This is a genomic window from Streptomyces sp. NPDC006208, assembly GCF_040613775.1.
In the GTDB taxonomy this organism is placed as follows: domain Bacteria; phylum Actinomycetota; class Actinomycetes; order Streptomycetales; family Streptomycetaceae; genus Streptomyces.
Genome location: NZ_JBEXSW010000036.1, coordinates 54,938 through 100,236, shown reverse-complemented (window position 1 = coordinate 100,236; position 45,299 = coordinate 54,938). Strand labels below are relative to the sequence as shown.

Annotated in this window: 40 protein-coding genes and 2 pseudogenes; 20 read left to right on the top strand and 22 right to left on the bottom strand. The window is 70.2% G+C overall.

Annotated features, from left to right (window positions below; genetic code table 11):
• The 5 genes from ABZ208_RS27055 to ABZ208_RS27035 all read left to right on the top strand — a co-directional run.
• A partial coding sequence (locus ABZ208_RS27055; RefSeq protein WP_356912063.1) for a glutamate synthase-related protein occupies positions 1 to 150 on the top strand: 150 nt, incomplete at its 5' end.
• 143 nt (positions 151 to 293) lie between these two features.
• Positions 294 to 1,640: a sensor domain-containing protein gene (locus ABZ208_RS27050; RefSeq protein WP_356912057.1), complete on the top strand. Its 1,347-nt coding sequence runs from the start codon at positions 294 to 296 to the stop codon at positions 1,638 to 1,640.
• 218 nt (positions 1,641 to 1,858) lie between these two features.
• Entirely contained in the window at positions 1,859 to 2,518 is a 660-nt protein-coding gene (locus ABZ208_RS27045) for a response regulator transcription factor (protein ID WP_356912062.1), read from the top strand.
• A gap of 263 nt (positions 2,519 to 2,781) precedes the next feature.
• A complete protein-coding gene (locus ABZ208_RS27040; protein WP_356912056.1) occupies positions 2,782 to 4,719 on the top strand; it encodes a 2-oxoacid:acceptor oxidoreductase subunit alpha in 1,938 nt (645 codons plus the stop codon).
• Positions 4,712 to 5,761: a 2-oxoacid:ferredoxin oxidoreductase subunit beta gene (locus tag ABZ208_RS27035; RefSeq protein ID WP_356912055.1), complete on the top strand. Its 1,050-nt coding sequence runs from the start codon at positions 4,712 to 4,714 to the stop codon at positions 5,759 to 5,761. The genes ABZ208_RS27040 and ABZ208_RS27035 overlap by 8 nt, the downstream gene beginning before the upstream one ends.
• 60 nt (positions 5,762 to 5,821) lie before the next feature.
• Here ABZ208_RS27035 and ABZ208_RS27030 read toward each other — a convergent pair whose 3' ends face one another.
• Positions 5,822 to 5,947 (bottom strand): hypothetical protein, encoded by a 126-nt coding sequence (locus ABZ208_RS27030; protein WP_356912054.1) that lies wholly within the window; start codon positions 5,945 to 5,947, stop codon positions 5,822 to 5,824.
• A gap of 147 nt (positions 5,948 to 6,094) precedes the next feature.
• Between ABZ208_RS27030 and rarD the strand changes: the two genes are divergently transcribed.
• On the top strand, positions 6,095 to 7,141 hold the full coding sequence (rarD, locus tag ABZ208_RS27025; RefSeq protein WP_356912053.1) for an EamA family transporter RarD: 1,047 nt from the start codon (positions 6,095 to 6,097) through the stop codon (positions 7,139 to 7,141).
• 205 nt (positions 7,142 to 7,346) lie between these two features.
• On the top strand, positions 7,347 to 8,198 hold the full coding sequence (locus tag ABZ208_RS27020; RefSeq protein ID WP_356912052.1) for a hypothetical protein: 852 nt from the start codon (positions 7,347 to 7,349) through the stop codon (positions 8,196 to 8,198).
• A gap of 103 nt (positions 8,199 to 8,301) precedes the next feature.
• Here the strand turns inward: ABZ208_RS27020 and ABZ208_RS27015 are convergent, their stop codons facing one another.
• Positions 8,302 to 8,712 carry an SRPBCC domain-containing protein gene (locus ABZ208_RS27015; RefSeq protein ID WP_356912061.1) on the bottom strand — a complete coding sequence of 137 codons (411 nt, stop codon included), beginning with the start codon at positions 8,710 to 8,712 and terminating at the stop codon, positions 8,302 to 8,304.
• 57 nt (positions 8,713 to 8,769) lie between these two features.
• A pseudogene (locus ABZ208_RS27010) lies at positions 8,770 to 9,336 on the bottom strand (CGNR zinc finger domain-containing protein); the annotation flags it as partial.
• 51 nt (positions 9,337 to 9,387) lie between these two features.
• Here ABZ208_RS27010 and ABZ208_RS27005 point away from each other — a divergent pair.
• The 3 genes from ABZ208_RS27005 (at position 9,388) to ABZ208_RS26995 (ending at position 12,077) form a co-directional block, all read left to right on the top strand.
• Positions 9,388 to 9,837, top strand: coding sequence for a VOC family protein (locus tag ABZ208_RS27005; protein WP_356912051.1), 450 nt, complete (start codon positions 9,388 to 9,390; stop codon positions 9,835 to 9,837).
• 232 nt (positions 9,838 to 10,069) lie between these two features.
• Positions 10,070 to 11,395 carry a M28 family metallopeptidase gene (locus tag ABZ208_RS27000; RefSeq protein ID WP_356912050.1) on the top strand — a complete coding sequence of 442 codons (1,326 nt, stop codon included), beginning with the start codon at positions 10,070 to 10,072 and terminating at the stop codon, positions 11,393 to 11,395.
• Positions 11,396 to 11,510: 115 nt separating this feature from the next.
• Positions 11,511 to 12,077 carry an NAD(P)H-dependent oxidoreductase gene (locus tag ABZ208_RS26995; protein ID WP_356912060.1) on the top strand — a complete coding sequence of 189 codons (567 nt, stop codon included), beginning with the start codon at positions 11,511 to 11,513 and terminating at the stop codon, positions 12,075 to 12,077.
• On the opposite strand, the gene ABZ208_RS26990 is transcribed toward ABZ208_RS26995, so the two are convergent.
• The 5 genes from ABZ208_RS26990 to ABZ208_RS26970 all read right to left on the bottom strand — a co-directional run bounded on the left by ABZ208_RS26990 (position 12,067) and on the right by ABZ208_RS26970 (position 17,581).
• Positions 12,067 to 12,933 carry an ABC transporter permease gene (locus ABZ208_RS26990; protein WP_356912049.1) on the bottom strand — a complete coding sequence of 289 codons (867 nt, stop codon included), beginning with the start codon at positions 12,931 to 12,933 and terminating at the stop codon, positions 12,067 to 12,069. The genes ABZ208_RS26995 and ABZ208_RS26990 overlap by 11 nt on opposite strands.
• Positions 12,920 to 13,858, bottom strand: coding sequence for an ABC transporter ATP-binding protein (locus ABZ208_RS26985; protein WP_356912048.1), 939 nt, complete (start codon positions 13,856 to 13,858; stop codon positions 12,920 to 12,922). The genes ABZ208_RS26990 and ABZ208_RS26985 overlap by 14 nt, the downstream gene beginning before the upstream one ends.
• Positions 13,859 to 13,936: 78 nt before the next feature.
• Complete coding sequence (locus ABZ208_RS26980; RefSeq protein ID WP_356912047.1) at positions 13,937 to 15,193, bottom strand: DUF2092 domain-containing protein; 1,257 nt, start codon at positions 15,191 to 15,193, stop codon at positions 13,937 to 13,939.
• 179 nt (positions 15,194 to 15,372) lie between these two features.
• A complete protein-coding gene (locus ABZ208_RS26975; protein WP_356912046.1) occupies positions 15,373 to 16,386 on the bottom strand; it encodes a CHRD domain-containing protein in 1,014 nt (337 codons plus the stop codon).
• Between the two features lie 184 nt (positions 16,387 to 16,570).
• Positions 16,571 to 17,581 (bottom strand): polyprenyl synthetase family protein, encoded by a 1,011-nt coding sequence (locus ABZ208_RS26970; protein WP_356912045.1) that lies wholly within the window; start codon positions 17,579 to 17,581, stop codon positions 16,571 to 16,573.
• Between the two features lie 207 nt (positions 17,582 to 17,788).
• Here ABZ208_RS26970 and ABZ208_RS26965 point away from each other — a divergent pair, with 207 nt between their 5' ends.
• The 10 genes and pseudogenes from ABZ208_RS26965 to ABZ208_RS26920 all read left to right on the top strand — a co-directional run.
• Complete coding sequence (locus ABZ208_RS26965) at positions 17,789 to 19,807, top strand: CocE/NonD family hydrolase (RefSeq protein ID WP_356912044.1); 2,019 nt, start codon at positions 17,789 to 17,791, stop codon at positions 19,805 to 19,807.
• A gap of 94 nt (positions 19,808 to 19,901) precedes the next feature.
• Positions 19,902 to 21,128, top strand: a complete 1,227-nt coding sequence (fahA, locus tag ABZ208_RS26960) for a fumarylacetoacetase (RefSeq protein WP_356912043.1) — start codon at positions 19,902 to 19,904, stop codon at positions 21,126 to 21,128.
• Positions 21,125 to 21,370, top strand: coding sequence for a hypothetical protein (locus ABZ208_RS26955; RefSeq protein WP_356912042.1), 246 nt, complete (start codon positions 21,125 to 21,127; stop codon positions 21,368 to 21,370). Before fahA ends, ABZ208_RS26955 begins: the two co-directional genes overlap by 4 nt.
• A gap of 213 nt (positions 21,371 to 21,583) precedes the next feature.
• Positions 21,584 to 22,354, top strand: a complete 771-nt coding sequence (locus ABZ208_RS26950) for a GntR family transcriptional regulator (RefSeq protein ID WP_356912041.1) — start codon at positions 21,584 to 21,586, stop codon at positions 22,352 to 22,354.
• Between the two features lie 52 nt (positions 22,355 to 22,406).
• Positions 22,407 to 22,634 (top strand): ferredoxin family protein, encoded by a 228-nt coding sequence (locus tag ABZ208_RS26945; RefSeq protein ID WP_356912040.1) that lies wholly within the window; start codon positions 22,407 to 22,409, stop codon positions 22,632 to 22,634.
• Positions 22,635 to 22,648: 14 nt separating this feature from the next.
• Positions 22,649 to 23,998: an ABC transporter substrate-binding protein gene (locus ABZ208_RS26940; RefSeq protein ID WP_356912039.1), complete on the top strand. Its 1,350-nt coding sequence runs from the start codon at positions 22,649 to 22,651 to the stop codon at positions 23,996 to 23,998.
• A complete protein-coding gene (locus tag ABZ208_RS26935) occupies positions 23,995 to 24,852 on the top strand; it encodes an ABC transporter permease (protein ID WP_356912038.1) in 858 nt (285 codons plus the stop codon). Before ABZ208_RS26940 ends, ABZ208_RS26935 begins: the two co-directional genes overlap by 4 nt.
• A gap of 307 nt (positions 24,853 to 25,159) precedes the next feature.
• On the top strand, positions 25,160 to 25,930 hold the full coding sequence (locus tag ABZ208_RS26930) for an ABC transporter ATP-binding protein (RefSeq protein WP_356912037.1): 771 nt from the start codon (positions 25,160 to 25,162) through the stop codon (positions 25,928 to 25,930).
• 14 nt (positions 25,931 to 25,944) lie between these two features.
• Positions 25,945 to 28,653: a fumarate reductase/succinate dehydrogenase flavoprotein subunit gene (locus ABZ208_RS26925; RefSeq protein ID WP_356912036.1), complete on the top strand. Its 2,709-nt coding sequence runs from the start codon at positions 25,945 to 25,947 to the stop codon at positions 28,651 to 28,653.
• Between the two features lie 85 nt (positions 28,654 to 28,738).
• Positions 28,739 to 28,864, top strand: a pseudogene (locus ABZ208_RS26920) (Uma2 family endonuclease); the annotation flags it as partial.
• 134 nt (positions 28,865 to 28,998) lie between these two features.
• Here ABZ208_RS26920 and nuoN read toward each other — a convergent pair.
• The 14 genes from nuoN to ABZ208_RS26850 all read right to left on the bottom strand — a co-directional run bounded on the left by nuoN (position 28,999) and on the right by ABZ208_RS26850 (position 45,185).
• Positions 28,999 to 30,651 carry an NADH-quinone oxidoreductase subunit NuoN gene (nuoN, locus tag ABZ208_RS26915; RefSeq protein WP_356912035.1) on the bottom strand — a complete coding sequence of 551 codons (1,653 nt, stop codon included), beginning with the start codon at positions 30,649 to 30,651 and terminating at the stop codon, positions 28,999 to 29,001.
• The gene (locus ABZ208_RS26910; protein WP_356912034.1) at positions 30,648 to 32,219 is read right to left on the bottom strand and encodes an NADH-quinone oxidoreductase subunit M; all 1,572 of its coding nucleotides are present in this window, start codon (positions 32,217 to 32,219) and stop codon (positions 30,648 to 30,650) included. Before ABZ208_RS26910 ends, nuoN begins: the two co-directional genes overlap by 4 nt.
• Before the next feature lies 1 nt (position 32,220).
• The gene (gene nuoL, locus ABZ208_RS26905; RefSeq protein WP_356912033.1) at positions 32,221 to 34,116 is read right to left on the bottom strand and encodes an NADH-quinone oxidoreductase subunit L; all 1,896 of its coding nucleotides are present in this window, start codon (positions 34,114 to 34,116) and stop codon (positions 32,221 to 32,223) included.
• 15 nt (positions 34,117 to 34,131) lie between these two features.
• Positions 34,132 to 34,431: an NADH-quinone oxidoreductase subunit NuoK gene (gene nuoK, locus ABZ208_RS26900; RefSeq protein WP_242329220.1), complete on the bottom strand. Its 300-nt coding sequence runs from the start codon at positions 34,429 to 34,431 to the stop codon at positions 34,132 to 34,134.
• Positions 34,428 to 35,252: an NADH-quinone oxidoreductase subunit J gene (locus ABZ208_RS26895; protein WP_356912032.1), complete on the bottom strand. Its 825-nt coding sequence runs from the start codon at positions 35,250 to 35,252 to the stop codon at positions 34,428 to 34,430. Before ABZ208_RS26895 ends, nuoK begins: the two co-directional genes overlap by 4 nt.
• Positions 35,249 to 35,866, bottom strand: coding sequence for an NADH-quinone oxidoreductase subunit NuoI (nuoI, locus tag ABZ208_RS26890; RefSeq protein WP_356912031.1), 618 nt, complete (start codon positions 35,864 to 35,866; stop codon positions 35,249 to 35,251). Before nuoI ends, ABZ208_RS26895 begins: the two co-directional genes overlap by 4 nt.
• A complete protein-coding gene (nuoH, locus tag ABZ208_RS26885) occupies positions 35,829 to 37,226 on the bottom strand; it encodes an NADH-quinone oxidoreductase subunit NuoH (RefSeq protein WP_356912030.1) in 1,398 nt (465 codons plus the stop codon). Before nuoH ends, nuoI begins: the two co-directional genes overlap by 38 nt.
• 124 nt (positions 37,227 to 37,350) lie before the next feature.
• A complete protein-coding gene (locus ABZ208_RS26880; RefSeq protein WP_356912029.1) occupies positions 37,351 to 39,864 on the bottom strand; it encodes an NADH-quinone oxidoreductase subunit G in 2,514 nt (837 codons plus the stop codon).
• Positions 39,861 to 41,246, bottom strand: a complete 1,386-nt coding sequence (gene nuoF / locus ABZ208_RS26875) for an NADH-quinone oxidoreductase subunit NuoF (RefSeq protein WP_328397779.1) — start codon at positions 41,244 to 41,246, stop codon at positions 39,861 to 39,863. The genes ABZ208_RS26880 and nuoF overlap by 4 nt, the downstream gene beginning before the upstream one ends.
• The gene (gene nuoE, locus ABZ208_RS26870; RefSeq protein WP_356912028.1) at positions 41,246 to 42,088 is read right to left on the bottom strand and encodes an NADH-quinone oxidoreductase subunit NuoE; all 843 of its coding nucleotides are present in this window, start codon (positions 42,086 to 42,088) and stop codon (positions 41,246 to 41,248) included. The genes nuoF and nuoE overlap by 1 nt, the downstream gene beginning before the upstream one ends.
• Positions 42,085 to 43,407, bottom strand: a complete 1,323-nt coding sequence (locus ABZ208_RS26865; RefSeq protein ID WP_356912027.1) for an NADH-quinone oxidoreductase subunit D — start codon at positions 43,405 to 43,407, stop codon at positions 42,085 to 42,087. Before ABZ208_RS26865 ends, nuoE begins: the two co-directional genes overlap by 4 nt.
• A complete protein-coding gene (locus ABZ208_RS26860; protein WP_356912026.1) occupies positions 43,404 to 44,132 on the bottom strand; it encodes an NADH-quinone oxidoreductase subunit C in 729 nt (242 codons plus the stop codon). Before ABZ208_RS26860 ends, ABZ208_RS26865 begins: the two co-directional genes overlap by 4 nt.
• A gap of 121 nt (positions 44,133 to 44,253) precedes the next feature.
• Entirely contained in the window at positions 44,254 to 44,808 is a 555-nt protein-coding gene (locus ABZ208_RS26855) for an NADH-quinone oxidoreductase subunit B family protein (RefSeq protein WP_328397787.1), read from the bottom strand.
• Between the two features lie 17 nt (positions 44,809 to 44,825).
• Complete coding sequence (locus ABZ208_RS26850) at positions 44,826 to 45,185, bottom strand: NADH-quinone oxidoreductase subunit A (RefSeq protein ID WP_003992243.1); 360 nt, start codon at positions 45,183 to 45,185, stop codon at positions 44,826 to 44,828.
• Positions 45,186 to 45,299: the final 114 nt, after the last annotated feature.

Sequence of the window (45,299 nt, the reverse complement as noted above, 5' to 3'; positions counted from 1 at the left end):
CTCAAGAACGCCAACCCGGCCGCGCGTATCCACGTGAAGCTGGTCTCCGAGGTCGGTGTCGGCACGGTTGCCGCGGGTGTCTCCAAGGCGCACTCCGGGAGCCGGACCCGCACGCTTCCCGCGCCCCGGCGCTCCCCTTGGCGGGCATGAACCCGCTGGGCAGGGCGGGCACCACCCCCGCCGGGTAGGGAAAACCCCCGCCCAAGACGGATACCGACCTCATGGTGCGCGACGGGCGGGCCGCGGGAGTCTTGGCACATGACAGCCCGCACATACCGGAACGGACGACGTCAATGGCCATGAACCACGGGTACGGACACGGAAGCCGATACGCACCGGAGCCCCGGACCCGCCGCCTCCCGCCCTTTCTGCGCGCACCCGTCGAGGGCCGCACCTGGCGCGAGTTCGGCTATCTGATGCTCAGCCTCCCCATCAGCGTCGCCGCCTTCAGTTTCGCCGTCACCGTGACCTCGCTCGGCGCCGGACTGCTCATCACCTTCATCGGCATCCCGGTCCTCGCCGCCGGCCTGGCCGCCCTGCGCGGCTACGGCGCCCTGGAGCGCGCCCGCGCCCGCGCCCTGCTCGGCCTGGAAGTGGCCGACCCGGAGCCGGTGAGTGCCCGTGGCCGGGGCGGCAGGCCGAGCATGATGGGCTGGATCGGCGGCGTTCTGAGGAGCGGGGTGTCCTGGCGGCATCTGGTCTACTCCATCGTCCACTTCCCCTGGGCCGTGTTCGCCTTCTGCGTGTCCTTGACGCTGTGGGTATCGGCCTGGGGATGCCTGCTCTACCCGCTGTGGCAGTGGGTCCTCCCGGTGTACGCCGGCCAGGACGGCATCCAGCTGTACGGCGACCGCACCCACGCCTTCTACCTCGACTCCCCCTTCGAGATCGCCGCGACCAGCGTCATCGGGCTGATATTCACGCTGATCACGCCGTGGATCATGCGCGGGATGACGAGCGTGGACCGTCTGCTGGTGGCGGGCCTGCTGGGGCCGTCACGGCTCGCCACCCGCGTCGTGGAGCTGGAGTCGGACCGGGGCGTGGTCGTCGACACGGCCGCCGCGGACCTGCGCCGTATCGAACGCGATCTGCACGACGGGGCCCAGGCCCGCCTGGTCGCCCTCGCGATGGATCTGGGTCTGGCCAAGGAGAAAATGACGCAGGATCCACAGGCGGCTGCCCGGATGGTGGACGAGGCGCACGGCGAGGTGAAGGTGGCTCTCCAGGAGCTGCGCGACCTGGCCCGCGGCATCCACCCCGCCGTCCTCACCGACCGGGGCCTCGACGCCGCACTCTCCGCCGTCGCCTCCCGTTGCACCGTCCCGGTCACGGTCGAGGTGGATCTGGCGACGCGCCCGGCGGCGGCGATCGAGGGCATCGCGTACTTCACCGTGTCCGAGCTGCTGCAGAACGTCAGCAAGCACGCCCGGGCGACCCGGGCCTCCGTGGACGTATGGCGCTCCGACGACCGGCTGTTGCTCCAGGTCGTGGACAACGGCCGCGGCGGCGCGGACGTCACGGCGGGCAGCGGCCTGGCCGGGCTCACCGATCGCCTGGACGCGGTGGACGGCGTCCTGGCCGTGGACTCCCCGGCCGGCGGCCCGACGACGGTGACCGCCGAGCTCCCCTGGCGCGGCTGATCCCCCGCGCCCCCGGGCACAGCCGTCCCCGGACCCCGGACGCCGCGAGTCAACCCCCGCCCCTGATCCCGCGTCCCCCGTAGGGACACCGTCCGCCCCGCGCATGGTCCGGACCTCGGCCCGGGCGCCGGCCCGAGCTGGAATGCTGGGGCGCACGGGCCCACCGGGCACGCGGGGGACACACATCGACAGGGGGCGCAAGCGCAGTGGAGGACAGGGTGCGGGTGGTCATCGCCGAGGACTCGGTACTGCTTCGGGAGGGACTGACCCGGCTGCTGACCGACCGCGGCCACGACGTCGTGGCCGGCGTGGGGGACGCCGAGGCGCTGATCAAGACGATCGGCGAGCTGGCTGTACAGGACGCACTGCCGGACGTCGTCGTCGCCGACGTCCGTATGCCGCCCACCCATACGGACGAAGGTGTGCGGGCCGCCGTACAGCTGCGCCGCGAGCACCCCGGGATCGGCGTGCTGGTCCTGTCCCAGTACGTCGAGGAGCGGTACGCCACCGAACTGCTCGCCGGCAGCAGCCGCGGCGTGGGCTATCTGCTCAAGGACCGGGTGGCCGAGGTCCGCGAATTCGTGGACGCTGTGGTGCGGGTGGCCCGCGGCGGTACCGCGCTGGACCCCGAGGTCGTCGCTCAGCTGCTGGGCCGCAGCCGTAAGCAGGACGTGCTGGCGGGTCTCACACCGCGGGAACGCGAGGTGCTCGGCCTGATGGCGGAAGGCCGGACGAACTCGGCCATCGCCAAGCAGCTCGTGGTCAGCGACGGCGCCGTCGAGAAGCATGTCAGCAACATCTTCCTGAAGCTGGGATTGTCCCCGAGTGAGGGGGATCATCGGCGTGTACTGGCGGTCCTGACCTACCTGAACTCGTAATCGACTGACAATGTGTCAGCTGTCGAGCGAAGCGGCAGCGTCAGAACCGAAGAATGAGTGGAGAGCGTCTTCATCAAAGGAACCCCGGGGGGCGAGCACGACATGGCACACCAGGGCGCCGGAACTTCTCGGAAGGATGTCCGGCATATGAGCGGTCCGAGCAAGGCCACCCTTCCAGCGACACTCGCGGACGTAGGGTGGCACTGGGGACGGCCGGTGGGCCGGCCGGGCCCGAGCAGCCGCCTCAAGGGAGGTCAAGTTCAGTGACGAGCCAGGTCAGCACCTCTGCCGAGCAGGCCGATGAGGCCAATGAGGCACTCGTCGGCGGGCAGCGCAAGCCCGCGGGCGAGAAGGAAGTCCGCCGACTCGACCGGGTGATCATCCGCTTCGCGGGTGACTCCGGTGACGGTATGCAGCTCACAGGTGACAGGTTCACCTCCGAGACGGCGGCGTTCGGAAACGACCTGTCGACGCTGCCGAACTTCCCGGCCGAGATCCGGGCCCCCGCCGGAACGCTGCCGGGGGTGTCCAGCTTCCAGCTGCACTTCGCCGACCACGACATCCTCACTCCGGGTGACGCACCGAACGTGCTGGTGGCGATGAACCCGGCTGCGCTGAAGGCGAACATCGCCGATGTGCCGCGCGGCGGCGAGATCATCGTCAACACGGACGAATTCGCCAAGCGGGCGATGGCGAAGGTGGGCTACGAGACCTCGCCCCTGGAGGACGGCTCGCTGGACGGGTACCACATCCACCCGGTGCCGCTGACGACACTGACGGTCGAGGCGCTCAAGGACTTCGGGCTCTCCCGCAAGGAGGCCGAGCGTTCGAAGAACATGTTCGCGCTCGGACTGCTGAGCTGGATGTACCACCGTCCCACCGAGGGCACCGAGACGTTCCTGCGCACCAAGTTCGCGAAGAAGCCGAGCATTGCCGAGGCGAACATCGCGGCGTTCCGCGCAGGGTGGAACTTCGGCGAGACGACCGAGGACTTCGCGGTCTCGTACGAGGTCGCCCCGGCCAGTCAGGCCTTCCCCGCGGGCACGTACCGCAACATCTCCGGGAATCTGGCGCTGTCGTACGGCCTGATCGCCGCGAGCAAGCAGGCCGACCTGCCGCTCTACCTGGGCTCGTACCCCATCACCCCCGCCTCCGACATCCTGCACGAGCTGTCCAAGCACAAGAACTTCGGTGTGCGGACCTTCCAGGCCGAGGACGAGATCGCCGGTATCGGCGCGGCGCTGGGCGCGGCCTTCGGCGGCTCGCTCGCCGTCACCACCACCTCCGGCCCCGGTGTGGCGCTCAAGTCCGAGACGATCGGCCTGGCGGTGTCCCTGGAGCTTCCGCTGCTGGTCGTGGACATCCAGCGCGGCGGCCCGTCGACCGGTCTGCCGACCAAGACCGAGCAGGCGGATCTGCTGCAGGCCATGTACGGGCGCAACGGCGAGGCCCCGGTGCCGGTCGTGGCGCCGCGTACCCCGGCCGACTGCTTCGACGCGGCGCTGGACGCGGCCCGGATCGCACTGGCCTACCGCACCCCGGTGTTCCTGCTCTCCGACGGCTACCTCGCCAACGGCTCCGAGCCGTGGCGGATCCCGGACATCGACGAACTACCTGATCTGCGGGTGCAGTTCGCGACCGGCCCCAACCACACACTGGCCGACGGCACCGAGGTGTTCTGGCCGTACAAGCGCGATCCCCAGACCCGTGCCCGCCCCTGGGCGGTGCCCGGCACACCGGGGCTGGAGCACCGTATCGGCGGCATCGAGAAGCAGGACGGCTCGGGGAACATCTCCTACGACCCGGCCAACCACGACCTGATGGTCCGGATCCGGCAGGCCAAGATCGACGGCATCCAGGTCCCGGATCTGGAGGTCGACGATCCGGCGGGCGCCACCACCCTGGTCCTCGGATGGGGTTCGACGTACGGGCCGATCACCGCCGCCGTGCGCCGGCTGCGCCAGGCCGGCATCCCCATCGCCCAGGCCCATCTACGCCACCTCAACCCGTTCCCGAGGAATCTCGGAGACGTTCTGGGGCGTTACGAGAAGGTAGTAGTGCCCGAGATGAACCTCGGCCAGCTCGCCACCCTGATCCGGGCGAGGTATCTGGTCGACGCTCACTCGTACAACCAGGTCAACGGCATGCCGTTCAAGGCCGAGCAGCTCGCCTCGGCCCTCAAGGAGGCCATCAATGACTGAGGCGCTCTCGCTGGTGCCCAAGGCCGAGGCCAAGCAGTCCATGAAGGACTTCAAGTCCGACCAGGAAGTGCGCTGGTGCCCCGGCTGCGGTGACTACGCGATCCTCGCCGCCGTGCAGGGGTTCATGCCCGAGCTCGGCCTCGCGAAGGAGAACATCGTCTTCGTCTCCGGCATCGGCTGCTCCTCCCGCTTCCCGTACTACATGAACACGTACGGGATGCACTCCATCCACGGCCGCGCCCCTGCCATCGCGACCGGCCTCGCCTCCTCGCGCCGCGACCTGTCCGTCTGGGTCGTCACCGGTGACGGCGACGCGCTCTCCATCGGCGGGAACCACCTCATCCACGCCCTGCGCCGCAATGTGAACCTGAAGATCCTGCTGTTCAACAACCGGATCTACGGCCTCACCAAGGGCCAGTACAGTCCCACGTCCGAGCTCGGCAAGATCACCAAGTCGACGCCCATGGGTTCGCTCGACGCTCCCTTCAACCCGGTCTCGCTCGCGCTCGGCGCCGAAGCCTCGTTCGTGGCCCGGACCGTCGACTCCGACCGCAAGCACCTCACCGAGGTACTGCGCCAGGCCGCCGACCACCAGGGCACCGCGCTGGTGGAGATCTACCAGAACTGCAACATCTTCAACGACGGCGCCTTCGAGATCCTCAAGGACAAGGAGCAGGCCGAGAACGCCGTGGTCCGCCTGGAGCACGGACAGCCGATCCGTTTCGGCTCCGAGAGCGGCAAGGGCGTCGTGCGCGACGAACGGACCGGCGACCTCAAGGTGGTGCAGGTGACGCCCGAGAACGAGTCGCGGATCCTGGTCCACGACGCCCACAGCGCCTCTCCGACGACGGCGTTCGCACTGTCCCGCCTGGCCGACCCGGACACCCTGCACCAGACGCCCATCGGCGTCTTCCGCAGCGTCGAGCGGCCGGTCTACGACACCCTGATGGCCGACCAGCTCGACCTGGCCATCGAGCAGAACGGCAAGGGCGACCTGGCCGCGCTTCTCGCGGGCAACGACACCTGGACCGTCGTCGGCTGACGCCGCGTGGATTCCGCCCGAAGGTCAGGAACGGTCGGCGTTCCTGGCCTTCATCTCTGCCTAGGCGGTGGGCGCGGCCTGAACCGCGTCCATGCGCTGTTCCCTCCATGCGCTGCTCCGCCCAGCCACCGGCCCCCACACCTGCTCGGCGGTCTCCTCGCCGAGCACGGCCACGGGCCGGACCATCGCGTGCACCCATGTACCGGCCGCCGCGACGGCGTGACTCGCACGCCTCGACAAGATCCGTCATGACCGTATGGCGATACGGGCATGACATCGACCCTGTGTGCGGCGTACCTTCTTCGAGGTGACGCGCGCACAGCAGGAGGGTCAGTGAAGCCGCAGAACGAGCAGCGAACAGGGCTGTTGTACGGGATCGGCGCCTACGGCATGTGGGGTCTGGTCCCGCTCTTCTGGCCACTGCTGAAGCCTTCCGGCGCGGTGGAGATCCTCGCCCACCGGATGGTGTGGTCACTGGTGGTCGTCGGCATCACGCTGCTGGCCCTCAAGCGGTGGGACTGGATCCGCGACCTGCTGCGCCAACCGCGCAAGCTCGGGCTCATCGCCGTCGCCGCAGCCGTGATCACCGTCAACTGGGGCGTCTACATCTGGGCCGTCAATGCGGGCCAGGTCGTCGAGGCGTCACTCGGCTACTTCATCAACCCGCTGGTCACCATCGCCATGGGCGTCCTGCTGCTGGGGGAACGCCTGCGCCCGGTGCAGTGGGCGGCGGTCGGCATCGGTTTCGCGGCCGTGCTGGTGCTGGCGATCGGCTACGGCCGGCTGCCGTGGATCTCGCTCACGCTCGCCTTCTCCTTCGCCACGTACGGTCTGGTCAAGAAGAAGGTCAACATCGGCGGGCTCGAGTCACTGGCCGCCGAGACCGCGATCCAGTTCCTGCCGGCACTCGCCTTCCTGGTCTGGCTGACCGCGGACGGTTCGGCCACCTTCGGCCTCCACGGCACGGGCCATGCCGCGCTGCTCGTCGCGACGGGTGTGGTGACGGCCGTGCCGCTGGTCTGCTTCGGTGCGGCGGCGATCCGGGTGCCGCTGTCCACACTGGGGCTGCTGCAGTATCTGGCGCCGGTCTTCCAGTTCCTGCTGGGGGTCGTGTACTTCCGCGAGGCGATGCCGCCGGAGCGGTGGGCCGGGTTCGCGCTGGTGTGGCTGGCGCTGACGTGTCTGACCTGGGACGCGCTGCGCACGGCGCGGCGTACGAAGGCGAAGGCCCTGCGGCTGGCCGCGCAGGCAGAGGCGGCCGGGGTGAGCGCGGCCGGGCCGGGTGCGGTCGCCGGGCCGAGTGCGGTGGCCGGCTCGGCAGTTGCTTCCACGACCAGTGCGGTGACGCACCCGGAGCCGCAGGCCGAGACCACGGGCTGAGGGCCGCTCGGCCTCCCGGTGGGGCCGGTTGCGCCGGCTCGGGCACTCGGGTTCCCTTCCGGAGCTCCCCTCGGGCCCCATTCACCACTCCAACGGCTCAGTGCCCCCCGCGCACGCAGGCCGGGCCCCGATACCGGTGCTACGACCGGAGGAGCAGGCCCCGGTCGCCCGGACCGAGGCCGCCGTGGAGCGGAGAGCCGGCGCCATGTCGCAACCCCTCGCACTGTCGATCGACTTCGGCCAGGGGATCACCGAGGCGTGGTCCGCGGTGGCCCGGTTCATTCCGAAGTTCATCGCGTTCCTGTTCATCCTGCTCATCGGCTGGTTCGTGGCCAAGATGATCGCCAAGGTCGCGGACCGGCTGCTGCGCCGCGTCGGCTTCGAGAAGCTCTCCGAACGCAGTGGTGTCGCCCGGACGCTCGAAGGATCCCGGTACGACGCGACCGGGATCATCGTCAGGATCGTCCGCTACGCGATCCTGCTCATGGCTCTGCAGCTCGGCTTCGGGGTCTTCGGGCCCAACCCGGTCAGCGACATGATCGACGCGATCGTCGCCTGGCTGCCCAAGGCGATCGTCGCCTGCGTCATCGTCGTCGTGGCCATGGCCATCGCCCGTGCCGTGCGCGACATCGTCACCGGAGCGCTGGGCAACGCCCCGTACGCCAGGACCCTCGGGACCGCGGCCTGGGCCTTCGTCGTGGGCCTCGGCGTGATCGCGGCGCTCGGTCAGGCCGAGATCGCGACCTCCGTCACCGGCCCGGTGCTCATCGCGGTACTCGCCACGATCGCGGGCGTGGTGATCGTGGGGGTGGGCGGCGGGCTCATCCAGCCGATGCGCCACCGCTGGGAGCGGTGGCTGGCGATCGCCGAGTCGGAGGCGGGCCGTGGCCGGGTCACCGGGCCACCGTACGAACGAGACCGCACCGGACCGGCGACGCGGCAGCCCCCGTACGATCGCGAACGCGAGCCTCGGGCGGCGGACCGGGAGCCCGGGGGCGAGCAGGGACGCGGCGACGAAGAGCCGCCGGTGCTGGGGGACGGCCGCGATCCCATGTGAGCGCGGGCCGGGGGCCCGGGACCGGCGCCGATCAGGCCGCCCTCGCTGACGGGCCGGCGGACCGGACCGACCGGCACGCCCGGACATCACGTCCGAGCCCGCTTCAGACGACCCCGAGCGCTTCCTTGACCTCGGCCGCCACCGCCTGCCAGTGGGCCCTGCGGCGCTCGCGCTCGTCCGCGTTCGCGAGATGCTCCTGGTGGAAGCGGAGCACGGCCCGCTCCCCGGACGCGGAGCGCACGGCGGAGACCGCGACCTGGACGACGGTCGTGCCGTACGTCAGCCGGATCCGGTCGCCGGGGCGGTAGCTGCGGATCTCACCCGAGACACCGTCGGCCGTCCTGTACGACTCCCCCGTCGCCGTCGGCAGCTCGACACCCTCGCCGAGCCAGAGCGCGACGCCCTCGGGACCCGCGATGAAGTCCCATACGGCGGACGGCGGCAGCGGGAGGGTACGGGACACACCGATCTCCCAGCCGGCGTCCTGGGTCAGCCCGACAGGCTTGCTGTTCATGACACTCCGTTCCCCGAATGCGGTGTCGTTTCCGGTGCCTGTGCCGGTGCCGCTGTCGGCCCGGCGTGCGCGGTGGGTCCGCACCTTGCTGCGGTTGCCGCACCGTTCCATCGCGCACCAGCGGCGGCGGCCGGGGCGCGACGTATCGACGAACAGCAGACAGCAGTCGTGCGCGCCGCATTCGCGGATGCGGCGCGCATACGGGCCGGTGAAGAGGTCGACCGCGTCGCGCGCGACGGTCGACAGCAACTGCTCCACGGTCGCGCCGGAGGCCCACTGCCAGGAACCGTCCGCGGCGACACCTGCCACGAGCGGGGCCTTCGCCGCCGCCTCGTTGACGGCTGCCAGATCGGCCGGGTCGAGGTCGCGGGCGTGGGCCCGGTCCGCGGTCATCCGGAACAGCGCGTTGCGCACCTCGCGTACGACCGCCAGGTCCGCCTCCGCGACGGTCAGGTCCAGCCCGCCCGGCAGGCGGCTGGCCGCCACCCAGTCGTACAGGCCGGCCGGCTCCCCCAGCACTTCGTACCGCGCGAACGCCCCGGGCCCCCCGGTCGTGAGCAGTTCCAGGCACAGGGCACCGGGGTCGAAGTGGTACGGGCGGCCCTCCGGCGTGTGCAGGACCATTCCGGGCGTGTCCAATGCAGCCTCCTCCTGTAACCACTATAAATGGTTTCCATGACATTGCACTGGAAGCTCGTGATCGACGCGGCGGACCCGCACGCCCAGGCCGACTTCTGGGCCGGGGCCCTCGGCTATCTCGTCGAGGACAACAGCGCCCTGATCGACCAGCTCCTCGCGGACGGGGCGGCACCGCCCGAGGCCACGGTGGAATCGCACGGCCGCCGGGCCTGGCGCGATCTGGTCGCCGTCCGCCATCCGGACGACCCCTACGACCCGCAGAGCGGCATGGGCCTGGGCCGCCGCATCCTGTTCCAGCGCGTCCCGGAACCGAAGACCGTGAAGAACCGCCTCCATATCGACCTGCACTCGGCCCCGGGCAGCCGGCCGGCAGAGACGGCCCGCCTGGAGACCCTCGGGGCCACGGCCCTGCGGGAGGTGAAGGAACCGGGCGGCGAGTGGGTGGTCATGACGGACCCCGAGGGCAACGAGTTCTGCGTGCAGTAGGGCTCTCGCCGGGGAGGGCGAGGGGGTCCATCGACCCGACGGCCCACAGCGACCGGTCAGTGGCGTTCGTGTATCGAACGCCACTGACCGATTTACGCTCTTGACGGTGCGTCAGCATCTCGCTCACCATTCAGCACGCACAGCGCATCACAGCTCCAGCGCCCCGGGACGCGCCGCCCCGGGGCGTCCTGCACGTTCCGTCCCATCCCCGTACGGAATCCGGAGCCCCCACATGAACCTCTCCGTTCCAAGACGCGCCGTCGCAGCCGCAGCATTCGGCCTGGCCGGGCTGCTCGCCTCCGTCGCGCCGGCCGCGAGCGCCGCACCGGCCCAGCCGGCCGCACCCGCGGGCGCGCTCGCCGCACCCGACATACCGATCGCCAACGTCAAGGCGCATCTCACCCAGCTCCAGTCGATCGCCACCGCCAACGGCGGCAACCGGGCGCACGGCCGGACCGGGTACAAGGCATCCCTGGACTATGTGAAGGCCAAGCTGGACGCGGCGGGATTCACCACCACCGTCCAGCAGTTCACCTCCAGCGGCGCCACCGGGTACAACCTGATCGCCGACTGGCCGGGCGGTGACGTCAACCAGACGCTGATGGCCGGAGCGCACCTCGATTCCGTCACCTCCGGTGCGGGCATCAACGACAACGGGTCCGGGTCCGCCGCCGTCCTGGAGACCGCGCTCGCCGTCTCCCGCGCCCAGCTGCAGCCGACGAAACATCTGCGCTTCGGCTGGTGGGGCGCGGAGGAGCTCGGACTGATCGGCTCGAAGTACTACGTCAACAACCTGCCGTCCGCCGAGCGTTCGAAGATCTCGGGCTATCTGAACTTCGACATGATCGGCTCACCGAACCCGGGGTACTTCGTCTACGACGACGACCCGACGATCGAACAGACCTTCAAGGACTACTTCGCCGGCATCGGCGTCTCCACCGAGATCGAGACCGAGGGCGACGGGCGCTCCGACCACGCGTCCTTCAAGAACGTGGGCATACCCGTCGGCGGACTGTTCACCGGTGCGAGCCGTACGAAGTCCAGCGCCCAGGCCCAGAAGTGGGGCGGTACGGCCGGGCAGGCCTTCGACCGCTGCTACCACTCGTCCTGCGACAGCACGTCGAACATCAACGACACCGCCCTTGACCGCAACAGCGACGCGGTCGCCCACGCGATCTGGACCCTGTCGGCCGGGACGACGGTCCCGCCGGGTGACGTGTACGAGAACACGGCCGACGTGAACATCCCGGACAACGGCGCGGCCGTCACCTCCACCGCGGCCGTCACGGGCCGCACGGGCAACGCCCCGACCACCCTCAAGGTCGGCGTCGACATCAAGCACACCTGGCGCGGTGACCTGGTCGTCGACCTGGTCGCGCCCGACGGCACCGCGTACCGGCTGAAGAACTCCAGCGGCAGCGACTCCGCCGACAACGTCATCGCCACCTACACGGTGAACGCGTCGAGCGAGGTGGCCAACGGCGACTGGAAGCTCCGCGTCCAGGACGTGGCCCAGTACGACACGGGCTACATCGACAGCTGGAAGCTCACCTTCTAGAGGCACACCGTCCAGGGGTCTCCCGGACGGGCGAGAACTGCCACCCCCCATCGACTGCATGCGTGTGCATATACTGCACACGCATGCAGTCACGTACGACGAGGGGGAGATCTCCATGAACCGCAGGTTCCTGTTCCTGCTCGGCAGCAGCCGTGCCGACGGCAACACCGAGGCACTGGCCAGGCTGGCCGCCGAGCAGCTGCCCGCCGGGGCCGACCAGCGCTGGCTGGACCTGAGCGCCCATCCGCTGCCCGACTTCGTGGACCTGCGCCATGACGACGACAGCGGCTACCCCGCGCCCACCGGGCATGCAGCGACCCTGCTGGACGCCACCCTGGACGCGACCGACCTGGTCATCGCCTCGCCGCTGTACTGGTACTCCGTCTCCACCTCCACCAAGCGGTATCTCGACCACTGGTCGGGCTGGATGCGGGTCCCCGGTGTGGACTTCAAGCCGCGTATGGCCGGGCGCACCCTGTGGGGTGTCAGCACGCTGGCCGACGCCGACCGGTCGGTGGCCGATCCGCTGGTCGGGACGCTGCGCAACACCGCCGCGTACCTGAAGATGCAGTGGGGCGGAGTGCTGCTGGGCAACGGCACCCGTCCCGGGGACATCCACCACGACGAGCAGGCCCTGACCGAGGCCAAGGAGTTCTTCCGGTCGGTGACCGTCACGCGGTGATGTCCTTGGCGGTGAAGCGCGCCCACGCCGCCGACCCGAACACCGCCGCGTACAGCCCCTGCAGACCGAGGTTCCTCAGCACCTCTTCCCCGTACACCGGCTCCCGCATCAGGTCCGCGAAGGACAGCCAGTAATGCGGGAAGAGGTACGGATGGATCGCGTGCAGCTGCGGGATCGTGTTGAGGATCTGCACGGTGATCAGCAGCCCCACCGTCGTGGCCATCGCCGCGATACCGCTGCCGGTGAGGGTGGAGACGAACAGACCGAGCGCCGCGAAGCCGATCAGCGAGGCGGCCACGACGACCGCGATCGCGACGGCACGGGCCAGGCCCTCGCCGAACGAGATCGTGGTGCCGGAGATCGTGGTGACCTCGCCGAGCGGGAAGAGCAGCGCCCCGGCGGTGAGTGCGGACCCCGCCACCACCAGGGTCCCCACCAGGCAGAAGGCGCAGACGGCGGCGTACTTGGCGAGCAGCAGCCGAGTACGTCCGGCCGGGGCGACCAGCAGATAGCGCAGGGTGCCGGCATTCGCCTCGCCCGCGATCGCGTCGCCCGCGACGACGCCGACCGCCATGGGCAGAAAGAGCGGCAGGGTCGCGGCGAGGGCGGCGAAGACCAGGAACAGGCCGTTGTTGGTGATCTGGCTGATGAACGCCGGACCGCCGCCACCGCCACCGCCGGCAGACCCGCCGTCGCCTGTCTCGATCTTCACGGCGACACCGATCAGCACGGGTACGGCGGCCAGCACACCCAGCAGCGCGAGCGTGCGCCACCGGCGGAAGGTCAGGGACAGCTCGGAACGCAGCAGACCGAGCGTCCACAACGGGCTGACGGCGGCCGCTTCAGCCTGCGACATCGAATCCCTCTCCGGTCAGCGCGACGAACGCGTCCTCGAGCGAGGCGCGCTCGAGGCCGAAGCCCCGCACCCGTACACCGTCCCGCACCAGCGCGGCATTGATCGCGGCCGTTTCCGTGTCCTGGTCGGGCAGCTCGCCGGTCACTTTCTCCCCGTCCACGCGCACCTCGGTCACGCCCTGTTCCTTGAGCACCCTCGCAGCATCCGCCGGGTCGGGCGTGAGGACCGCCAGCCGGCCCCGCGCCCCGGCCGCGAGTTCGGCCACCGGGCCCTGGGTGATCAGCCGCCCCTGGGCCATCACCGCGGCGTGCGTGCACACCTGCTCGATCTCGTCGAGCAGATGCGAGGAGAGGAAGACGGTGGTGCCGTCGGCGGCCAGTTCCCGCACGAGGGAACGGATCTCCCGCATGCCCTGCGGATCGAGTCCGTTGGTCGGCTCGTCCAGGACCAGCAGCTTCCTGGGCTGCAGCAGCGCGGCGGCGAGCCCCAGGCGCTGTTTCATCCCCAGCGAGTACGCCTTCGCCTTCTTGCCGGCCGCGGCGGCCAGGCCCACCCGGTCCAGCGCGGCCGCCACCCGCGCCCGGCGGGTGCGGGGATCGGCGGTCGGGTCGGCGCAGTCGTAGCGCACCAGGTTGTCCCGGCCGCTCAGGAACCCGTACAGCGCCGGACCTTCGATCAGGGCGCCCACCTGTGGAAGTACTTTCCGCACCGAGCGCGGCATCGGGCTGCCCAGGACCTCGGCGCGGCCCGCAGTCGGTTCGATGAGGCCCATCAGCATCCGGATGGTGGTGGTCTTGCCGGAGCCGTTGGGACCGAGGAAGCCGAAGACGCTGCCGCCGGGCACGCGCAGATCGAGCCGGTCGACGGCCAACTGCCCTCCCCCGTACTGCTTGGTCAGCCCGTGCGTCTCGATGACGGCCGTCATTGCGCTCCCTTGCCCGGTCAGCCTTTCGCCCCGCCGTACCCCGAGCGTACGGCGGGGCGAAAGCCCTTGGTTCCGCTGCTACTTGTCTTCGTTCGCGGCCTTCACGAGTGCGTCCTTGGTGACGGCACCGACGTACATCGTGCCGTCCTCGGTCATCAGGGCGTTGACGAGGCGGGTCGAGAAGACCGTGCCCGAGCCGAACTTGCCGGTGACCTTGTCGCCCAGCGAGTCCAGGAACTGCTGTGCCTCCGGCGGCACATCGCCGTCCTTCGCGCCGCCCTTCCGGTCGCCCTCGAAGTCCTCGGCTCCCGGCGCCTCGATCTTGGCGATTGAGGTCCAGCCCTCGCCGATGACGTTCGGCCCGGCAAGGTCCTCAAGGCCCTTGAACGCGTCGGGGGTTGCCTGCTCCTTGTCCCCCTCGAGCTCCTCGAGCTCCTCCGCCTCGGTCACCTTCGCCCCCTTGGGCGGGGTGAAGTCGAAGGTGGACGCGGCCGGCCGGGAGAAGTCGACCTTGGTGAAGCCGGCGTCGATCACGGCCTTGCCGCCGCTGCTCGGCGAGAGCGTGAACTTCAGCGGGGTGCCGGTCTCGGCGTCGACCGCGACGGTGATCGCACCGACTGTCGAGCCCTGCTGCTTGGGCTTGATGACCAGCTTGTAGGCGTCGCGGCCGGCCACCTGCGCCGTACCGCCGACGGTCACGGAGGTGGTGTCGCCCGCGGCCTTCAGCGCCTCGTCGGCGAACTCCTTGGGCGTGGTGGGCAGGTCCCCCGCCGGGGCCTCCTTCTTGCCGGGCCGTTCGCCCCGGCCGTCGTCCTCGGCGTGGAAGACCTCGTTCGTGGCGCTGTCGTAGCCCCACACGTCCTCCCCGTTGTGGATCAGGCTGTACTCGGCCGAGTCCTCCAGGATGGAGAGCTTCTGCCGGTCCGGTCCGTCGGCCGCGATCCGCAGCGTGTGGGTACCGGACGCGAGCTGCGTCAGCCTGGCCTCGGGGGACGCGGCCGACCCGTCACCCTCGCCCTTGCCGCCCTCGGGGGCGAACGATCCGGCGTCCAGACCCGCGAGGCCGCCCAGGGAGGGCAGACCGAGGTCCGTGGTGATCTTCACCGTGCCGGAGAGCTGCTGGGTGTCCGACGCGGCGATCTTCTCGATGAGTTCCTGCGCGGTGATGTCCGGCAGATCGGGGTCACCGGAGGCAGCGAGCGCCGGGACCAGCCCGATGGTCGCCGCCGCCACTCCGGCCACCGCGACCGGGACGAAGTAGCGGGCGGCTTTGCGGCGGCCCACTCCGAGGTCCTTGGCCTCTTCGGTGGTCTGTGCGCTGTCGTTCGGTGCCATGGTGTGCCCTACCTCCGTGGTTGGTCAGGCGTCGTGTATTCATCTGACCAAATCGGGAGGGCAGAAGCGTCAGACCGCGGGCGCACCTTGGTGTACTGCTCCGGTATGACGAAAAGGCGCGGCGCCTCCCCCGACCAGTAGGGGATGCGCCGCGCCCATGACGCGCCGGACGGTGGCTGCTACTTCTGGACGAAGACGTAGTCGGCGCCGTACGGGACGCCGGCGATCGTGCCCTTGGCACAGCTGCCGGCCGGGGCGACGCCGCCCTCCGTGTTCAGCCGGAGGATCTCCTGGGTGTGGGCGAACAGCCCCCGCTTCTTGCCGGACTGGGTGGCCTTCAGGTCCAGCTCGGGGATGTTCGTGGCGCCGTTCGGCGTCTTGCTGATCACGGCACCGGTGACGGCGCTGTGGTCAGGGGCGATCCACTGCGGCGTACCGGAGTTGGGTGCGACGAAGGAGTGGGCGATGTTCCCGCCGAGCACGGCGCGGACATCGCGCTGCTGGAAGGAGTGCGTGCCGTCCGCGCCCTTCTTGCACTCGTAGATCTGCTTGCCCTTGACGACGGATGCCTGGAAGCCGAGGGCCTTGTCGAACCGGATGGAGCTCGTGACCTTGTGGAACTGACCGCGGACGGCGCCGCCCGGGAACTCGGCGGTGTGCAGATTGGCGTAGAAGCCGTTCGGGTCACCCGTGAACGCGGCGAGCACGGCCCTGTCCTTGACCTTGACGGTGCCGCGCACGGCGCCCGACCAGCCCTTGGCCTTGGTGCTGCCCTTGCCGAGCAGCTCGGTGAAGTCGATCTTGATGCCTCCGTTCGTGCCCTTCGCACCCTGGTGGATGTGGAGAGCGGTCGGCTTGCCGGTGCCGCGGAACTTCACCGCGACCGACACCTTGTCCCCCTGCACCTTCACGAACTCGAGCGCCGCTCCGTCGCGGTCACCGACGGCGGGGCCCTGCTGCACCGGAACCTCGTTGGCGCCGTTCAGGCTCGCCACGAAGAACGCTGCGTCCTTGCCGGACGTACCCGCGCCGGCGCCGCTCTGGACGGTCACGCCAGAGCTGCGGTCCCCGTGGGCGGCCTGCCGGGCGGAGTCCTTGCCGTCGGCCGCGAAGGCCGGCAGCACGGCGAGCGCCACGCCGGCCGCGGCGGCGACAGCGGTTGTACCGACAAGGATGGTCTTGGTGCGCTTCATCAGTAAATCTCCCCGTACCGATGCTGACGCCCTCTGCGTCAGCTTCTGGGCATGAGTACGGAGCGGATCTTATATTGGACTCAATCCAACATTGTGACCTGCGTCACAGATTCAGAAAGGGAATGCGAAGCTCCGCCGCAAGGTGTACGGCAGGTGAACCAGTGATGGAGTTACCGCGAGTACGTCAGCCCGCGCGGTGGACGACCGCGTCGCAGAGCTCCTCCAGCGCGGCCTTCGCGGCGCAGTCGGGCAGTGGTGCGAGCAGCGCCCGCGCCTCCTCCGCGTACCGCACGGTGTCCCGCCTCGCCTGCTCGAGCGCCGGATGCACCCGCAGCCTGGCCAGCGCCTCGGCGTGCCGGGCATCGTCCGTCAGATCCCCGTCGAGCAGTTCGACGAGCTCCAGGTCCTCGGGCAGCCCGTGCTCCTCGGCCTGCGCGCGCACCAGCAGCACCGGCAGCGTCGGGATGCCCTCGCGCAGATCCGTGCCCGGCGTCTTGCCGGACTCGTGCGAGTCGGACGCGATGTCGAGCACGTCGTCGGCGAGCTGGAAGGCGACACCGAGCCGCTCGCCGTACTGGGTGAGCACCCCCACGGCCCGCTCGTCGGCACCCGACATCATCGCGCCGAAACGGCATGAAACAGCGACCAGGGAGCCGGTCTTGCCGGCCATGACGTCGAGGTAGTGCTCCACCGGAGCACGGCCGTCCCGCGGCCCCGCGGTCTCCAGGATCTGTCCGGTGACCAGGCGCTCGAACGCCTCCGCCTGGATGCGTACGGCCTCCGGGCCCAGGTCGGCCAGGATGTGCGAGGCCCGGGCGAACAGGAAGTCGCCGGTCAGGACCGCGACCGAGTTGCCCCAGCGGGCGTTGGCGCTGGGCACACCGCGGCGCACATCCGCCTCGTCCATGACGTCGTCGTGGTACAGCGTGGCGAGGTGGGTGAGCTCGACGACGACCGCCGAGGGCACCACGCCCGGCGCGTACGGGTCCCCGAACCGGGCGGCCAGCATCACCAGCAGCGGACGGAACCGCTTGCCCCCGGCCTTCACCAGGTGCTGCGCGGCGTCCGTGATGAACGGCACCTCGCTCTTGGTGGCATCGAGCAGTCCCGCCTCGACAGCAGACAACCCGGTCTGGACATCGGCCTCAAGAGCCTGGTCCCGCACGCTCAGCCCGAACGGCCCGACGACGGTCACGAGGGGTACTCCTGTCTGCTGACGATCACACGGATTGTCGATGTGTCGCTGTCATCACTCAAGTCAGCGTATCCGGTCGCCTTTCGATCACCATGAGCGCCTTCCCGCCTCCCCCGGTATGTTCGTGATCTGGCTATATGGCCAGGACTGGCTCATCTGTCCTGACCCGTGGTCCGGACACCGGTCAGCACTGCCGCCGAGGTCGCCATGCGCATCCGCACCGAGTTCCCCTACGAGACGGTCCACACGGATCTCCGCATCCCCCTTCCGGACGGCATCGAGCTGTACGCCCGCCTGTGGCGCCCCGTCACCGACGAGCCGGTGCCCGCTCTGCTCGAATACGCCCCGGACCGGCTGACCGACACCAGCGCCGCCCGCGACGCCCAGCGCCACCCCTGGTACGCGGGCCACGGCTACGCCTCCATCAGGGTCGATGTGCGCGGACACGGAAACAGTGAGGGCCTGCCCGGCGACGCGCGCGACGCGACGGAGATCGTCGACGGGGCCGAGGTGGTCGGGTGGCTGGCCCGGCAGCCGTGGTGCAACGGCCGGGTCGGCATGTTCGGGATCGGCCGCGGCGGCCGCAGCGCACTGCGCATCGCCGCGCTGACGCCGAAGGCGCTGCGGGCCGTCGTCATGGTCTGCGCGACGGACGACCCGTACGACAACGACGGGATCTTCCTGGGCGGCGCGGTGACCGCCGCCGGACTGCACGCCGGGAACGCGGCCCTGCTCGCCGAGGCGGCGCGCCCGCCGGACCCGCAGTACGCCGGGGACGCATGGCGCACGCAGTGGCTCCAGCGGTTGGAGGCCCTCTCCCCTCCTGTACACACCTGGCTGAGCCATCAGCTCCGCGACCACTACTGGCAGCACGCCTCGGGGGGCGTGGACCACGGGGCCGTCGAGGCGGCGGTACTGGCGGTGGGCGGCTGGCACGATCCGTACCGCGACACCGTGCTGCGGCTCGTCGGGCAACTGCCGCCGGAGCGCGTGCGCGGGCTGATCGGCCCCTGGCCGCACGAGTACCCGGACAGCGGCCTGCCGCCGGGGGCGGCGATCGGGTTCCTGCAGGAGACGCTGCGCTGGTGGGACCGCTGGCTGAGGGGTGACTCCGACGGCTCCTCCGGCGCGGGGGACACCGGTGGGCCGGCCGAGCCGCTGCTGCGCTCGTGGATCGGGGGAGCGCATCCGCCCGCGACCGCCTACACCGAGCCGCCGACGGGCCGCTGGGTGAGCGACGACGCCTGGCCGTCACCCCGCACCACCGTCGTGCCGTACGCGCTCGGCGGCCCGCCCGTCGTCGTCGACTCGCCGCAGCACACCGGCATGGACGCCGGCCGGTTCCGCCCGCTCGGGCAGGACGCCGATCTGCCGCCGGACCAGCGCGCCGAGGACGCCCGGTCGGCGTGTTTCGAGTTCCCGGTCGGCGACGAGGCGATCGAGGTGCTGGGCCGCCCCCGGGTCACGCTGCGGCTGCGCCTGGACGTGCCGTACGGCCAGGCCGTCGCCCGGATCTGCGACATCGCCCCAGACGGAGCCGCCACCCTCGTCAGCCGTGGCGTCCTCGATCTCGCCGCCCGCCACGGCCGGGACCGGGCCGAGAAGTGGCCGCCGGGAGCGACCGAGGAGGTGAGCTTCGAACTGGGCGCCATGGGTCACGGGTTCCCGCCCGGGCACCGCATCCGGCTTGCCGTCTCCTCGGCGTACTGGCCCTGGGTCTGGCCTCGGGCCGGTGCGGCGGGCTTCACCCTCGACCCGGACGGTTCCCGCCTCGAACTGCCCGTACGCGAGCCCGCCGCGGACACGATCGCCTTCGACGAACCCGAGCACGCCGAACCGCTCGGGGTGAGCGTCCCGGCCACCCTCGACGCGCAGCCGCCCCCGCTGCTGGTGACCCGGGACGTCGCCGAAGGCGAATGGCGCATGGAGTGCGATCCGTGCCCGCGCGGCACACAGGTGTTCCCGGACGGTCTGGAGCTCACCGAACAGGCCCTGGAGACCTACACGATCCACGAGGACGACCCGCTGTCCGCCCGTGCCAGGACCCGGTGGACGGTCCGGCTGCACCGGCCCGAGCTGTCGTGGGACGTACGGATCGAGATCCGCTCCGAGATGAGCTGCGACGCCGCCTCCTTCCGTACCAGCGACGAGGTGATGTGCCGGCACGGCACGGAGATCGTCTTCCACCGCACCTGGGAGAAGCGCATCCCCCGCCTCGAGGGATGACCACGCCGTCGCGCAGCGGGCAGGCACGGTGCCGCGGTGGGGCGGCGTCCCCGTAACGTGTCACCCACACCCGTGGAAAGCGAGGCAAGCACCGATGCCCGAGCAGAGCCCGCTCGATCTGGCCGAGGGCGATCCCTTCGGCCCGCACAACCTGCCGTACGGCGTCTTCACCACGGCCGACGAGCCGGAGCGCCGCAGGCTCGGCGTCCGCATCGGCAGTCATGTACTGGACGCCGGGGCGGCCGCCCACGCTCTCGGCTCCCCCTACGCCGCGCTGCTGGCGCAGCCGTCCCTCAACCCGCTGCTGGCGGCGGGCCGCACCGCCTGGCGCGATGTGCGGCGCGCGCTGACCGCCTGGGTCAGCGTCCCCGCGCACCGGCCCGACATCGAGCCGCTGCTGCACCCGCTGGACGCGGTGACCCTGCACCTCCCGTACGAGGTCGCCGACTATGTCGACTTCTACGCGAGCGAGCACCACGCGACCAACGTCGGCCGGATCTTCCGCCCGGACGGCGACGCGCTCACCCCCAACTGGAAGCATCTGCCGATCGGTTACCACGGCAGGTCCGGCACGATCGTCGTCTCCGGCACGGACGTGGCGCGCCCCGCCGGGCAGCGCAAGACCCCCGCCGACGCCGCTCCCCTCTTCGGCCCGTCCGTGAAGCTCGACATCGAGGCGGAGGTCGGCTTCGTCGTCGGAACGCCCTCCGAGCGGGGCCGGCCGGTCGCTCTCGGGGACTTCCGCGACCACGTCTTCGGGCTGTTCCTGCTCAACGACTGGTCGGCGCGCGACATCCAGGCCTGGGAGTACGTGCCGCTCGGCCCCTTCCTCGGCAAGTCCTTCGCCACGTCCGTCTCCGCGTGGGTGACCCCGCTGGAGGCCCTGGACGCCGCCCGCACCGTCCCGCCCGCACGCGACGTCGACCTGCTGCCGTATCTCGACGACTCGGCCGACGAGGAGCCGGGCGGCTTCGACGTGCGCATCACGGTGTCGATCAACGGCCAGGTGGTCGCCGAGCCGCCGTTCGCCACCATGTACTGGACGGCTGCCCAGCAGCTCGCCCATATGACGGTCAACGGCGCCTCGCTGCGCACCGGCGACGTGTTCGGCTCCGGCACCGTGAGCGGCCCGGAGGTCCACCAGCGCGGCTCGCTGCTCGAACTCACCTGGAACGGCCGCGACGCCCTCGAACTCCCCGACGGCAAGCGTACGTTCCTCGAGGACGGCGACGTGGTGACCATGACCGCCTGGGCACCCGGCCCGGACGGTGTCCGCGTCGGCCTCGGCGAGGTGACCGGCCGGATCGCCCCCTCGGCATGACCCGCGGCGTCCGGGGTCTCGTCGCCGCCGCGTCACTCGCGCTGCTCCTCGCCGGCTGCCCGGCCGCACCGAGCCCGGCGGAGCAGTACGAGGACGGCTGTCGCTACGGCCGCGACGAGATCCCGGACGGCCACGTGGGCACCCCGTCCTCCCAGGACGACCGGGCCGGAGCGGACGCGGAGTGCGGCGAGCACGCGGAGACCGACGGGTGGAGCCCTTCCCGCCCACGGCGGACTGGATGAACGGCTGCCAGGACGGCGCGCGCGGCCTGCCGCCCTCGCCGTACGCCGGCGCGGACACGAGCCGTGGCACGAGCGGGCCCCGGGCCGGGACCGAGTGGCAGATCTTCGCCGCCGATCAACAAACACACAGGTCAGGCCCTCGCTGCCGGAGCCTCAGGTGGCGCAATACTGCGGCAACACCATTGTGCTGAAAGCATCGGTATGGTCCACCGCATGCCAGCCGAACGCCTCCGCGAGCACACCGTGCCCCTCGCCGCCGCCCGCCGGCGACGGCTGCGCGCGGACCAGGCGCGGCAGCTCGCCGACCTGCTGCGCCACCAGGTGCGCACGGGCGGGTTCCCCGGCGGCGTCCTGCCGCTGGAGGGCACGATCGGCGAGGAGTACCGGGTCTCGCGCAACACCGTCCGGCAGGCGCTCGACCTGCTGCGCACGGAAGGACTGATCGAACGGCAGCCGGGCGTCGGCACGGTCGTGGTGTCCGAGAAGTACCCGCACGGCCTCAACCGGCTGCAGGGCCTCGCCGAGACCCTGCACGAACACGGCGACGTCACCAACGAAGTCCGTACTGTCGGCCCCGTCACCGCGCCCGCACCCGTGGCCCGGCGTCTGCGGCTCCCGGAGCACGCCGACGTGCTCTGCATCGAACGGCTGCGCCTGCTGGGCGGACTGCCGCTCTCCCTCGACCTCACCTACGTCCCCATGGACATCGGCGCCGACCTGATCGGCTGCGACCTGGAGAACACCGATGTCTTCCGGCTCCTCGAATCCCTGACCGGACAGCCGCTCGGCACCGCGGAGATCACCCTGGAGGCCGTCAACGCCGACGCGCACTCCGCCGCCGTGCTCCAGGCACCGCGCGGCGCTGCCGTGCTGATGCTGGAACGGCTCACTCATCTCGCCGACGGCCGGCCCGTCGACCTGGAGTTCATCCGCTTCCGCGGTGACCGCATCACGATGAGCGGCCTGCTGCACCGGTCCTGCTGACCCCTCCCCGACGACCCCGACCTCCCTGCGTACCCCCTCACTGGAGACAGCCATGCCTTTGGCGCCCCAGCGGGCCGACGTGCCCGTGACCATCGACGAGTCGAAGTGCATCGACGGCTGCACGCTGTGCGTCGACATGTGCCCGCTCGACTCCCTGGCCATCCATCAGGACAACGGCAAGGCCTACATGCACGTGGACGAGTGCTGGTACTGCGGCCCGTGCGCCGCCCGCTGTCCCACCGGCGCGGTCACGGTCAACATGCCCTATCTGCTCCGGTGAGAGGCCCGACTCCCATGCCACGCAAGACCATTGCCCTGCTCGTCACCGGCGCCGCCCTGCTCGCTCTGACCGGTTGCGGCGGCGACGCGGACGCCGACGGCTCCCGCACGGTCACGGTGACCGTCGGCTACCAGTCCAAGACCATCAACACCGTCACGGCGGGCACGCTGCTGCGCTCCCTCGGCTACTTCGAGGAAGAGCTCGGCAAACGCGGCGCGAAGGACGGCACCACGTACAAGGTCGAGTGGCAGGACTACGCCACGGGCGCGCCGATCACCGCGCAGATGACCGCCGGAAAGATCGACATCGGCTCGATGGGCGACTTCCCGCTGCTGCTCAACGCCGCCCGCGGCAAGCAGCTGAACCGGCCGACGCGGCTGGTCGCCGTCACCGGCTACAACCTGCGCGGCGGCCTCAACACCGTAGTCACGCCCCCCGATTCGAAGCTGGCCGCGCTGAAGGACCTGCGCGGCAAGAAGGTCTCGACAAGCGTCGGCTCGGCGGCCGACGGCACGCTCGTGCGAGCCCTGCAACGGGCCGGCATCGACCCGCAGAAGGACGTCCGCAAGCTCAACCAGCAGCCCGCGGTGGGGGCGTCGGCGCTCCAGTCCGGCAGCGTCGACGCGCTGTCGCAGTTCGTGGCCTGGCCGGGTCTGCTGGCCTATCAAGGCCGGGCAAAGGCGCTGTACGACGGGGCCGAGCTGAACCTGCCGACGTTCCACGGGGTCACCGTGCGCGAGGACTTCGCCACGAAGCGCCCGGCGGTGCTGGAGGACTTCCTGCGCGCGCAGATCAGGGCCACGGAGTATCTGCACGAGAAGCCGGTGGCGGCCGCCGAGTCGGTGGCGAAGGCGACCGGGCTGCCGGCCGAGGTGGTCTACCTCTACAACGGCGCGAACGGCATCGCGACCTTCGACCCGTCGGTCAAGCCCGAGCTGGTGTCGGCGCTGAAGCAGGACGTGCCGGTGCTGAAGTCGGCCGGGCTGGTGGGCGAGGTGGACGTGGACGGCTTCGTCGACGACCAGTACATCAAGCGGGCGTACGGCTCCGGCTACGGCAAGGCCCTCGCCACCGGGTCGGGCGCGGCCCGCTCCGAGATCTGGCTCAAGGACGGGACCACCGCCTCCTTCGACTCCCCCGCCGCGCTGCTCGGCCGCATCGCCGCCGGACGCGACAAGGTGCGTGCCGCGTACGTCCCGGACACCACGACCGGCACCCTGTGGTTCGCGGACAAGGCGGTGTGGGTCCTCGACGGGAAGAAGCTGCTGCCCTTCCTGACCCCGGACGCGGCGGCCGGGTATCTCTCAGGGCACACGGGCGCACGGACCGTCCGGTACACCGAAGCGCTCAAGCGGGCGTCATGACCGCCCGGCACGTGCTGCGGGTCCTGTCCCTGGCCGGCGCGCTCGGGCTGTGGCAGCTGCTGACCGCGCTGGACGTCAATCTGTGGCTGCGCTTCGAGCAGTTCCCGACGGTCACGGACATCGCCCGCACCTTCGGCCGGCGCGCCGGCAGCGACACGTACTGGCAGGACCTCACCGACAGCCTCACCCGTATCGTCACCGGCTTCACGCTGGCGTCGGTCGCGGGGGTGGCCGTCGGCACGGCGATCGCCCGCTCGCGGCTCGCGGCGGACCTGGTGGGCCCGGTGCTCGAAGTGCTGCGGCCCATCCCCGCGATCGCGCTGGTGCCGGTGGCGATCCTGCTCTTCCCGAGCAACGAGCAGGGCATCGTCTTCATCACCTTCACCGCGGCGTTCTTCCCGGTCATGGTCTCCACGCGGCACGCGGTGCGCGCGCTGACCCCGGTCTGGGAGGAAGCGGTCCGCACCCTCGGCGGCGGCCGGTGGCGCGTCCTCGGTTCGGTGGTGCTGCCGGGGGCACTGCCAGGCATCTTCGGCGGGCTGTCGGTGGGCATCGGCGTCTCGTGGATCTGCGTGATCTCGGCGGAGATGATCTCCGGCGAGTACGGGGTGGGTTACCGGACATGGCAGGACTACACGGTCGTGGACTACCCCGGCGTGTTCGTCGGGATGGCGACGATCGGCCTGCTCGGGTGGCTGACGTCGACGGCGGTGGAGCTGCTGGGCCGTCGCCTGACGCGATGGCTGCCGCGCACGGAGTCGGCTCCGGCGACACGACCGGTCCGGTCGGGGGCACGGGTTGCGCCACGTCACGAGTCGTCGGGGGCGCGCAAACGGGTGCGGGCGGGTGCGTAGCGCCTGCGGCGGGCCTGCTCCCCACCCCGAACTGGGGCTCCGCCCCAGACCTCGCGCCTCGATCTCCCCCAGACTCCGACCGGGGGACCCCCACGAGGCTGATTGACGCCAGCAGATCCAGCCCGTCCGGCGTGGGAGGTACCCCCACCTCAGGCCGTACGGGGGCCTGGGGGCTCGCCCCAGTTCGGGGTGGGGTACCTCCCACGGCCGCCAGGCCGTAGGGGAGGGCGGGTACGGGAGAGAGCCCGCCGCAGGCGCCCCCACCCGCAACCCCGCCGCACACCGCACCCCCAAGGAGGCGTAACCCATGACCACACCCCCCGAAACCACACTCGCCCCCTCCCCCGCCCCACCCCGCGGGACCCGGCTCACCCTGCGCGGAGCACGGCTCGGGCGCCCCGGCGCCCACGTTCTCGACGGGGTCGATCTCGATGTCGTACCGGGTGAGATCCTCACCGTCGTCGGACCGTCCGGATGCGGCAAGTCCACCCTGCTCCGCACCCTCGCCGGGCTGCTCCCGCCCCTCGGGGGCGAGGTCGCGCAGGACGGTGAGCCCATCACCGCCCCCCGTGCCGACCGCGCGCTCGTCTTCCAGGACGATGCCCTTCTGCCGTGGCGCACCGTGCGCGCCAACGTCGAACTGCCCCTCGCCATCAGGGGCGTCCCACGCCCCACGCGGCGGGCCGTCGCCGAGAGGTGGCTCGAGCGGGTCGGCCTCGCCGGGCACGGGACGAAGTTCCCGCACAAGATCTCCGGCGGCCAGCGCCAGCGCGTCCAGCTCGCCCGCGCCCTCGCGGGTGAGCCGCGGGCCGTGCTGATGGACGAGCCGTTCGGGGCGCTGGACGCCCAGACCCGGGCCGGCATGCAGCAGTTGCTGGTCGATGTGCTGCGCGGCACCGGCGCCACCGTCGTCTTTGTCACGCACGACGTGGACGAGGCGCTCTTCCTCGCCGATCGCATCGCGCTCCTCGGCACCGGCCGCGTCCTCGACGTACCCCGCCCGCGCGACCGCGAGGCCCATGGCGACCCCGCCACCGTCGCCGTGCGCCGCACCGTCCTCGAATCCCTCGGTACCTGAGAGGCAGCAAACCCATGGACATCCCCTCCCTCGCGGACGCCGACGAGCTCTCCTGCGACGTCCTCGTCATCGGTGGCGGTACGGCCGGGACCATGGCCGCCCTGACCGCGGCCGAGCACGGCGCGAACGTCCTCCTGCTGGAGAAGGCGCACGTACGGCACTCCGGCGCGCTCGCCATGGGCATGGACGGCGTCAACAACGCCGTCATCCCGGGCCGCGCCGAACCGGACGACTACGTCGCCGAGATCACCCGCGCCAACGACGGCATCGTCGACCAGTCCACGGTCCGCCAGACCGCGACCCGCGGCTTCGCGATGGTGCGGCGCCTGGAGTCGTACGGAGTGAAGTTCGAGAAGGACGAGCACGGCGAGTACGCGGTCCGTCAGGTGCACCGCTCGGGCTCGTACGTGCTGCCCATGCCCGAGGGCAAGGACGTCAAGAAGGTCCTCTACCGGCAGCTGCGCCGCCGTGAGATGCGCGAGCGCATCCGGATCGAGAACCGGGTGATGCCGGTGCGTGTACTCACGGCGGACGGCAGGGCGGTGGGCGCGGCCGGGTTCAACACCCGCACCGGGCAGTTCGTGACCGTCCGGGCGGGTGCCGTGATCCTCGCGACGGGCGCGGCCGGACGGCTCGGCCTGCCCGCGTCCGGCTATCTCTACGGCACCTACGAGAACCCCACCAACGCCGGCGACGGCTACGCCATGGCGTACCACGCGGGTGCCGAGCTCACCGGTATCGAGTGCTTCCAGATCAACCCGCTGATCAAGGACTACAACGGCCCGGCGTGCGCCTATGTCGCCAATCCCTTCGGCGCGTACCAGGTCAACCGGCACGGTGAACGCTTCGTCGACTCGGACTACTGGTCCGGCCAGATGATGGCCGAGTTCGCCGAGGAGCTGGCTTCGGAGCGCGGCCCGGTCTATCTGAAGCTGAGCCATCTGCCGGAGGAGTCCCTCGCCGCGCTGGAGGGAATTCTGCACACCACGGAACGGCCCACGCGCGGCACGTTCCATACGGGCCGCGGGCACGACTACCGCACCCATGACATCGAGATGCACATCTCGGAGATCGGCCTGTGCGGCGGCCATTCGGCGTCGGGCGTACGGGTCGACGACCATGCCCGCACCACCGTGCCCCGCCTGTACGCCGCCGGGGACCTGGCCTGCGTACCGCACAACTACATGATCGGGGCCTTCGTCTTCGGCGATCTCGCGGGCGAGGACTCGGCCCGGTACCGCCCGTACGAGGGCGAGTTGCCGACCGACCAGCTGCGCGAGGCCCACGAGCTGGTCTACCGGCCGCTGCGCCATCCGGACGGACCGCCGCAGCCCCAGGTCGAGTACAAGCTGCGCCGCTTCGTGAACGACTATGTGGCGCCCCCCAAGTCGGGATCCCGGCTGTCCCTCGCAGTGGAGCACTTCGAGCGGATGCGCACCGAGATCGAGGAGATGGGTGCCACGACTGCGCACGAGCTGATGCGCTGCGCGGAGGTGAGCTTCATCCGGGACTGCGCCGAGATGGCGGCGCGTTCGTCGCTGGCGCGGACGGAGTCGCGCTGGGGCCTGTACCACGAGCGCACGGACCATCCGCGGCGTGACGACGAGGGCTGGCTGCACCACCTCGATCTGCGCAAGTCCCCCTCCGGCGCGATGGAGTTCACCGCCCGTCCGGTGGCCCCCTACCTCGTCCCGGTCGACGAGTTCACGCCGGTGGGCGGCCCGTCCCGGCATCTCGGCGAGGTCCGGCTCGAACAGGTCGCGACGGCGGGGCCGCGTGAGGTCGCGCCGACCGGGTCCCGTATCGCCGCGCCGGTACCGACCGAGACCCGGACCGTGACCGCCTCCCCGCGCATCCTGGAGCTGGTGGGCCTCGCCGACGAGCAGCCTGAACTCGCCGTGCTCGCCCCCTACTTGGCGGACCCTGATCCGGCGGTCCGCCGGGCGGCGGTCGCCACGCTCACGGAGACCACCCCGGACGGCACCGGACCCGCACTGGCCGCCGCGCTGGCGGACCCGGACACGGGGGTACGGTCAGCGGCCGGGGAATCACTGCGCGAGCTGGTGGAGACGCTGCCGCCGGAACCGGCACTGCGGGAGCCGCTCGTCGCGGCCCTGTCGTCCGGTGACCCGGCGGTCCGTACGGCCGCGCTGGACGTCCTGCGCGCCCTGAAGCTGGCCGGTCCCGCCGCATACTCGCCCGTCCTCGGCGACCCGGACATCGGTGTGCGGATCGCGGCGGTCCGCGCCCTGGTCTCGGTCGACGCCGTCGAGGCGTTGGAGGCGGCCGTGGCCGACCCCGCCCGCGAGGTCCGCGTCGCGACGGCGAAGGGCCTGGCGGCGGTGACCGACCCGCGCGTGCTCGCACCGCTCACGCTCTTGGTCCGCGACGACGACGTCCTGGTGCGCGCGGCCGCCTTCGAGGCTCTCGGCACCACGGGGTGCCCCCCGGAGCTCGCGGAGGCGGTGGTGACAGCACTGGCGGACGCGGCCTGGCAGGTCCGTGCCGGGGCGGCCACCGCCCTGCGCGGCGCGACCGCCGGCGTGGCGGTTCCCGCTCTGGCCAAGGCGCTCGGCGACGCCAACGCTGATGTGCGCAAGGCTGCGGTGCTCGCCCTGCTCCGCCACACCTCCACCGAGGAGGCCCGCGCCGCACTGGCCTCGGCGGTCCACGACCCGGACGCGGATGTCCGGGCATACGCGGGCCGGGTCAACACCAGGTGATGCGTACACACGTACGCGGGGTGTTGATCCCTTTGCGGCCGATACGCTGGACGGGCCCGCGAGACTCCGTCGCATGGGAGCACTGATGAGTGTCGACCCCGAGACCCAGGAGCAGGATCAGGGACCGCGCTGGCCTGTCCCACCCTTGGGCGGCTGGACCGCTGACGACCTGGACAAGCTTCCGAACCTGCCTCCGCACACGGAGCTGATCCCTGTTGACCTCGACCTCACCGCGATCACGGCGAAGCGCAGCCGCAAGGCCCCCGAGCAGTAGCCGTCCCGGCACATCGAAGGTCCGGCGCCTCCCCCGAGGAGGCGCCGGACCTTCGGTGTGGACATGCGCCGCTACCGCACGAACACTCCCGCCTGGCTCGCCAGGTCCAGGAAGTACTGCGGCGCCACACCCAGCACCAGCGTCACCGCGACGCCGACGCCGATCGTCGTCATCGTCAGCGGCGACGGCACGGCGACCGTGGGGCCCTCCGGCTTCGGCTCGCTGAAGAACATCAGCACGATGACCCGGATGTAGAAGAACGCGGCGATCGCGGACGAGATCACACCGACCACGACCAGCGCACCCGCGCCGCCCTCCGCCGCCGCCGTGAAGACCGCGAACTTTCCGGTGAAACCGGAGGTCAGCGGAATGCCGGCGAAGGCGAGCAGGAACACCGCGAACACGGCGGCCACCAGCGGTGACCGACGTCCGAGTCCGGCCCACTTGGACAGGTGCGTCGCCTCGCCGCCCGCGTCGCGGACCAGGGTGACGACGGCGAAGGCGCCGATCGTCACGAACGAGTAGGCGAGCAGATAGAACAGGACGGACGAGATGCCCTCGGGCGTGGTCGCGATGACACCGGCGAGGATGAAGCCGGCGTGCGCGATCGAGGAGTAGGCGAGCAGCCGCTTGATGTCGGTCTGGGTGATGGCGACGATCGAACCGCCCAGCATCGTGACGATGGCGACGGCCCACATGACCGGGCGCCAGTCCCAGCTCAGGCCGGGCAGCACCACATACAGCAGCCGCAGCAGCGCACCGAACGCGGCGACCTTGGTGGCCGCGGCCATGAAGCCGGTGACCGGGGTCGGCGCACCCTGGTAGACGTCCGGCGTCCACATGTGGAACGGCACCGCACCGACCTTGAACAGCAGACCCGTGAGGATCATCGCGCCGCCGATCAGCAGCAGAGCATCATTGCCCATGGTGCCCGCGAGCGCCGGATCGATGGTGCGCACGCTGCCGTCGACGACATCCGCGATCTGCGCGTACGAGACCGAGCCCGCGTACCCGTACATCAACGCGATGCCGAAGAGCAGGAACGCGGACGAGAAGGCCCCCAGCAGGAAGTACTTCACCGCGGCCTCCTGCGACAGCAGCCGCTTGCGGCGGGCCAGCGCGCACAGGAGGTAGAGCGGGAGCGAGAAGACCTCCAGCGCGATGAAGAGCGTCAGCAGATCGTTGGCCGCCGGGAAGACCAGCATGCCGGTGATCGCGAACAGTGCCAGCGGGAACACCTCGGTGGTGGTGAACCCGGCCTTGACCGCGGCCTTTTCAGCGTCGCTGCCGGGTACCGACGCGGCCTGCGCGGCGAACGAGTCGACGTGCTTGCCGTGGGCCACCGGATCGAGCCGGCGCTCGGCGAAGGTGAAGACCGCGACCAGCGAGGCCAGCAGGATCGTGCCCTGCAGGAACAGTGCCGGTCCGTCGACCGCGATCGCGCCCATGGCCGCGATCTGGGCCTTGGTCGTGGCGTGTCCGCCGGCCGCGAGCGCGACGACCGCCGCGAACGCGGCGGCGAGGGAGACGACGGTCAGGAACACCTGGGTCCAGTACCGCGCCTTGCGCGGGACAAAGGCTTCCACGAGCACGCCCACGATGGCGGCGCCGACCACGATCAGCGCGGGTGCCAACTGGGCGTACTCGATGTGGGGCGCGGGGATCTTGCCGATCGGCTCGACCGCCGCCGTCGTCCACAGGCTGTGGACAGCTGTAGCGCTCACTTGGCCGCCTCCACCTCGGGCTGGGGGTCCTTCTTCTGGACGTCGGACATCGTGTACTCCACCGCCGGGTTGACGATCTCCGTCAGCGGCTTCGGGAACACACCGAGGAGGAGCAGCAGGGCGATCAGCGGAGCGACCACCACCAGCTCACGGGGCCTGAGGTCCGGCATCTTGCTCACCTCGGGCTTCACCGGGCCCGTCATCGTCCGCTGGTAGAGGACGAGGGTGTAGAGCGCGGCGAGCACAATGCCGGAGGTGGCGATGATGCCGGCGACCGGATAGCGCGCGAACGTGCCGACCAGGACCAGGAATTCACTGACGAAGGGCGCGAGGCCCGGCAGCGAGAGAGTGGCCAGACCGCCGATCAGGAACGTGCCCGCGAGCACCGGGGCGACCTTCTGCACACCGCCGTAGTCGGCGATGAGCCGGGAGCCGCGCCGCGAGATCAGGAAACCGGCCACCAGCATGAGTGCGGCGGTCGAGATCCCGTGGTTGACCATGTACAGCGTCGCCCCGGACTGGCCCTGGCTGGTCATCGCGAAGATGCCGAGGACGATGAAGCCGAAGTGCGAGATCGAGGCGTACGCGACCAGGCGCTTGATGTCGCGCTGGCCGACCGCGAGCAGTGCACCGTAGACGATGCTGATCAGCGCCAGCACCACGATGACCGGCGTGGCCCACGTCGACGCCTCCGGGAAGAGCTGGAGACAGAAGCGCAGCATCGCGAATGTGCCGACCTTGTCGACGACGGCCGTGATCAGCACGGCGACCGGCGCGGTCGCCTCACCCATGGCGTTGGGCAGCCACGTGTGCAGTGGCCACAGCGGCGCCTTGATCGCGAAGGCGAAGAAGAAGCCGAGGAAGAGCAGCCGCTCGGTGGTGGTCGCCATCTCCAGCGAGCCGGACGCCCGGGCTTCGGCGATCTCGGTGAGCGAGAAGCTCCCCGCGACGACATAGAGCCCGATGACGGCGGCCAGCATGATCAGCCCGCCGACCAGGTTGTACAGCAGGAACTTCACGGCGGCGTAGGACCGCTGGGCCGCCGCGTTCTCGTCGGTGCCCGCGTGCGCCCGGTCGCCGAAGCCGCCGATGAGGAAGTACATCGGGATGAGCATGGCTTCGAACAGGATGTAGAAGAGGAAGACGTCGGTGGCCTCGAAGGAGAGGATCACCATCGCCTCGACCATCAGGATCAGGGCGAAGAAGCCCTGGGTCGGCCGCCAGCGCGACGACTTCGTCTCCAGAGGGTCGGCGTCGTGCCAGCCGGCCAGGATGATGAACGGGATCAGCAGCGCGGTCAGCGCGATCAGCGCCACCCCGATGCCGTCCACACCCAGCTCGTAGCGGACGCCGAAGTCCTTGATCCAGGCGTGCGATTCGGTGAGCTGATAGCGCTCGCCGCCGGGCTCGAACCGTACGAACACGATGGCGGCGAGCACCAGAGTGGCGAGCGAGACCAGCAGCGCCAGCCACTTGGCGGCCGCCCGCCGTGCGGCGGGCACGGCCGCCGTGGCGATCGCACCGACCGCGGGCAGCAGCGCTGTGGCCGTCAGAATCGGGAACGACATATCAGACCGCCCTCATCAGCAGGGTCGCGGCGATCAGGATCGCCGTACCGCCGAACATCGAGACCGCGTAACTGCGGGCGTAGCCGTTCTGCAGCTTGCGCAGCCGGCCCGAGAGTCCGCCGACCGAGGCGGCCGTGCCGTTGACGACTCCGTCGACCAGGGTGTGGTCGACATAGACCAGGGAGCGGGTGAGGTGCTCGCCGCCGCGGACCAGGACCACATGGTTGAAGTCGTCCTGGTACAGGTCGCGGCGGGCGGCCCGGGTGGGCCACGAGCCGCGCGGGGCGACGACCGGCACCGGCCTGCGGCCGTACTGCGCGTAGGCGAGAGCGACGCCGACCACCATCACCGCGACGGTCGCGGTGGTGATCGCACCCGCGCCGATCGGCGGGTGCCCGTGGTCGAAGCTCGTCACCGGCTCCAGCCACTTCACGAACGACTCGTGGAAGGAGAACAGCCCGCCCGCGAAGACCGATCCGAAGGCCAGCACGATCATCGGCACCGTCATCGTCTTCGGTGACTCGTGCGGATGCGGCATGTCGCCCTTTTCGTCGGCCTGCCAGCGCTTCTCGCCGAAGAAGGTCATCAGCATCACTCGCGTCATGTAGTACGCGGTGATCGCGGCACCGAGCAGGGTGACCGCCCCGAGGATCCAGCCCTCGGTGCCCCCCTTGGCGAACGCCGCCTCGATGATCTTGTCCTTGGAGAAGAAGCCGGACAGACCCGGGAAACCGATGATCGCCAGATAGCCGAGCCCGAAGGTGACGAAGGTGATCGGCATGTACTTCCTCAGGCCGCCGTACTTCCTCATGTCGACCTCGTCGTTCATGCCGTGCATGACCGAACCGGCACCGAGGAAGAGACCGGCCTTGAAGAAGCCGTGCGTCACCAGGTGCATGATCGCGAAGGCGTAGCCGATGGGGCCGAGGCCCGCGGCCAGGATCATGTAGCCGATCTGCGACATCGTCGAACCGGCCAGCGCCTTCTTGATGTCGTCCTTCGCGCAACCGACGATCGCACCGAAGAGGAGCGTGACCGCGCCGACGACGGTGACGACGAGCTGTGCGTCGGGCGACGCGTTGAAGATCGCGCCGGAGCGGACGATCAGATAGACACCGGCGGTCACCATGGTCGCGGCGTGGATGAGGGCCGAGACCGGGGTCGGGCCCTCCATCGCGTCTCCGAGCCAGGACTGCAGCGGCACCTGGGCGGACTTGCCGCAGGCGGCCAGCAGCAGCATCAGGGAGATCGCCGTCAGCGTGCCCTCGCCGGTCTCCCCCACGGCCCCGAAGACCGGCCCGAAGGCGAAGGTCCCGAACGTGGTGAACATCAGCATGATGGCGATCGACAGCCCCATGTCGCCGACGCGGTTGACCAGGAAGGCCTTCTTCGCCGCGGTGGCCGCGCTGGGCTTGTGCTGCCAGAAGCCGATGAGCAGGTACGAGGCGAGGCCCACGCCTTCCCAGCCGACGTACAGCAGCAGGTAGTTGTCGGCGAGGACCAGCAGCAGCATCGCCGCGAGGAACAGGTTCAGATAACCGAAGAAGCGGCGGCGGCGCTCGTCGTGCTCCATGTACCCGACCGAGTACAGATGGATGAGCGAGCCGACACCGGTGATCAGCAGGGCGAAGGTCATCGACAGCTGGTCGAGCTGGAAGGCGACGTCCGCCTGGAAGCCCTCGACCGGGATCCAGCTGTACAGATGCTGGGTCAGGGTCCGGTCGTCGCCGGGCCTGCCGAGCATGTCGGCGAAGAGCACGACGGCGATGACGAACGACACGGCGGCGAACAGGGTGCCGAGCCAGTGGCCGGCGCGGTCGAGCCGGCGTCCGCCGCACAGCAGGACCACCGCTCCGAGCAGAGGCGCCGCGACGAGCAGCGCAATGAGGTTCTCCACGATTCTCCCGACCCCTTACAGCTTCATCAGGCTGGCGTCGTCGACCGAGGCCGAATGGCGGGACCGGAACAGCAGCACGATGATCGCGAGCCCGACCACGACCTCCGCGGCGGCGACCACCATCGTGAAGAACGCGATGATCTGGCCGTCGAGATTGCCGTGCATCCGGGAGAAGGCGACGAACGCGAGGTTGCACGCGTTGAGCATCAGCTCGACACACATGAACACCACGATCGCGTTCCGCCGGATCAGAACTCCCGCCGCGCCGATGGTGAACAGCAGGGCGGCGAGATAGAGGTAGTTGACCGGATTCACCGCTTGGCCTCCTCTTCGTCCCGGTCCCGTCCGAGCCGCTCCTCGGAGCGCTGTTCCAGCGCCTTGAGGTCGTTGAGCGCATCGGTCGACACATCACGGATCTGGCCGCGCTCGCGCAGCGTCTTGCTCACGGTGAGCTGGGACGGGGTGCCGTCCGGCAGCAGACCGGCGATGTCCACCGCGTTGTGCCGGGCGTAGACGCCGGGGGCGGGCAGCGGCGGCAGGTGCTTGCCTTCCCGTACACGCTGCTCGGACAGCTCGCGCTGGGTCTTGGCCCGCTCGGTGCGCTCCCGGTGGGTGAGCACCATGGCACCGACGGCCGCGGTGATCAGCAGCGCGCCGGTGATCTCGAAGGCGAAGACGTACTTGGTGAAGATGAGCCGGGCCAGGCCCTCGACATTGCCCCCGCTCGCGCTGTTGGCGACGCCCAGGCCGTTGAAGGTCTTCAAGGAGGCGTTGGCGATACCGGCGATGAGCAGCACACCGAAGCCCAGCCCGCAGAGCGCGGCCAGCCAGCGCTGGCCCTTCAGCGTCTCCTTGAGCGAGTCGGCGGCGGTGACGCCGACCAGCATGACGACGAAGAGGAACAGCATCATGATCGCGCCGGTGTAGACGATGATCTGGACGACCCCGAGGAAGTACGCCCCGTTGGCGAGGTAGAAGACCGCCAGAATGATCATGGTCCCGGCCAGGCACAGCGCGCTGTGCACCGCCCGCTTCATGAGCACCGTGCCCAGCGCTCCCAGGACGGCGACCACCCCCAGCACCCAGAACTGGACGGCCTCACCCGTCGAAGTGGCCGATGCGGCAAGGGCGTTCATGCGTCCACCTCCTCGCCCTTCTCACCCTTGGAGACGGCGACCTGCTGGACCGTGCCGGGCGCGGCCTCGGTGACCAGACCCTGGTAGTAGTCCTGCTCGTCCGTGCCGGGGTAGATCGCGTGCGGCGAGTCGACCATGCCCTCGTCCAGACCGGCGAGCAGCTGCTCCTTGGTGTAGATGAGGTTCTCGCGGCTGCTGTCGGCGAGCTCGAAGTCGTTCGTCATCGTCAGCGCGCGCGTCGGGCAGGCCTCGATGCACAGTCCGCACAGAATGCAGCGGGCGTAGTTGATCTGGTAGACGCGGCCGTACCGCTCGCCCGGGGAGTAGCGCTCCTCGTCGGTGTTGTCCGCGCCCTCCACATAGATCGCGTCCGCCGGACAGGCCCAGGCGCACAGCTCGCAGCCGACGCACTTCTCCAGTCCGTCCGGATGGCGGTTCAGCTGGTGCCGGCCGTGGAAGCGCGGCGCCGTCACCTTCTGCTGCTCCGGGTACTGCTCGGTCAGCCGCTTCTTGAACATGGCCTTGAAGGTCACGCCGAAGCCGGCAACCGGATTCTGGAACGTGCTCTCGGATTCCTCAGACACCGTCAGCCTCCTTTCCGTCACGAGGACCATCACTGTCAGTATTGGGTCCGCCACTGACAATCAGCTCGCGGTCACCGCGCGGACGCCTGCGCGGCACCGGCGGCAACTCCTGCCCGGGCAACGGCGGTACGGGGAAGCCGCCCGCCATCGGGTCGAACGCGGCGGGCTCCGGCTTCGCGGCCTCGGCGGCCTTCTCCTTCTTGCCGCGGAACATGTCCGCGACGAAGGAGAGCAACAGGACCGCGATCACGGCGCCTCCGACGTACAGCACGATCTGCTGGAAGTCGTAGTTCTCGTTGCGCAGCGCCCGCACGGTCGCCACCAGCATCAGCCAGACCACCGAGACCGGGATCAGGACCTTCCAGCCGAGCTTCATCAGCTGGTCGTAACGGACCCGGGGCAGGGTGCCGCGCAGCCAGATGAAGAAGAAGAGCAGCAGCTGGACCTTGATGACGAACCAGAGCATCGGCCACCAGCCGTGGTTCGCGCCCTCCCAGAAGGTGGAGATCGGGTACGGGGCCCGCCAGCCGCCCAGGAACAGGGTGACCGAGACGGCGGAGACGGTGACCATGTTGACGTACTCGGCCAGCATGAACATCGCGAACTTGATGGAGCTGTACTCGGTGTTGAAGCCGCCGACCAGGTCGCCCTCGGACTCCGGCATGTCGAACGGAGCCCGGTTGGTCTCGCCGACCATGGTGACGACGTAGATGATGAAGGAGACCGGCAGCAGCACGATGTACCAGCGGTCCGCCTGCGCCTCCACGATCGCCGACGTGGACATCGACCCGGAGTAGAGGAAGACCGAGGCGAACGCCGCGCCCATCGCGATCTCGTAGGAGATCATCTGCGCGCAGCTGCGCAATCCGCCGAGCAGCGGGTACGTCGAGCCCGACGACCAGCCCGCCAGCACGATGCCGTAGATGCCGACCGAGGCGACCGCCAGGATGTAGAGCATCGCGATCGGCAGGTCGGTGAGCTGCATCGTGGTGCGCTGCCCGAAGATCGACACCTCGTCGCCGGCCGGTCCGAACGGGATCACGGCGATCGCCATGAACGCCGGGATGGCGGCGATGATCGGGGCGAGGACATAGACGACCTTGTCCGCCCGCTTGACGATCACGTCTTCCTTGAGCATCAGCTTGATGCCGTCGGCCAGCGACTGGAGCATGCCCCAGGGGCCGTGCCGGTTGGGACCGATGCGCAGCTGCATCCAGGCCACCACCTTGCGCTCCCACACGATGGAGAACAGCACGGTGACCATCAGGAAGGCGAAACAGAACACGGCCTTGATGGCGACCAGCCACCACGGGTCGCGCCCGAACATCGACAGGTCCTCGAGTGCGAGAACACTGCTCTGGACTTCGGCGACATGAGCCGGCGCGATCATGCGCACACCTCCGATACGGGGGCGGCCGGTGCAGCGCCCGGCAGAACGGCGCGGGCCGGGAGCCCGCTCGGCGAGGTGGTTCCACGCCTGGGCACGGGCCCCGGTCGACGGGAGACTCGGACGGTCACGACGCCACCTCCGGTTCCGCCTCGACGGCCTCCAACTCCGCGGCCGGACCGATACGGACCAGCCGGCCCGGCGTCGCCCCGGTGTCGGCGGCCACGCCGCCACCGGTGGAGTTCAGCGGCAGCCACACCACCTGATCGGGCATCTCGCTCACCTGGAGCGGCAGCCGGACCACGCCGGCCGGACCCGAAACCTCCAACACGTCGCCGTCCTTGACGCCCGTGGCGGCCGCGGTGCTCGCGGACAGCCGGGCCACGGCGGCGTGCCGGGTGCCGGCCAGCGCCTCGTCGCCCTGCTGCAGCAGACCCAGGTCGAGCAGCATCCGGTGACCGGCGAGCACCGCCTCCCCCTCGCCCGGGCGGGGCAGAGGTCGGGCGGACTCCATCGGATCGGTGGCCCGCGGGCCGTCCCACTGGCCGAGCCGGTCCATCTCCGCTCGCACGGCCTTGAGGTCCGGCAGCCCGAAGGCGACATCGAGCGCGTCGGCGAGCATGTGCAGCACCCGCGCGTCCGCCGGCGCGAGGCGCCGTGTCATCTGCTCGGGCTTGAGCGCCGCCTCGAACAGTCGTGCCCTGCCTTCCCAGTTGAGGAAGGTGCCCGGCTTCTCGGCGACGGCCGCCACCGGGAAGACGACGTCCGCCCGCTCGGTGACCTCGCTCGGCCGCAGCTCCAGCGAGACCAGGAAGCCCACCGCGTCGAGCGCCTCACGGGCGCGCGCCGGGTCGGGCAGATCGGCGATCTCGACGCCGGCGACCAGCAGCGCCGCCAGCTCGCCGGTGGCCGCGGCCTCGACGATCTGGCCGGTGTCGCGGCCGTAGCGGTGCGGGAGTTCGCGTACGCGCCAGGCCTCTGCGGTCTCCTCGCGGGCCCGCGGGTCGGTGGCCGGGCGGCCACCGGGCAGCAGCGACGGCAGCGCGCCTGCCTCGACGGCCCCGCGCTCACCGGCCCGCCGCGGGATCCACACCAGTTGGGCGCCGGTGGCGCTCGCGATACGTACGGCGGCGGTGAGTCCGCCGGGAACGGCCGCGAGCCGCTCGCCGACCACGATCACCGCGCCGTCGCCGCGCAGCGCCTCGGCCGCCCTGGCGCCGTCCTCGTCGAGTCCGACACCGGAGGCGAGCGCGTCCAGCCACTCGGTCTCGGTGCCGGGGGCCGCGGGCAGCAGCGTGCCACCGGCCTTGAGCAGACCGCGCGTTGCGTGCGTGGCGAGCGAGAAGGTGCGCTGGCCGTGCTTGCGGTGCGCCTTGCGCAGCCGCAGGAAGACGCCTGGAGCCTCCTCCTCGGACTCGAACCCGGCGAGCAGCACCGCCGGGGCCTTCTCCAGGACGCTGTACGTGACCCCGCCGCGGTCCAGGTCGCGGCCGTGGCCGGCGACCCTGGCGGCCAGGAAGTCGGCCTCCTCGCTGCTGTGCACGCGCGCGCGGAAGTCGATGTCGTTGGTGTCGAGGGCGACCCGCGCGAACTTGGCGTAGGCGTAGGAGTCCTCGACGGTCAGCCGGCCGCCGGTGAGCACTCCGGCCCGGCCGCGGGCGGCACCGAGCCCGCGGGCCGCCGCCTCGAGCGCCTCGGGCCAGCTCGCCGGCTCCAGCTCACCGGTCCCGGCGTTGCGCACGAGCGGAGTGGTCAGCCGGTCCGGCTTCTGCGCGTAGCGGAAGCCGAAACGGCCCTTGTCGCACAGCCACTCCTCGTTGACCTCCGGGTCCTCGGCCGCGAGGCGCCGCATGACCTTTCCGCGCCGGTGGTCGGTACGGGTCGCGCAGCCGCCGGCGCAGTGCTCGCACACGCTCGGCGAGGAGACCAGGTCGAAGGGGCGGGAGCGGAACCGGTACGCGGCCGAAGTCAGCGCGCCGACCGGGCAGATCTGGATGGTGTTCCCGGAGAAGTACGACTCGAACGGGTCGCCCTCGCCGGTGCCGACCTGCTGCAGCGCGCCCCGCTCGATCAGTTCGATCATCGGGTCGCCCGCCACCTGGTTGGAGAACCGGGTGCAGCGCGCGCACAGCACACACCGCTCCCGGTCCAGCAGCACCTGGGTGGAGATGTTGACCGGCTTCTCGTACGTCCGCTTCTTTCCCTCGAAGCGGGACTCGGCCTGGCCGTGTGAGACGGCCTGGTTCTGCAGCGGGCACTCACCGCCCTTGTCGCACACCGGGCAGTCCAGCGGATGGTTGATCAGCAGCAGCTCCATCACGCCCTTCTGCGCCTTCTCGGCGGCGGGCGAGGTGAGCTGCGACCTGACGACCATGCCGTCGGTGCAGGTGATGGTGCAGGACGCCATCGGCTTGCGCTGGCCCTCCACCTCGACGATGCACTGGCGGCAGGCGCCGGCCGGGTCGAGGAGGGGGTGGTCGCAGAACCGCGGGATCTCGATGCCGAGCTGCTCGGCGGCCCGGATGACCAGCGTCCCCTTGGGGACGGAGATCTCGATGCCGTCGATCGTGAGGGAGACCAGGTCCTCGGGCGGAACCGCGGCCTCGCCGCCCCCGGAGGGAGCGCTCGTGGTGACTGTCATGCGTTCACCTCCGTGGTGGTGGCGGGCCGGTCGGCCCACACCGTGGACTTCGCGGGGTCGAAGGGGCATCCCCGCCCCGTGATGTGCCGCTCGTACTCCTCACGGAAGTACTTGAGCGAGGAGAAGATCGGCGAGGCCGCGCCGTCGCCGAGTGCGCAGAAGGACTTGCCGTTGATGTTGTCGGCGATGTCGTTCAGCTTGTCGAGGTCGGACATGACGCCCTTGCCCGCCTCGATGTCGCGCAGCAACTGCACGAGCCAGTACGTGCCTTCGCGGCAGGGGGTGCACTTGCCGCAGGACTCGTGGGCGTAGAACTCGGTCCACCGGGTGACGGCCCGCACCACGCAGGTCGTCTCGTCGAAGCACTGCAGCGCCTTGGTGCCGAGCATCGAACCGGCCGCGCCCACGCCCTCGTAGTCCAGCGGGACATCGAGGTGCTCGTCGGTGAACATCGGGGTCGACGAGCCGCCCGGTGTCCAGAACTTCAGCCGGTGGCCGGGGCGCATCCCGCCGCTCATGTCGAGCAGCTGGCGCAGGGTGATGCCGAGCGGGGCCTCGTACTGGCCGGGGCCCGCGACATGACCGCTGAGCGAGTAGAGCGTGAAGCCCGGGGACTTCTCGCTGCCCATCGACTTGAACCAGTCCTTGCCCTTGTTGAGGATCGCGGGAACGGACGCGATGGACTCGACGTTGTTCACCACAGTGGGGCACGCGTACAGACCGGCGACCGCGGGGAAGGGGGGTCGCAGCCGGGGCTGGCCGCGGCGGCCTTCCAGGGAGTCCAGCAGCGCGGTCTCCTCACCGCAGATGTACGCGCCCGCGCCCGCGTGCACGGTGAGCTCGAGGTCGAGTCCGCTGCCCAGGATGTTCTTCCCGAGGTAGCCCGCCTCGTATGCCTCGCGCACGGCCTCGTGCAGCCGCCGCAGTACGGGGACGACCTCACCGCGCAGATAGATGAAGGCGTGGCTGGAGCGGATCGCGTAGCAGGCGATCACGATTCCCTCGATGAGGGAGTGCGGATTGGCGAACAGGAGGGGGATGTCCTTGCAGGTCCCCGGCTCCGACTCGTCGGCGTTGACGACGAGGTAGTGCGGTTTGCCGTCGCCCTGCGGAATGAACTGCCACTTCATTCCGGTGGGGAAGCCGGCGCCGCCGCGGCCGCGGAGGCCCGAGTCCTTGACGTAGGCGATCAGGTCGTCGGGCGTCATGCCGAGCGCCTTGCGCAGGCCCTTGTAGCCTTCGTGCCGCTCGTACGTCTGAAGGGTCCAGCTCTCCGGGGCGTCCCAGAAGGCGGAGAGGACCGGCGCGAGGAGCTTCTCCGGGCTGCTCTCTCCCCCGGCCTCGGGCTGGGAGGTGCCACCGTACTCGGTCGACAAGGTCATCACTCCCCCTCCTCTGCTGCGGGTCCGGCCGGGTGCTCCGGGTCGGACGCGGATGTCTGCTGCGGCGCGTCGTGGGAGCTGAGGTGCTCGGCCGGCGACGGATCGTGCGGCGGCGTCTCGTGCCGGACCTCGCTGCGCTGGGCGACGACCCGGGCGGCCGACAGCTCGCCCTTGGCCAGGCGCAGTCCGATCAGCGACGCGGGTCCCGCTCCGCCGGTCGACTCGACGGCGCCGGGGCGCTCGTCGGGGAAGCCGGCCAGGATGCGGGCGGTCTCCTTGTACGTGCACAGGGGCGCGCCGCGGGTGGGGGTGACCTGCTCACCGGCCCGCAGGTCGTCCACGAGCCGCTTGGCGGAATCGGGCGTCTGGTTGTCGAAGAACTCCCAGTTGACCATCACCACCGGCGCGAAGTCGCAGGCCGCGTTGCACTCGATGTGCTCGAGGGTGATCTTGCCGTCCTCGGTCGTCCCGTTGTTGCCGACGCCGAGGTGCTCCTTGAGCTCGTCGAAGATGGCGTCGCCGCCCATCACCGCGCACAGCGTGTTGGTGCAGACCCCCACCTGGTACTCGCCCGACGGCTTGCGCCGGTACATCGTGTAGAAGGTGACGACCGCGGTGACCTCGGCGGTGGTCAGGTCCAGCATCTCGGCGCAGAAGCGGATGCCCGTGCGCGAGACATAGCCCTCCTCGGACTGCACGAGATGCAGCAGCGGCAGCAGCGCGGACCGGCTGTCGGGGTAGCGGCCGATCACTTCCTTCGCGTCCGCCTCGAGCCTGGCGCGCACCTCTGCCGGGAAGTCGGGGGCAGGAAGCTGCGGCATGCCCAGCGATACGTCCGTCATCGGTCGACGCCTCCCATCACGGGGTCGATGGACGCGACCGCGACGATCACGTCGGCGACCTGGCCGCCTTCGCACATGGCCGCCATGGCCTGCAGATTGGTGAACGACGGGTCCCGGAAGTGGACCCGGTAGGGGCGGGTGCCGCCGTCGGAGACGACATGGACGCCCAGCTCGCCCTTGGGCGACTCGACCGCGGTGTACACCTGCCCGGCCGGGACCCGGAAGCCCTCGGTCACCAGCTTGAAGTGGTGGATCAGGGCCTCCATGGAGGTGCCCATGATCTTCTTGATGTGGTCGAGGGAGTTACCGAGGCCGTCGGGGCCCAGCGCGAGCTGGGCAGGCCAGGCGATCTTCTTGTCGGCGACCATCACCGGGCCCGGCGCGAGCCGGTCCAGGCACTGCTCGACGATCCGCAGCGACTGCCGCATCTCCTCCAGGCGGACCAGGAAGCGGCCGTACGCGTCGCAGGTGTCGGCGGTCGGGACGTCGAAGTCGTACGTCTCGTAGCCGCAGTACGGGTCGGTCTTGCGCAGATCGTGGGCGAGGCCCGCGGAGCGCAGGATCGGTCCGGTCGCGCCGAGCGCCATGCAGCCGGTGAGGTCGAGGTACCCGATGTCCTGCATGCGGGCCTTGAAGATCGGGTTGCCGGTGGCGAGCTTGTCGTACTCCGGCATGTTCTTCTTCATCGTCTTCACGAACTCGCGGAGCTGGTCGACAGCGCCCGGCGGCAGGTCCTGGGCGAGTCCGCCCGGCCTGATGAACGCGTGGTTCATCCGCAGACCGGTGATCAGCTCGTAGATGTCCAGGATCATCTCGCGGTCCCGGAATCCGTAGATCATGATCGTGGTGGCGCCCAGCTCCATACCGCCGGTGGCGATGCACACCAGGTGCGAGGAGAGCCGGTTGAGCTCCATCAGCAGGACCCGGATGATCGTCGCCCGGTCCGGGATCTGGTCCTCGATGCCGAGCAGCTTCTCCACGCCCAGGCAGTACGCCGCCTCGTTGAAGAACGGCGTCAGGTAGTCCATGCGCGTGACGAACGTGGTGCCCTGGGTCCAGGTCCGGTACTCGAGGTTCTTCTCGATGCCGGTGTGCAGATAGCCGATGCCGCAGCGGGCCTCGGTGACCGTCTCACCGTCGATCTCCAGGATCAGGCGGAGCACTCCGTGGGTGGAGGGGTGCTGCGGACCCATGTTGACGACGATCCGCTCGTCGTCGGCCTTGGCCGCGGACTGGACGATCTCGTCCCAGTCGCCACCGGTGACCGTATATACGGTCCCCTCGGTGGTCTCGCGGGGCGATGCCGGTGATGTGCTCACGAGTACGACCTCCGCTGGTCCGGAGCCGGGATCTGGGCGCCCTTGTACTCGACGGCGATGCCGCCGAGGGGGTAGTCCTTGCGCTGCGGGAAGCCCTGCCAGTCGTCCGGCATCATGATCCGGGTGAGGGCGGGGTGGCCGTCGAAGACAAGGCCGAAGAAGTCGTACGTCTCGCGCTCGTGCCAGTCGTTGGTCGGATAGACCGACACCAGGGACGGGACGTGCGGGTCGCGGTCCGGGGCCGAGACCTCGAGCCGGATCAGCCGGCCGTGCGTGAGCGAGCGCAGATGGTAGACGGCGTGCAGCTCGCGGCCCTTGTCCTGCAGGTAGTGGACACCGCTGACGCCGGTGCAGAGCTCGAAGCGGAGCGCCGGATCGTCGCGCAGGGTCCGCGCGACCTGCAGCAGGTGCTCGCGCTCGATGTGGAAGGTGAGCTCGCCGCGGTCGACGACGGTCTTCTCGATCGCGTTCTCGGGAACGAGGCCCTGCTCTTCCAGGGCACCCTCGAGTTCGTCGGCGACCTCGTCGAACCAACCGCCGTAGGGGCGGCTCGCGGGGCCCGGCAGGCGTACGGAGCGCACGAGCCCGCCGTAGCCGGACGTATCCCCTCCGTTGCCGGCACCGAACATGCCGCGCTGGACGCGGATCTCCTCACCGTGCTCGCCACGCTGCCCCGGGAGGTTCTGCTCGGAGAGCTCCTTCTCCGGATTCGGCTGGTCCGTCATCGCTGAATCCCCCTGTTCTCCCCCAGGGCTGGCGCCTGGGAGGCGCCCCCATCTCCGTCCGCGCGGCTCAGAGGTGCGGCTTTCGTCATCGTCTGCGGCCCGGCGGCCACCCGTGCGTCGCTCACCGAAGCAGCCCCTTCATCTCGATCGTCGGGAGCGCCTTGAGAGCCGCTTCCTCCGCCTCGCGGGCCGCTTCCTCCGCGTTCACACCGAGCTTGGAGTTCTGGATCTTCTGGTGGAGCTTGAGAATCGCGTCCATCAGCATCTCCGGGCGCGGCGGGCAGCCGGGCAAATAGATGTCGACGGGCACAATGTGATCAACACCCTGCACAATCGCGTAATTGTTGAACATTCCACCCGAAGATGCGCAAACGCCCATGGAGATCACCCACTTGGGATTGGGCATCTGGTCGTAGACCTGGCGCAGGACGGGCGCCATCTTCTGGCTCACCCGGCCGGCCACGATCATCAGGTCGGCCTGGCGCGGCGAGCCGCGGAAGACCTCCATACCGAAGCGGGCCAGGTCGTACCGTCCGGCGCCGGTCGTCATCATCTCGATGGCGCAGCAGGCGAGGCCGAAGGTGGCCGGGAAGACGGATGACTTGCGCACCCAGCCCGAGGCCTGTTCGACGGTGGTCAGCAGGAAGCCGCTCGGCAGCTTCTCTTCGATTCCCATTGGTGCCCCTCAGCCCCTCAGTCCCATTCCAGGCCGCCGCGCCGCCATACATACGCGTAGGCGACGAAGACGGTGAGCACGAAGAGCAGCATCTCCACGAGCCCGAAGATCCCCAGGGCGTCGAAGGTGACGGCCCAGGGATAGAGGAAGACGATCTCGATGTCGAAGACGATGAAGAGCATCGCCGTCAGGTAGTACTTGATGGGGAAGCGGCCACCTCCGGCCGGCGTAGGGGTGGGCTCGATGCCGCACTCGTACGCTTCAAGTTTCGCCCTGTTGTACCGCTTTGGGCCGATAAGCGTGGCCATGACCACGGAGAAGATCGCAAACCCTGCCCCGAGGGCGCCGAGCACAAGGATGGGCGCGTAAGCATTCACCCTCCCCGCTCCTTCCAGTCGTCCTTGACCGTTGGACCGCACCGGGCATTCGCCTCGCCGCCCCGCGAAGATCGCTCCTATGTGAGGCAGTTCACAAGCCCGACTGCTCCGCAT

What these genes read in the sequence shown, in the direction of transcription:
- ABZ208_RS27050 (WP_356912057.1), top strand. Translation starts at nt 294, where the DNA reads ATGGCCATGAACCACGGGTACGGACACGGAAGCCGATACGCACCGGAG.
- ABZ208_RS27035 (WP_356912055.1), top strand. Translation starts at nt 4,712, where the DNA reads ATGACTGAGGCGCTCTCGCTGGTGCCCAAGGCCGAGGCCAAGCAGTCC.
- ABZ208_RS27030 (WP_356912054.1), bottom strand. Translation starts at nt 5,947, where the DNA reads ATGGTCCGGCCCGTGGCCGTGCTCGGCGAGGAGACCGCCGAGCAGGTG.
- ABZ208_RS27020 (WP_356912052.1), top strand. Translation starts at nt 7,347, where the DNA reads ATGTCGCAACCCCTCGCACTGTCGATCGACTTCGGCCAGGGGATCACC.
- ABZ208_RS27015 (WP_356912061.1), bottom strand. Translation starts at nt 8,712, where the DNA reads ATGAACAGCAAGCCTGTCGGGCTGACCCAGGACGCCGGCTGGGAGATC.
- ABZ208_RS27005 (WP_356912051.1), top strand. Translation starts at nt 9,388, where the DNA reads ATGACATTGCACTGGAAGCTCGTGATCGACGCGGCGGACCCGCACGCC.
- ABZ208_RS27000 (WP_356912050.1), top strand. Translation starts at nt 10,070, where the DNA reads ATGAACCTCTCCGTTCCAAGACGCGCCGTCGCAGCCGCAGCATTCGGC.
- ABZ208_RS26995 (WP_356912060.1), top strand. Translation starts at nt 11,511, where the DNA reads ATGAACCGCAGGTTCCTGTTCCTGCTCGGCAGCAGCCGTGCCGACGGC.
- ABZ208_RS26990 (WP_356912049.1), bottom strand. Translation starts at nt 12,933, where the DNA reads ATGTCGCAGGCTGAAGCGGCCGCCGTCAGCCCGTTGTGGACGCTCGGT.
- ABZ208_RS26985 (WP_356912048.1), bottom strand. Translation starts at nt 13,858, where the DNA reads ATGACGGCCGTCATCGAGACGCACGGGCTGACCAAGCAGTACGGGGGA.
- ABZ208_RS26980 (WP_356912047.1), bottom strand. Translation starts at nt 15,193, where the DNA reads ATGGCACCGAACGACAGCGCACAGACCACCGAAGAGGCCAAGGACCTC.
- ABZ208_RS26975 (WP_356912046.1), bottom strand. Translation starts at nt 16,386, where the DNA reads ATGAAGCGCACCAAGACCATCCTTGTCGGTACAACCGCTGTCGCCGCC.
- ABZ208_RS26965 (WP_356912044.1), top strand. Translation starts at nt 17,789, where the DNA reads ATGCGCATCCGCACCGAGTTCCCCTACGAGACGGTCCACACGGATCTC.
- fahA (WP_356912043.1), top strand. Translation starts at nt 19,902, where the DNA reads ATGCCCGAGCAGAGCCCGCTCGATCTGGCCGAGGGCGATCCCTTCGGC.
- ABZ208_RS26955 (WP_356912042.1), top strand. Translation starts at nt 21,125, where the DNA reads ATGACCCGCGGCGTCCGGGGTCTCGTCGCCGCCGCGTCACTCGCGCTG.
- ABZ208_RS26950 (WP_356912041.1), top strand. Translation starts at nt 21,584, where the DNA reads ATGCCAGCCGAACGCCTCCGCGAGCACACCGTGCCCCTCGCCGCCGCC.
- ABZ208_RS26945 (WP_356912040.1), top strand. Translation starts at nt 22,407, where the DNA reads ATGCCTTTGGCGCCCCAGCGGGCCGACGTGCCCGTGACCATCGACGAG.
- ABZ208_RS26940 (WP_356912039.1), top strand. Translation starts at nt 22,649, where the DNA reads ATGCCACGCAAGACCATTGCCCTGCTCGTCACCGGCGCCGCCCTGCTC.
- ABZ208_RS26935 (WP_356912038.1), top strand. Translation starts at nt 23,995, where the DNA reads ATGACCGCCCGGCACGTGCTGCGGGTCCTGTCCCTGGCCGGCGCGCTC.
- ABZ208_RS26930 (WP_356912037.1), top strand. Translation starts at nt 25,160, where the DNA reads ATGACCACACCCCCCGAAACCACACTCGCCCCCTCCCCCGCCCCACCC.
- ABZ208_RS26925 (WP_356912036.1), top strand. Translation starts at nt 25,945, where the DNA reads ATGGACATCCCCTCCCTCGCGGACGCCGACGAGCTCTCCTGCGACGTC.
- ABZ208_RS26910 (WP_356912034.1), bottom strand. Translation starts at nt 32,219, where the DNA reads ATGTCGTTCCCGATTCTGACGGCCACAGCGCTGCTGCCCGCGGTCGGT.
- ABZ208_RS26895 (WP_356912032.1), bottom strand. Translation starts at nt 35,252, where the DNA reads ATGAACGCCCTTGCCGCATCGGCCACTTCGACGGGTGAGGCCGTCCAG.
- nuoI (WP_356912031.1), bottom strand. Translation starts at nt 35,866, where the DNA reads ATGGTCCTCGTGACGGAAAGGAGGCTGACGGTGTCTGAGGAATCCGAG.
- nuoH (WP_356912030.1), bottom strand. Translation starts at nt 37,226, where the DNA reads ATGATCGCGCCGGCTCATGTCGCCGAAGTCCAGAGCAGTGTTCTCGCA.
- ABZ208_RS26880 (WP_356912029.1), bottom strand. Translation starts at nt 39,864, where the DNA reads ATGACAGTCACCACGAGCGCTCCCTCCGGGGGCGGCGAGGCCGCGGTT.
- nuoF (WP_328397779.1), bottom strand. Translation starts at nt 41,246, where the DNA reads ATGACCTTGTCGACCGAGTACGGTGGCACCTCCCAGCCCGAGGCCGGG.
- nuoE (WP_356912028.1), bottom strand. Translation starts at nt 42,088, where the DNA reads ATGACGGACGTATCGCTGGGCATGCCGCAGCTTCCTGCCCCCGACTTC.
- ABZ208_RS26860 (WP_356912026.1), bottom strand. Translation starts at nt 44,132, where the DNA reads ATGACGGACCAGCCGAATCCGGAGAAGGAGCTCTCCGAGCAGAACCTC.
- ABZ208_RS26855 (WP_328397787.1), bottom strand. Translation starts at nt 44,808, where the DNA reads ATGGGAATCGAAGAGAAGCTGCCGAGCGGCTTCCTGCTGACCACCGTC.